Source organism: Thiorhodococcus minor, assembly GCF_010820565.1.
Classification (GTDB): domain Bacteria; phylum Pseudomonadota; class Gammaproteobacteria; order Chromatiales; family Chromatiaceae; genus Thiorhodococcus; species Thiorhodococcus minor.
In genome coordinates this window covers 1-44,016 of sequence record NZ_JAAIJQ010000046.1, presented here as the reverse complement: position 1 = coordinate 44,016, position 44,016 = coordinate 1, and the positions used below count along the sequence as shown (strand labels likewise).

The window sequence follows — 44,016 nt, the reverse complement described above, 5'->3', positions numbered from 1 at the left end:
TTGGGGCGGGGGGGGTAGTAGTATGGGCCAACCTCCGTCCCCGCCCGATACTCGTAAAACTTTTTGGGGGCGCGCCAACCCCGGCCCAAAAATTGGTTTCCGCGGGGGCCGGGGCGGGCCCCGTTGGGGCCCGGCCCGCCCCTCATGGGACGCTTGACGCCCGAGTCGAGCCGGCGTGCGTCGACGGCGGTCGGCGTTTGGGCCTATACGGCGGAGCGCTATGCGATGACGCGCGGTTGCACCCTGACAGAGCGGCCGACGGAGCTCGAAGGCTCGGGACAGGGCTGGGAGCAGCACCTTGTCTTCTGCCAGGACGGCTCCCATATGCGCGTGCAATGCCGCTACGGGGACTGTACGGCCCATCATTGATGCGGCGGTGACATTGAACGGGTCCTGCCCCCTTGCGCATTCTCATTGGCCTGCAGGCGCACGCACAGCAGAATGCGTGAGCATGAAAATCACACAACATCTCATTCTCACCTTGGTCGCCGCCGTACTGCTCGGCGGATGTGGTCGCTCGGACGATAGCACCACCGCCATGGGCGGCGGAGAGGCGCTCCTCGAGGTCGCCGAGCAGGGCGATCTACAAACAGTGAATCAGCTCCTGGACCGGCACGGTCAGCCGGACGTGCGCGACAGCTGCGACTGGACGCCGCTGATGAAGGCCGCACTCCATGGTCATCGCGACGTGGTGGAGCGACTGATCCAGGCCGGTGCCGAGATCGACGCGGCCGACAAGGGCGGCTATACGGCGATGATGCTGGCTGCCTCCAACAATCACGCCGATGTCGTACAGCTTCTCTTGGAGCGCGGCGCCATGGTCGACCATCAAGAGTCCACCAAGGGCTGGACGGCCCTAATCTGGGCGGCGAAACAAGGGCACGCGAAGAGCGTCGCAGCACTGCTAGCGGGTGGAGCCGACGAGACGCTCAAGGATTACGAGGGCAATACGGCGGCCGACTGGGCGCGCCAAGAGCATCCCGAGGTCCTCGAGCTCCTGCAGGGCTGATCCTGCGGCCAAGAGAGGCCCTGCGCCCATCCGCTCGCTCCGACCTCAGACGCAATCGCCGAGACCGACTCGGTCGAAATCCCCCCTCCGCGATGGAGAGCCGGAGTGACGGGTAATGGCGTTGGGCCAATGCGCGCCGCCCGTCCGATCGCGTATCTCACCGATCGAGATTTCACACTTGGGCTAGCCTGCCGACCCGGCTATGCTTCAGGCATGCCAAGCCTGCGAGAAAAAATGGCGGAGAACGGGTTCGAGTCGAACGACGACTACGAATTCCAGCTCCGCTGCCTGCTTGAAAGCCCTGCAAAGGGCATCCGCACCCTCAACGTCACCGGCGAGGGCGAGCGCCGCAAGACGGCCTTCGCCAATGCCTTGGCGCGATCGCTCGACTTTCCGCACGTCCTCTATCACGACTTCACAGATCAGAGCCCCCCACTGCCGGATGTGATCCTGCCGCCCAGCCGCGACGAGCTTGGCCGCGAGGAGCCTCCGATCGAGCCGCTGGATCAGATCGTGAGCGAGGCCTGCGCACAAAGCGAGGGCGACCCGACAGTGCTCATCCTGGATCAGCTGCACGCGGCGGACTTTCGCGAGCACATCCGCATCCATCGCTTGGTCTCGAGCTGCTATTGGGACATCAGGGACGGCCGCTATTTCGCCAACCCCCGTCATCTGCTCCTCTTTCTGATCTCCGAGGAGCCGCTCTACCACGCATTGCAGAAAGAGAGCTTCCGAGTATGGATCAACCGCGTCTCCGAGCGGCACCTTCATTACCGACCGGACGAATTCGGCCTCAGCCCAGTGGCACAGCCGCTCTTCGATGCCATTGCGCAGCTGTTTCTGGCGCTGGACGCGGCCCCCACGCGCAGCGAGCTAGCGCGCATCCTCTCCGATCTGCAGCTGCATGTCCGCACCACCGAGCACTTGCAGCTCAGTCTCTTCGGACGCACCGAGGGACTGGAGCGCGCCGCCATTGCATCGCCCGAGCATCAGCCACTGCTTGCCAGCGTCGTCGAGGCGGCGCAGAAGCTGCTGGTGACGGAGCACATCGAGCTGTCCGGCTCGCCTGGCCGAAAGCGCGATCCGGATTGAGAAGAAGCCTTTGGGAGAGCCGGATCAGGAAGCCAGCCCGGCTCGCGGCATCGCCCCCCAGCGGGCACCACGCGGAGGTCCGACCATGAGTCGAAAACAGCGTATCGAAAGCAAGATCCAGGAATCGCTCCAGCCAATGTACCTGGACATCGTCGACGAGAGCTACATGCATTCCGTCCCGCCGGGCTCGGAGTCGCACTTCAAGATCCTGGTGGTCAGCGACACCTTCGCCGACATGCCCTTGGTCGAGCGCCACCGGCGCATCAACGCGCTGCTTGGCGAGGAGCTGGGATCCGGTCTGCACGCCTTGACGATGCACACCTGGACCCCCGAGGAATGGCACAAGAAGGGCGGCGTTCCAGATTCGCCGCCCTGTCAGGGCGGCTCAAAGGCAACCGCCTAGGAGAGGACCCTGAGACCGCCGGCGATCGGCGGTCTCCCGGCCCGCAACTAAGCCGTCTTGCTCGCGAAATGATCCCGGGTCAGTTTGAAGACCACCGGACTCAAGAGCAGCAGCGCGATTAGATTCGGCAAGGCCATCATGGCGTTCAAGGTGTCCGCCACCAGCCAGACGAAGTCGAGCTGAGCGATTGCACCGACGGGCAGCGCCAGCACCCAAAGGACACGAAACGGCAGAATGGCGCGCTCGCCGAGCAGATACTCGGCACAGCGCTCACCATAGACGCTCCAGCCAAGTGTCGTGGTATAGGCGAAGAGCACCAGCCCGATGGCGACGATGTAAGAGCCGACGCCAGGCAGCCCCGTCTCGAACGCCAGGGTCGACAGGCCAGCCCCGGTCTCACCCGAATCCCAAGCCCCGGAGACCAAGATGACCAGGCCGGTGATGGTGCACACGATGATGGTATCGATGAAGGTACCGAGCATCGCGATGGTGCCCTGAGAGACCGGATTGCTCGACTGCGCGGCTGCATGCGCAATGGGCGCGCTGCCGAGGCCGGCCTCGTTCGAGAAGACGCCACGGGCAACACCGAACTGAATGGCCGCCGCCAAGGTCGCGCCGGCGAATCCACCGGTCGCGGCAATGGGGTTGAACGCATGCGTGAAGATCAGCTCGAAGGCCACGCCGATCTGGTCGGCATTGAGCGCCAGGATCACAAGGCCGCCGGTGATGTAGATGACGGCCATGAAAGGCACGAGCGCGGCCGACACCTCACCGATGCGGCGAATTCCGCCGATCAAGACGATCCCCGCGAAGACCGCCATCACCACGCCGGTGATCCAAGCGGGAACCCCGAAGGTCGTCTCGGTCGCATGCGCGACTGAATTGGCCTGAACCGTGTTGCCGATTCCGAACCCGGCGAGCAGACCGAAGATAGCAAAGGCGGTGGCCATCCAGAGCCACTTCTTGCCGAGGCCGAGCTTGATGTAATACATGGGTCCGCCGAGGTGGCTACCCTTGCTGTCGACCTCGCGATAATGGACGGCCAGCACGGCCTCGGCGTACTTGGTAGCCATGCCGACGAGCGCGGTGCACCACATCCAGAACAGCGCCCCTGGACCGCCGAGGAAAATGGCGGTCGCCACGCCTGCGATGTTGCCCGTTCCGACGGTCGCGGACAGCGCCGTGGTCAGCGCCTGATAAGGGGGGATATCGCCCTCCCCTTGCTTGACGCGCCCGCGCCAGAGCATGCGGAAGCCGTAGCCGAGCTTGAGGATCGGCATCAGCCTTAGCCCGATCATCAAGAAGAAGCCCACCCCCAGAATCAAGATGAGCATCGGCGGCCCCCAGACGAGGCCGTTCAGTGCAGTCACCCAAGCTGATATCTGCTCCACGAAGATCCTCCGAGATTCACTGCGATTAAGTTTCCGCGGGCAACTATACAAGGGGACAGGTAACCTTCACAGCCTCCGCCCAGCCCGCGCCACGGACTTTACCCGAGCCCCCGCAGCGGCTTATCCTGCCCGGCCACGTGCCGAAGCACCGGCTCTATCCATCCGGATCGACCCATTACGCGCTGCAAGGCGCCCGCTGCAAGGCAGCAGCGCAATTGGCCGCAGGGCAATCCAGGACGCACCGAGCCCCCGGCAGGATCCTCGGCATCACGGATAGGGATTTGGATCCGCGACACCTGCCTCGGATCACCGCGCAGAGAGACGACTGGCCTCGACGCGCATCGGCATCGACCGAAAATCCGGTGCTCGACGCGTGCACCATCGGGCAGGCGGCCGGTCGCCGGGCTTCGGCGACACAAAGCCGCCCTCAGCTCGGCTCCGCGTCAACGCGCTCGCCATTGCTCCTGCGTCACCCGAGACCCAGAGATGACTATTCAGAGATCACTATGAAGCTACTGATCGATTTCTTCCCGGTTCTGCTCTTCTTCGTCGCCTACAAGCTCGCAGGGATCTACTGGGCGACTGGAGTGGCAATCGCGGCAGCGGCAGCTCAGGTCGGCTGGTCATGGCTGCGGCGGCGCCGCGTGGAAAAGATGCACCTGGTCACGCTCGGTCTCCTGGTCGTCTTCGGCGGACTCACCATCGCCCTGCAAGATCCGATTTTCGTCATGTGGAAGCCGACGCTGGTGAACTGGCTGTTCGCCGCGGCCTTTCTCGGGAGCCAGCTGGTGGGCGAGCGCACTCTCATCGAGCGCATGATGGGCCATGCCATCCAGATGCCGAAGCCGATCTGGACGCGTCTCAATCTTCTATGGACGGGCTTCTTCGTCTTTCTCGGGCTCGCCAATCTCTTCGTGGTCTATGTCGGGAGCGGTTTCTATGACGCGCAACAGGCCCTGCTGGCGGTCTCGGGCCTAGAAGGTGTCGACCTCTCCGCGTGCGCGGCGACCTTCAAGGGCGAGCTGCTGACGCGCTGTCTGGACGCCCAAGGGCGCGAGGAGGTTTGGGTGAACTTCAAGCTGTTCGGTATGATGGGCCTGACCATCGCCTTCGTCATCGCGCAGGCCTTCTATCTCTCCCGCCACGTACACGACGACCCTCAAGCTCTGGAGGCTGACTGACGTGCTCTATGCCATCATCGCGATCGATAGGCCAGACTCGCTCCAGGCGCGCTTGGGCGCCAGACCGGCACACCTAACGAGACTCCAAGCACTGCAAGACGAGGGCAGACTCGTCCTGGCGGGCCCGCACCCGGCGATCGACAGTCCCGACCCAGGCGAGGCGGGCTTCACCGGCTCGCTCGTCGTTGCGGAATTTATCGACCTCGAAGCTGCCGAAGCCTGGGCCGCCGCCGATCCCTATCAGGCGGCGGGGGTCTATCGCGAGGTCACCGTGAAGCCCTTCAAGCAAGTCTTTCCTTGATGCCCGGATCTTCTCCCGGCATTCCATTCTTCAAAATCCATGGAAATGTTGATCATGAAGACAGCTCGTTTTCCTTTGTTGCTCTGCGCCCTGCTCGCAGCCGCGCCCTCCTTCGCGGAAAACGCCAAGGACACCAATTCCCCGGATACGCTGATCGCGACCGTCAATGATGAGGCCTACCGGCTGGACGTCTTCCGACTCTTCTACATGGAGCGTCTCCAGGGCAACCAGGCGCAACAGAACAATCCGGCGTTTCAGCAGCAAGTCTTCGATGAGTTCATGGGCCTGATCGTTGCCTCTCAGGAAGGCGAGCGCCGCAAGCTGGAAGACGACCGCAACGTGGTCGCGGCCTTAGAGCTCGAGCGCATGAAGGTCATGTCCAACGCCGCGCTCTCAGCCATGGCGGACGAGATCGAGCCCGCGGAAGACGAGCTGAAGGCTGCCTATGAGAAGATCAAGGAAAAGACCACGCGCATGGAGTACAAGGCCAGGCATATCCTGGTGAAGGAGGAAGACGAGGCCAAGAAGCTGATCAAGCAGCTCGACAAGGGCGCGGACTTCACCAAGCTGGCCAAGGAGCACTCACAGGGCCCGACCGGCAAGGACGGCGGAGACCTCGGTTGGTTCGACGCCAAACAGATGGTTGCCCCCTTTGCCGAGGCCGTCGCCGTCCTTGAGCCGGGCAGCTATACCGAGGAGCCGGTGCACACCCAGTTCGGCTGGCATGTGATCGAGCTGGAGGACACCCGCAAGGCTGAGCCGCCTGCCTTCGAGGACGCCAAGCCTCAGCTCATCGCCTTGGTCAAACGCCAGAAGATCGCCGAAAAGGTGAATGAGATGCGCGAGAACGCCATGGTCGAGCTCAACGAGGACGTCGTGAAGATGAAGGACGAGGACGACAAGTCCGAGTAAGCCGAATCCGTCTCGACCTAGCTGAAGAAGCCGACCTTAGGGTCGGCTTTTTTGATGCGCCAGCCGCCAGCATTCGAAGCAGCTCACTCACGGCAAGGGACGGTCAAGAAGCGCTCTTGCGGCGCACCGCGCAGAGAGCGCGCAGAATTTCAGGGCGTTGTGGGGAGGGTCTCGCTCACCCGGACCGGTAGGGTGGGCGAGCGCGAGCGACTGTGAAAGTATTCCGGGCGCACTGCGAACATCGCATCTTGCCGTCGATTGGGCCGACGCAGGAGGCCCAACAATCAGCGCCTTAGGCCGACAGCCATGTCGGGCTTCGTACCTCAGCCCAACCTACGCAGAATTTCTTCACAGTCTCGAGAGGGAAATCCACCGAATTCCACTGCCGAGGCCAGCGATCGACGAAAGCGCGGTTTTCCTGGACTCAGGTCACGTTTCAGAAAGGCTGCTCTTGAGCTTTGCGAACAATATATTAGGATATAGTTATATAGTGATCATCAGAGTCGAATCATGAATTCCTGCAATCTCATGCGCCATGCCGTTATTACTTCTGCGCTCATGCTCCTGTCTGGCGTCTTACTCCTGCTGGGTGCCGAGATGACAGCGCTCTTCGTCCCTACCGCTCAACTCGCCCTGCTACTGGTCCTCGGCGGTGCTTGCCTGCTGGCCGTCACCTTTGTCGCTGCGGCGCTGCCAGCCGGGTCACGCTGGCTGAGCAACTGCCAGCACTGAGGGCACGGCCCTAGGCCACACCTCGCTTTCAAGGGCTCGGCTCGGGCGTGAGGATGCCTTCTCGCCCGCGAAAGAGCCAAGGCGTCGGCAGGAAAGACGCCGGCGCGAGCAGCCGACGACCTCACCGCAGACCGATCGCCAAGGCCCCACCCCCGACTCGCCTCGACAAGCTAGCCAGGCCGCTGCGGCAACTGCGACAGCGTCTCATCCGCCGGCACCGTCCGATCGCAATCGCTCGGCCGTGCCTGGCTCCAGACCGAATTCCTCTTCGATCATGCGATTCCAGGCATCGCGCTTGAAGGTTCGAGCATCCGGCACCTTGCGATGCACGAGGTTGTAGTGGCAATCGATACACGTCTTGCCGACCGCTTCTTCACGGTGAATGGCAGCGGTATTGGCGCGCTCTCCTTGAATGGCCGATTGAAGGTGGCAGCGTCGGCAAGTGGCCGAATCCCGCTTGCGAAACCACTCGCGCGCGGAGAAGGCGGCTTCCGGCAAATGCAGCAGATTCACCACGGGGTCGTCATAGTCCGGTCCGAATAGCTGCTTGAGCAGATCCTTGGTGCCGACGAAATGGTCCCAGGTGGCAGCAATGAGGCCGGGCGAGACATGACAGTCACCGCAGGAGGCCCTTACGCCAGAGGGTGAATCATAGTGGGGCGATTCGCGATAGCTCTCCGCGGCGTAGGTCATCGAGTGACAACTGGTGCAAAAGGCGTTGGCGCTAGTCACTTCATCCAGCTCGATGAGAAAGGCCACGAACAGAGCCCCGGCCAGGCCGCCAAGACCGAGCGCAATGAGGACGTGCCGCGTAATCAGCACCTGGGAGATCCACCGTCGCATCAAGGCCGCTCCCCGGCTTCGAATCCGAGAATCGCACTCGATTGCTCGGAATCCCCTAGCCACGCATGAGCGCCCCCGTCCGCGAGCACGGCATCGACCAGGTCGGCCGACCTCTGCTGAGCGATGGCGCGCGCTTCCGGCACAAACCGCGCGTAGAAGTTCCGCCCGACGAGATACATCCCCTCCCACCAGGCGTGATTGGGACTCATCATGGCGGCACCATGACGCGCCCGCGCCCCCTCGTCATGCCACAGCTCCCAGTAGGTGAATTCGATGGGCTCATCGAAGGGCGTGGGCGTCAGTAGCTCCTCGCGGTAGAGCCCTTCCATGATGCGCCGCGCAGGTATCGCGAACTTGCTGTTGAAGAGCGCCACAACGCCGTCGAACTGCTCCATGAAGCCTTGCGTGAAGCCCTTGCTGTGACATTCGAAACAGACTGTCGCCATTGCCTGACGCCGCCGCTTCGGTGTCGCAACGACCTTGACGGTCCCGCGACTGCCGTCGGCCCGGATCAGCTCGCTGCCGCGCTTGGGGACCGCCGCACTCTCGGGAAGCTCCATCTTGGCGCCATCCTCGAAGACGACCAGGTACTGCCGCTCCGAGATCGGTGCATTCAGATTCCAGGCATTGCGCATGCCGACGTCATGACTCGGCGGAAGTTTGCCGGCACCGCCCATGTGGCAGGTAACGCATGTCGGGGCGGCAGTGTAGTGGCGCCCCGCAACCCACTCGTCCGACTCCAGACTCATGTCTTCCCGCTCAGCGGCGTAGATCATCCCGTGCTTGGACGCCTCGTAGATCTCCTTGTCTGGCGAGTCGGGGCCAGAGTGGCAGCGCACACAGGCAGCTGGCTCGCGGGCTTGCGCCTTGGAGAACCGATGACGCCCATGGCAGGCCGAGCATGAGCCCTTGCTTCCGTCCGGATTGATGCGCCCAATGCCGGAGTTCGGCCAGGTTGCGGCATCCAAGCTCCCATCGCCCTTCACCTTGACGCGGGAGCCATGGCACTGATCGCAGGAGGCCGCACGCATGGCGGGGCCGCCAACATTGTCCGCCAAGGCCGGCAGCCGATCCTCGATGATCGCGAAGGCCTCCGCATGCACCGAGCCTTGCTGCTCCGCCAGCTCCTTCTCGTGACAGCGCCCGCAATCCTTGGGAGAGACGATGGTGGCGATGATCTGCCCCTCGTGCTCGATGGCATCGACGTCCGTGCGATCGGCCTGATGGCAATCCATGCAGTTGACGCCGGCTGCAGCGTGCGCGCTTTCACGCCACTGACTGGCGAGGCCGGCGGACGACTTGGAGTGACAGCTGACGCAATCCTCCCCGGCTTGGTGTCCCCACTGACCGGAGTCCAACTTGACCTTCTCGGCCCACAAGGGTCCTGAGAGGAAGCTGCCAAGCAGGAGGACCGCGGGCAGCCAGAGTGGACCCACCCGATAAAGTCGCTCACGAATACCAACCACTTCGACCTCCTTATGACAGCCTACGCTTGACGCAGTCCGCTCTTGTTGTCCTTCCAAGTCGAGTCCGAGCCGCGCGTTAGGCATGCGCCCATTGGTTGCACTCCCGCCCGGCGGGCCCTTCAGCCCGGAGCCGCAAAGATCAGGGCACTCCCCAATACGAGCCCCCTCTTGATCTCCGCCGCCCTGATCGCCTCGGTCATCGGTTCCGCCGGTCGGGTGGACGAGCGAGAGCGAAGTCCACCGAATCCTGCGCGAGCCTTGGTGGACTGCGCTGCGAGACTGTGAAGAAACTCCCCGTAGGTTGGGCTGAGGTACGAAGCCCAACGCAACGGCCGACCTAAGGCGCTGATTGTTGGGCCTCCTACGTCGGCCCAACCTACGGCAGGCCAGCACCTTCATAGGGTGCTCGGAATACTTTCACAGTCTCTGCGCGTCTCCACCCTAAGGGAGACAACAGGCCTACACAATGATCGACGCCCAGTGATCGACGCCCAGTGATCGACTCGATCCGACCAGCGAGTCCCGACCCGAGCCATCAACCCAAGATTATTCGCGATCCGGCGTGGCGCCGCAATTACACTTCTATCGCGAGTAAATTCAGCATATTCAAAACGACTAATCCAATTAAATGCAACTGACGGGATCAGCCGCGGCGTCGATCATCGATTGGCCCGACCTCCCGCTGTAGGCTGGGCAAGCGCAGCGCAGTCCACCAGCGCCGGCGCGGGATTCGGTGGACTTCGCTCTCGCTCGTCCACCGGCCGGCCCAACTGACGATCAAGGCTCAGCCGACACAGCACAGCATAAGCAAAGCCGCACTAGGCCATTTCATGAAAAACGAATATAGACCATCAGCTTTTAATAATATTATTTCCCGAAGAATTAACCGCTCAACACCGTCGCGCGAGCTGAGCCTAGCTTGTTCAAGAGGAATAGCGACCGACGTAACCGACTAATTCGCTCATGCCCTCTTCTGTTCCAGATCGGAATAGAAAATAATGGCACCGCGGGCCTCGGTCGCCAGACCCGCCAGCAGGGTGGACGAGCGAGCGTGAAATCCGCCGAATCCCCCGCCGACGCTGGTGAGCGCTGCTGCGCTTGCTCGCCCCACGACGAAAGAGTGACCGCAGCCATGACCGAGGCCGCGCCACATAACGACAATGCTAAAGCGAGAAGGAGTGACCCTGTATGAATGTGAATCGAGGGCTCAGTCTAATGGGCCGATGCCTCATTGCGATGCTTGCGCTAGCGGCCACGGGGTCGAGGGCGCTCGCCGAGGATGCCGCACCCATCCATCACATCTCCTCGGATGTCTGCGAGACCTGCCACCAAGAAATTTACAAGCAGTGGAAGGGCTCCATGCATGCTCAGAGCACCGCATTGACCGACCCCATACACGCCACCTTCTACAAGAAGGTCGTCGGCGATCCGACCCAAGAAGGGGTCCTGCACAAGGCCTCAGGTAAGTTTCCGGTCTGCCTCCAATGCCATGCCCCGAATGCCGCGCGGGACAAGACCACCAAGCTCGACGCCATGCCGGCCTATGCCGAAGGGGTCAACTGCATCGCCTGCCACACACTGAAGCACTACAAGGGCATCGAGGACGAGAACGGCAAGATCCGTTATGGCCTGAGTGCCTATGAGCTCGCGGAGACCCTTCAGGCACCCATGGGATTCCCGCGCGGTCTGGAGAAGCTCCAGGCGTCGGACGACCTCTTCGGCGGCGCCGTCGCAGAGGGCGACGACCAGAAGCCCAACCCGCACTTGGGCGAGCCAGTCGAGATGGACGGCAAGTCGATTCCCGCCCTGACCATGGAGGCGAATCCGATCCAGCTCAGGACGTCCGACGCCTGTATGGGCTGCCATGACCAGCGCAGCAATCCGCAAGGCGTCCCGCTGTGCCAGACTGGTGACGAATTTCTGAAGGGGGGCAGCAAGGTCGCCTGTCAGACTTGCCACATGCCGGTCGCGCAGGGCTATGCCGATCACAGCATGGGCGGCGGCCATCACCATGGCATGCTCGAGCGATCCATCGTGTTCGACCTTCAGAGCGAGCCGGCGGACGATCTCATCAAGGCCCAGGTTCACATCCGCAATCTTCAGCCGCACTCCATGCCAACGGGCGCCCCCTTCCGAAATCTGTACCTGAAGCTCACGGCCTACGACGGCACAGGTGAAGTGGTGTGGCAAAATGCAGATGGTCATCCGGCGAAAGCGGACCCTCAGGCCTATTTCGCCTACGGATTGGTCGACGACAAGGGAATGCCGGCGCCACCGCCGACGGCGACCAAGCCTGGTGAGGACACACGCCTAGAGCCGCATGAGATTCGCGAGCTGAGCTATGAGATTCCGGGCAAGGACGTCGCCCTGATCCGCGCCGAGCTCTACTACAACCTCCTCTGGCCATCGCTGGTGAAGAAGTTCGACCACCTGCCGCAAGACCTCACGGAGCCCGTGCTCATCGCAGTCGCGGAGCGCGAAGTCGACTGAGCGGTCGCATCGCGCTGGGAGCTGGCCGTGCCCCACCGAATCGAGAAGGTGCGGCACGGCCAGTTTTCTTGGAGACAGGATCCAGGGACCCATCCTGGGGTGAACGCCCGAGCGCGAGGAGCGACGCCCGGAGCTGGGCTAGCGTCGCATCAGGTTGACGACCCGACCGTTGAGCGGCTGCGCTGGCCGGGCGTTGAAGCCGATCGCCTCCCGGATCCGCTCGAGCTGGGCTGGGCTGATGATCAGGGGCTCACTCAGCACGTACCAGAGAGCCGACTCCGTGCATGGTGGTGTGGTCAGAGAGCCTTCATAGCGGTAATAGCTGCGACCGCTAGGCAGCAAGAACAACGGATTGATCCCTACCTGACGGTGCCGGACACGCTCTCCGGCCCGCATCGGGAAGTGCTCCAGGATCCGCGACAGGATGCGATTCTCCCGGCGCCCGGCCTTCAGAGGCACGGCCACGATCACGGATCCGCCCCGTGAATCGCGATGCACCAACTGGAGCTCCGCATCCGCCCTGGCACCTTGGAAACGGTGCTCTCCGGGGATGTGGAATTCGAGTCGCTCCAGATCGAAGGCGCTCCCGCGGACCAGGAGGGCGCTGCCTGGAGGCGTGATCACGCGAACGCCATTGCCGGTATTCAGGATCTCCAGCAGATGCGAGCGGTACTGAAACACCAGGGGCGTATAGCCAAGCGGCGCGGCCGCGGCCATGTCGACGGGCGACTGGGACCGCCCCTGCGCACAGGCCACATAGGCGGCGGAAAGCTCCCCCCAGTGCTCTGGCCCTGTGGACCCCGAGTAGCTCCAGACCGGCCGCGCCTCCTCGGCGACCGCAGCGGGCACGGAAACCTGGACGAGCAGGCCGGCGACGACAGGCAGGACACAGATCCGGTGGAGCCAGTCATACCTGCGGCGACGGGAGAGGCAGTCCCATGTACTCACGTCGGTTACTCCGTGCGTCGCTTGAGCCCTTCGATGGAAACGACTTGTGCGCTCTGCGGACTGTCCGCGTAGTGAGGCCGCTCTCCCCCCCTGCCCTGGGCGTCGGCCAGCTCCTTTTCGCGCGCCGCGATCAGACCCAGACATTGGCGGACATCCTCGATCGTCGCAGGCGAGAGCGGATGGCGCATCCCCGGCGGCGGCGTCACATCCTTCACGACCGCGGTCAGCGTCTTGCGCATGGCGATGAGAATCTTCTGCTCTTTGGACAGCTCGGTCATCATGAACCCCTTACAGGCAATGGCGGGAAGGCCCCGGCGAATCAAGGACGCAGCGATCTGCTCATTCAGCCTCGGCTGCATTGCGACCTAGACGGACGCACTCGGCTCCTCCCTGGCGAGCCCAGGCGCAGCGACGGACCTGCTCACCTCTGATCGAGCAGTTTCCCCAGCCCGGACTCGTCGATGACCTCGACGCCGAGGCTCTGCGCCTTGACCAGCTTGGAGCCGGCATCCGCACCCGCTAGTAGATAATCCGTATTCTTCGAGACGCTGCCAGTCACCTTCGCACCCTGGCGCTGAAGGAGTGCCTTGATCTCATCGCGCGGCCGGGTCAGGGTCCCGGTGATCACGAAGGTCTTTCCAGCAAGGCGCTGCCCGGTGGCAGCCTCGGGCGCGCCGCTCGGCGCTGGCCAATGGACGCCAGCCGCCAGCAAACGCTCGATCGCCTCTCGATTGTGGGACTGAGCGAAGAAGCCAACAATATGCGCGGAAACGATCGGCCCAACGCCCTCGACCAATCGGACGCTGTTGGAGCAAATCTGTTCGGCCTTGGCGGAGCGCAAGACCTCGAGACTCGGAAACAGCTCCGCCACGGCCTCGGCGCGCGGACGCGTCAGCCCAGGCACCTTCAAGCCCGCCAGCCACGCGCTCAGGCTTCCTGGCGGCACCTCCTCCGGGTGCGTGTCGAGATGGCCCAACAGCTCCTCCGCGGTCTTCTGGCCGATCCCCTTCACCCCTCGCGTTTGCAGGAAGTCGCTCGTGCGCGCGGCCATCAGGGCCTGGATACTGTCGAAACGCTCGGCAAGGGCCTGGGCCGTCGCCTCGCCCACCTCGCGAATCCCGAGACTGAAGATGAAGCGCGCGAAGGTGGTTTCCTTGCTGCGCTCCAGCGCTGCGACTAGATTCGCGGCCGATTTCTCGCCCATGCGCTCGAGCTTGATCAGGCGCTCGACCGTCAGCTGATAGAGTTCCGCGGGCTCATGGATCCAGTCGAGATCGACGAGCTGCTCGGCGAGCTTGTCACCCAGGCCCTCGATATCCATGGCCCGGCGCGAGGCGAAGTGCTTGATAGCCTCCTTGCGCTGCGCCGGGCAATAGAGCCCTCCGGTGCAGCGCGCGACGGCCTCGCCCTCCGGGCGAATGACGTCCGACCCGCAGACCGGGCAATGGGTGGGGAGCACCACCGGACGCGTCTGCGCCGGACGACGCTCGACGAGCACCCGGACCACCTCGGGGATGACGTCTCCGGCACGCCGGACGAAGACCTGATCGCCGATCCGCACGTCCTTGCGCTGGATCTCGTCCATGTTGTGAAGCGTGGCGTTGGAGACAGTCACACCGCTCACCTGCACGGGCCTGAGGCGCGCGACCGGGGTGACCGCCCCGGTGCGGCCGACCTGGAACTCCACGTCCACAACCTCGGTCAGCTCTTCCTGCGCCGGGAACTTGCGGGCCACCGCCCAGCGCGGGTGATGAACGGTTGCCCCGAGGCGCGCTTGCGCCTCGAGCCGATCGACCTTGAAGACGACCCCGTCGATGTCATAGTCGAGCCCGTCGCGGCGCTCGGCGAGGGCATCGAAGTAGCCGCGGCAGCCCCCCAGCCCCTCGACCCGCTCCAGCTCCTTGGAGAGCGGAATACCCCAGCCTTCGAGCCGCTTCAGCCAGGCGTACTGACTCTCGCCAGGTGATTCCGAGACCTCTCCCCAGCCGTAGCAGCAGAAGTTGAGTGGGCGCTTGGCGGTCACGCGAGGATCGAGCTGCCGCAGGCTACCAGCCGCGGCGTTGCGGGGATTGGCGAAGGGGCGGTCGCCACGGGCCTCGATCTCCGCATTGAGGCGCGCGAAGCCGCTGCGCGTCATATAGACCTCGCCGCGCACCTCTAGGATCTCGGGCCAATCCTCGCCCATGAGGCGCAGCGGAACCGTGCGGATAGTGCGGACATTGAGCGAGACGTCCTCGCCACGCGTGCCGTCGCCGCGCGTCGCGGCCTGCACCAGCACACCCGCCGCGTAGCGGATGTTGACCGCAAGCCCGTCGAGCTTGGGCTCGGCCGTATAGAGGATCGGCTCCTCGCCGGGCAGTGCCGTCTGCAGTCTGCGATGAAAGTCCACCAGCTTGTCGTCGCTCATCGCATTGTCGAGCGAGATCATGGGAACCCGGTGACGGACCTCGACGAGGTCGGCGCGCGGCTCGGCACCGACGCGCTGCGTTGGCGAGTCTGGCGTGACCAGCCCCGGATGGGCCGCCTCGATGTCACGCAGCTGGGCCATGAGGCGATCGTACTCGGCGTCCGGCACCTCCGGGTCGTCGAGCACATAGTAGCGATAGTTGTGGTGGCGGACCTGCGCACGCAGCGACTCCGCGCGCGCCCGCGCCGCTTCGGGGACGCTCACCGCATCAGGGCCTTGGCCCAGCGCATCTCGTTGTCCAGCACCGCCTGACGCATCTCCTCTTCCTTCTTCACGGTCAGCGGCCGGCGCGTCTCGTCCAGCACGTCGCCATTGAGCGCCAGGGCCAGCTTACGTGCGGTCGCGACCATTTCGTCGAGAATGGTCATGTCCTCGGGATCCCCCTCGAGCTGCGCGAACAGCATCAGGCCAGGGGTCGTGAAGCTCTCCATGGCATCGAAGGGGAAGGTGCCCGGCTTGATCATGTTCGCCATGCTGAAGTAGACACGCGTGTGATCGTCGAACTCGTCGAGGCAATGGAAGATGTCCATGTCCCCCGGGTAGAGTCCGCAACGCTCCGCCACCTCCACGAGATCCGTCCCCTTGAAGGGATAGCGACGCGCGCTGACGCTGACTTGGAGCAAAAGGGGCTCTGGGGTGGGCGTATCCTTCACTGGTGTGGAATCCTCCGAGAATGCTGGCTCGTCAGCCGAGGCGTCGATCCCGGAATCCTCGTCCATGCGAGCCTCCGTGGGACGAGGCGTCTCCGACCACGATGAATGCTGTGACGTTTCGTAGGAAGGCTCATCATCGTCGTCGACGATCTCCGAGTCGTGCCTGGTCGAATACACGCCGTACGGGGCGTCCAAGTCCTCATCGTCCTCGATGAAATCGCCCTCGTCGTACGCCTCTTCCTGCCGCTCCCGGTAACGCTCCCACAGATAGAGCAACAGGATCAGCAGGGCCCCAACGACGATGAGGATCAAGCGGATAGTACTAGCGTCCATTCGAATTCTAGCTGCTGTTGACTGGTGTGATTCGATTGAGCGGCGAGTATATCAACGCAAGCCCTGGCTGTATCAAATGATGCTGGACAGGTCGGCACCGCAACCTTTCAGATCAGCCGGTTAGCGCTTGTCGAATCATGACACGGCGGCCAGCTTGACGGCCTCGTCCACATCGACGGCGACCAAGCGCGACACGCCCGGCTCGTGCATGGTCACGCCGAGCAGATGGCTGGCGATCTCCATGGTGACCTTGTTGTGGCTGATGAAGATAAACTGAACGCGGTCCGACATCGACCGAACCAGGTCGCAGAATCGGCCCACATTGGCATCGTCCAGGGGCGCGTCGACCTCGTCGAGCATGCAGAAGGGCGCGGGATTGAGCTGGAAGATGGCAAACACCAGGGCCACAGCCGTCAGCGCCTTCTCGCCACCCGAGAGCAGATGGATGCTGGAATTGCGCTTTCCGGGCGGGCGCGCCATCACGCTGACGCCGGTCTCCAGCAAGTCTTCGTCGGTCAGGTCCAGATAGGCATGGCCGCCGCCGAACAGCCTGGGGAAGAGCTGCTGAAAGCCGTGGTTGACCTGATCGTAGGTCTCCCTGAAGCGGGTGCGCGTCTCACGGTCGATCTTACGAATCGCCTGCTCGAGGGTGTCGAGCGAGCGCGAGATGTCTTCGTGCTGCGCATCGAGATAGGTCTTGCGCTGCGACTGCTCCTTGAACTCCTCGATCGCGGCCAGGTTGATCGCGCCGAGGCGCTGAATACGTGCGCCGATCTTGGCCAGCTCCTGCTGCCAGGCGTCCTCGGTCGCCGCGGAATCGACGGACTCGAGCACCGAAGCGGGATTGGCTGAGGACTCGGCCAACTGCTCCTCCAGGGTCCGCCGACGCACCAGCCGCTCCTGACGATCCAGGCGCAGCTGATCGACGCCGCGCCGATTGCCATGCACGTCCTGCTCGATACGCTGACGCTCTTGCTCGAGACGCCGCACCTCGGCGTCGATCGACTCGCGCAGGCGACGCGCCTCCTGCAAACGCTCTTCGACCTCGACCCGCGCCTTGAGCTGCTCGTCCAAGCGATCACGCTGCTCCACGAGGGGCTCGACCCCCTCCTCGAGCTCGAGCTGCACTTCATCACGGCGCTCGCGCAGCTGCTTCTGCTGCTCCTCGGCACGGACCAGACTTTGGCGTGTTGCCTCCAGTGTGGCGCGGCCCGACTCGACATTGACGCGCAGCGCCTGGACACGCTCGCGACAGGCGCGCTCGCGCTCGCGGCCCTGGCTCACCACATCCCGGAGACGCGTCCGCTCCTGCTCCATGGCATCGCGCCGCTCGGCGAGCTGATCCATCTCGCTCAAGAGATCATGCAAGCGCTCGCGCGCCTCTTCCATCTCCTCCAGTGCCTGGGCCGACTGCTCGGCGAGCTCGCGACGCTCTTCGCCCAAAGCGCGCAGCCGCTCGGCTTGGTGCTCGCGGCGCGTCCTCAGACTGCTCAGCTCCGAGCGCAGCGCCGACAGCTCCCGCGCCATGCCGGACAAGGCATCGGCCGCCTCGGCGCGCCTGCGCTCGGCCTCGGCCCGCGCCTCGCGCACTTCGGCCTCACGCGCCAAGAGATCGCCCTCACGGGCGATGAGCGCATCGATCTCGCCCTGGAGCGCCTTGATGGCGTCGGCGCGCGCCAGGACGCCGCCGCCGTCATCGGCCGCGGGCGCTCGAAGCCAGTTCCGCCCGACCCGGACCCCTCCGGGCGTCACGAAGGACTCATGCCAATCCAGATCCTTGCGGGCATCCAGGGCCTCCGCCAGAGAGCCGGCGACACGCGCAGGTCCGAGCAGGCCGTCGATCGGCCAGGCCGACTTCACATAGCCGCCGAGTCGGCCATCGACCGGCTCGGCACCTTCGCCCGGACTCCCACAGGTTTCCAAGGTATCCAGCAGAACCAAACCAGGAAGGAGATCGCTCTGGGCGTCGCGATAAGGATCCAGACCGGGGCAGCCGACGGCACGCAACGCATCGCCGAGCAGTGACTCCAGGGCTTGCTCCCAGCCTGACTCGACCTCCAGCTGGTCGACGAGCTTGGGCGCATCGCTCAAGCCGTGCTTCGTCAGCCAATCGGCGCGCTCGGCGTCGGAATCCGCGAGCGCGGCGTCTTGCAGGGCCACCAATGAGGCCAAACGCCCCTTGGATTCTTGGAGCTGGGTCCGCTGCGCAGCTAGAGTATCCGCGAGCTGGCGCAAGGTGGCGTCGTGCTCCGCAAGCGCGTCGACGGAGACCTGATGCTGGTCCTCGAGCTCAGCGACCTGCTCCGCATGCTCGGTCTCCCGCTCCACCAGCTCCTCGAGCCGCGCACTCACATCGTCGGCCTGGAGCCGCCCGATCTCCTCGTCGATGCGCCGCTGCCGCTCGCGATCACGCCCCATGGATTGCTCGAGCGCATTGATCCGCGCCCGCTCGCGCTGCGACTGCTCGGATGGCTTGGCAGCGGCCTGGTTGAAGGCGTCCCACTCGGACTCCCATGATTGGAGCTGATCCTCCGCGGTCATGAGGTCCCCGGAGACTTCGCGCAGCGCCTCCTCGGCCACTTCCAGATCGGGCGCGTCGCGCGCGAGCAGAGCCTCGATCTCGCCGAGGCGCTGCTGATCGCGCTCCAGGTGGTGCTCGGCCTCGTAGAGCTCTTGATCCAGGCGGACCAGCTCGGCCTCACGGCGGCCACGCTCCTCATTCGCGAACTGGATGGCCTGCTCGGCGCGTGCGATCTCCGCACCGACCGCATAGTAGCGGCCCTGCACCTCGTTGAAGGCATCCGACGCCGCGTTATAGGCAGTGCGCCGTTCTTCGATGTCGGCCTCGAGCTTGCGCTGACGCGCCAGACCTTCCTCGGTCTGGTTCTCGGCCTCCGCGAGACGCCGATCCAGCACCTGGATCTCGTTGTCCAAGGCGCGCCAGCGCAAGGCCTTGAGCTCGAGATCCAGCTGACGCTCCTGAGCCCTGAGCTGGGTATAGCGCTCCGCTGTCGCGGCCTGGCGCTCGAGGTGCTGGAGCTGCTTGCCCACCTCCTCGCGCAGATCGTCGAGGCGCTCGAGATTCTCGCGCGTATGACGCATGCGATTCTCGGTCTCGCGACGGCGCTCCTTGTACTTGGAGATCCCGGCCGCCTCTTCCAGGAACAGCCGCAGATCCTCGGGACGCGCCTCGATGATGCGCGAGATCATGCCTTGCTCGATGATCGCGTAGGAGCGCGGCCCCAGGCCGGTGCCCAGGAAGAGGTCCTGGATATCGCGTCGTCGGCAGCGCGAGCCGTTCAGGAAATAGCTGGACTGCCCGTCGCGCGAGACCTGGCGCTTGACCGAGATCTGATTGAAGTTGGCAAACTCGCCGCCCGCGCCGCCGTCGCTGTTGTCGAACACCAGCTCAATGCTGGCGACACCAACCGGCTTGCGCCCCGTGCTGCCGTTGAAGATGACGTCGGCCATGGACTCGCCGCGCAGCATCTTCGCCGAGCTCTCGCCCATGACCCAGCGCACGGCGTCAATGACGTTGGACTTGCCGCAGCCATTCGGACCCACGACGCCAACGAGGTTGCTCGGGAAGGAGACGCTCGTCGGATCGACGAAAGACTTGAACCCGGCGAGCCGAATCTTCTCGAGTCTCATCGAGTGACTCGAGCCCCCATGTGCGCCGCCAAGCAGCCGATCCCCAGCGCAGCGAGGCTCGCGGGGCGGGAGCACATCCGATTCGGAGTCCATGATATCGACATACGAAGCTTCGATCGCTATCTGCGGGACGGTGGATTCAAGCTGGAGCGCGCTGTCAGCTGCCAGCGGCCAGTCGACGAAGAGGTGCTGCCGATGCCGACGCCTTGGCCGCACCGGCAGCGACAAGGTCGCGCATTATCCGCCACCCGAGGAGCCCAGGCCAGCGGGGCCAGAGTCGCCCAGAAAACAGCGCAGGAGCCAAAGATCCACGAGCCAGGAAGGGGCGATTGAGCCCCAAAGAGCAAAAGGACCGCCAGGGACTTCGATAGGTTGCGGAGTCGATCTCACCCACCCTTCCGACCAAAGACGTACTTCGCCACCCCTTTGTTTTTATTGGCATCCTTGGCGCCTTTACGGTAAGCACGGCCAATCGGAACGATCGGCTTCAACGCCCAAGGAACCGCTCCGAGCAGGCAATAAAAAGCCCGCGAAGCAAAGCTGCGCGGGCTTTTCGAAGGTGGCGGAGAGAGAGGGATTCGAACCCTCGATAGGGGATTAGCCTATACTCCCTTAGCAGGGGAGCGCCTTCAGCCACTCGGCCATCTCTCCTTAAAATCACTGCTGAATGCCATCAGTCTCATCCTAGAGCACCGACACCACTCTTTTCGGCGGCATCCGGTCTTCCGCCGAAGCCCTAGGGGGCATCCATCCCTCCGAGGCCGGGCATCATAACATACCCGGCACCTGCGCTTCTACTCAGTCTAGCTGACCGGCGTGCCCCACGGTGTCGGCGCCCTGACCAGACTCTGCCTGCTCGCGCTTGATCCGCTCGTAGATCTCCTCGCGATGGACGGCAACGTCGCGTGGCGCGTTCACACCAATCCGCACCTGATTTCCCTTGACGCCAAGGACGGTTACCGTCACTTCGTCGCCGATCATCAGAGTTTCGCCAACTCGACGCGTCAAAATCAACATTGTTTCGCTCTCCCTCTTGATCCTTATCCGAACAGATGATTCACCCGATGCCGGCAGCGCATGTAGTCAGTTGGCCGTACTCGGGGGATCGAACCACCCCCACCCCAAGGGCGAAGACCGACGCCTCGCTCTTGGAATTATACCAGTCTAAACAGTTGGCTCGATAGTCGAGCCCCGGACTGCAATGATATCTGGCTATCCCCTGCAATTTTGGCCGATCCTGTCGAAAACAAGTCAAAAAGACAGTGCGTTTCCGACCGACGGTAAAGCTCACATACTTTCGCCGGATTAAGCACTGCTATCGAAACGCCGAAACCCTTTTTCATGACCGCATAAGAACTTAAAAAACAGCCATATAAAAGAGCATTACAGAGAAACCCCAACAGCGGCAGCACACACGCTCCGCTCACACTGCGTCGCGCATACCGCCACGCGCACAAAGACCCCAATGAAGCACATTGAAAAATCAAATGAGGTGACAGGCTGCCCGGTTTCCAGCTCACGAGCTTGCGCCATTCGACCGTCTGAAGTCGGCGGTCTGCTCGCCGGCAAAGATCCAGGCAATGCGCCACCAGCCGCTCCACTGAGCGCTTGGGCGATTGCCGGAAATTCTTATACCAGGTGGCGCCGGATTGAGGTCCGCCTTCAAGGAGCGCCGACAGGAGCATCGCTGGGCGACGTGACTGGCGGGGCGACACAGAAGGCGGGCGTCAAGACAAGCCAGATGATACGGGAATTGACAGAAATCGCCTTAAGGCCCATCAGTGCTGATCTCTAGACCGCGCCAATAGGGCCACAACTTAGCGTGAGACGCGATACTCGCGGGCTAGGCCACTTCGGCACGCTCCAGGCCGAAGGCATCGTGCAGGGTCCGCACGCCGAGCTCCAGGTACTTCTCGTCGACGACGACCGAAATCTTGATCTCGGAGGTCGAGATCATGCGAATGTTGATCCCTTCTTTCGCGAGGCTAGCGAACATGCGGCTGGCGATACCCGCGTGACTCCGCATGCCCACCCCCACCAGCGAGATCTTCACGATCCGGGTATCGCCGAGCACCTCGCGCGCGCCCAGCTCGGTGGCGGTCCGGCGCAGGATATCCAGCGCGCGCTCGTATTCGTTACGGTGAACGGTGAAGGTGAAATCTGTGGTCGCCTCATGCGCCGCGATGTTCTGCACGATCATGTCGACTTCGATGTTCGCGTCGGCGATCGGCCCGAGGATCCGAGAGGCCACGCCGGGCTGATCCGGAACACCGAGCACGGTCAGCTTGGCCTCATCGCGGCTGAAAGCGATCCCTGAGATCTGGGCATCTTCCACGGCATTTTCCTCGAATGTAATGAGTGTGCCCTCGCCTTCCTCGAAGCTCGATAGCACACGCAGCGGGACTCGGTACTTTCCGGCGAACTCGACCGAGCGGATCTGGAGCACCTTGGAGCCCAGGCTGGCCATCTCGAGCATCTCCTCGAAGGTGATGCGATCGAGCTTGCGCGCCTTGGGCTCGACGCGTGGATCCGTCGTGTAGACCCCGTCGACGTCGGTGTAGATCTGGCACTCGTCGGCCTTGAGCGCGGCCGTGATCGCAACCGCCGAGGTATCCGAGCCGCCGCGCCCGAGGGTCGTGATATCGCCCTGCTCGTCGATCCCCTGAAAGCCGGCCACCACGACCACACGCCCCGCGTCGAGGTCCGCGCGCACGCGCGCACCGTCGATGTCGCGGATGCGCGCCTTGTTGTGCGCGCTATCGGTCAGGATGTGAACCTGGGCACCCGTGTAGGAGCGCGCGGGGCAGTCCTGCGCCTGCAGCGCCATGCTGAGCAGCGCGATGGTGACCTGCTCGCCGGTGGACAGCAGCACGTCGAGCTCGCGCGGCTCGGGAAGCGGCTGAATCTCCCTCGCAAGCCCGACCAGCCGATCCGTCTCGCCGGACATCGCCGAGACCACCACGACGACCTGATGCCCCTGCTCTCGCCAGCGCTTCACACGCCCGGCCACCGCCATGATGCGCTCGACGGTCCCCACGGAGGTCCCGCCGTACTTCTGCACGATCAGCGCCATGGATGCTTCCTATATCGCTCTAATTCGACCATTCTCGATTTCCGCGCCCTGCAATTTCGCGTTTGCGTCGCTGCACGCCAGATCAGGCGCTCAAACGCCCCGCGACCCAGCCGGAGACGAGCTCCAATGCGGCTGGAATACCCGCCGGATCGCTGCCGCCGGCCTGCGCCATGTCGGGTCGGCCACCACCCTTGCCGCCAACCTTCTGCGCGACCTCGCGAATGAGATCGCCCGCCTTGACGCGATCGGTGAGGTCCTTGGTGACGCCGGCGACCAGGCTGACCTTGCCGTCCGACTCGGTCGCCAGAACGACGACCGCGCTACCGAGCTTGTCTTTGAGCTGATCCATGGTTGTACGCAGGCTCTTGGGATCCGCACCGTCTAGACGGGCCGAGAGCACCCTGATCCCCTCGACCTCGACGGCCTGCGCGGCCAAATCCTGACCGGCCGAGCTTGCCAGCTTGGCCTTGAGCTGCTCCAGGTCCTTCTCGAGCCGGCGCGCCTTGTCCATCAGCTGCGCGACACGCTCCTCGACGTCCTCGCGGCTGCCCTTGAGCATGCCGGCAAGACCCAAGAGGCGGTCTTCGTCCGCTTCGACCCAATCCAGCGCCGTTGCGCCCGTCACGCCCTCGATACGCCGCACGCCGGCGGCAATGCCCGTCTCGGAGAGGATCTTGAACAGGCCGATGTCGCCGACCGCCTTGACGTGGGTGCCGCCGCAGAGCTCGGTGGAGAAGTCGCCCATCCGCAGCACACGCACTTGGTCGGCGTACTTCTCGCCGAACAGCGCCATGGCCCCGGACGCCTTGGCATCGCTCAGGCTCATGATGCGCGTCTCGACCATGTGATTGGCCCGGATCTCCTGGTTGACGAGCCGCTCGATCACCAGAAGCTGCTCGCGCGAGACCGGCTCGAAGTGCGAGAAGTCGAAGCGCAGGCGGTCCGCCTCCACCAAGGATCCCTTTTGCTGAACGTGATCTCCCAGCACTTCGCGCAAGGCCGCGTGGAGCAGGTGGGTGGCCGAGTGATTCAGGGCGGTCGCACTGCGTCGGTCGGCATCCACACACGCGTCGACGCGATCACCGACCGCGAGCTGACCCTCGCTGACCTGCCCGACATGGACCAGCACGCCGTCGCCTTTTTTCTGCGTATCCACCACTTCGAATCGCGCCGTCTCGGTCGTCAGCCAGCCGCAATCGCCGACCTGACCGCCCGACTCGCCATAGAAGGGACTGACGTCGAGAATGACGAGCCCTTCCTCGCCCGCCTCGAGCAGGTCGCAGGATTCCCCGTCCTTGTAGATCGCGACGACGGTCGCCTCCTCTTGGAGCCGATCATAGCCACAGAAATCGGTCTCGCCCTGGATCTGGATCTCCAACGACTGCGTCGCCCCGAACTGGCTGGCCGCACGTGCGCGCTCCTTTTGCTCGGCCATGGCGGAATCGAAGCCCTTGATATCCAGCGCCAGGCCGCGCTCGCGCGCGATATCCGCGGTCAGGTCCGTCGGGAAGCCGTAGGTATCATAGAGCTTGAAGACGGTCTCGCCGGGAATGACGCCGTCGGACAGCCCGGCGATCGCCTCGTCGAGAATACGCATGCCATGATCGAGGGTCTCCGCAAAACGCTCTTCCTCGAGCCTGATGACCCGTTCGACATGCGCTCGACTTACCGGCAGCTCCGGGTAGGCTGCACCCATTTCGGCGACCAGTGACGCGACCAGCCGATGGAAGAAAGGCTCGGAGCAGCCCAGGCGATAGCCATGACGAATGGCGCGGCGCATGATGCGACGCAGGACGTAGCCACGTCCCTCGTTGCCGGGCGTCACCCCGTCGACGATGAGGAAGGCCGTCGCGCGGATATGGTCCGCGATAACCCTCAGGGACTTGTCGCTCAAGTCGCTGCAGCCGGTCACCTCGGCTGCGGCCGCAATCAAGTTGCGGAAGAGGTCGATGTCGTAGTTGCTGTGCACCCCTTGCATCACGGCCGCGAGGCGCTCCAGCCCCATGCCGGTATCCACCGAGGGATGCGGCAGCGGGGTCAATTTGCCCTCGGCATTCCGGTTGTACTGCATGAACACCAGGTTCCAGATCTCGACATAGCGATCCCCGTCCTCATCCGGCGAGCCGGGCGGACCGCCCGGAATCTCGGGGCCGTGATCGTAGAAGATCTCGGAGCAAGGGCCGCAAGGGCCGGTATCGCCCATCGACCAGAAGTTGTCCTTGGCCCCACAGCGCGAGAAGCGCTGGGGATCGACCTTCAGCTCATTCAACCAGATATCGGCCGCCTCCTGATCGTCCGTAAAGACGGTCACCCACAGCCGCTCCGGCGGCAGCTTGAGCACGCCGGTCAGGTAGTCCCAGGCGAACTGAATCGCCTCGCGCTTGAAATAGTCGCCGAAGCTGAAATTGCCCAGCATCTCGAAGAAGGTGTGATGCCGCGCGGTGTAGCCGACGTTCTCCAGGTCGTTGTGCTTGCCGCCGGCCCGGACGCAGCGCTGCGAGCTGACCGCGCGGTTGTAGCCGCGCCGCTCACGCCCCAAGAACACCTCCTTGAACTGGACCATGCCCGCGTTGGTGAACAAGAGGGTGGGATCGTTCGCAGGAATCAGGGGGCTGGAGGCAACTCGCTCATGCCCGCGTTGCTCGAAATACTCGAGGAAGCTCTCTCGAAGCTCTGCACTGGTGGTCATTGGAATTTCTCGAATGGACCGCTAGCGGCCGGGGTCCGGTCGGTCATTGAATTAGCTCAGTCATCGAAGCGCAGGAAACGCAGGATGGACTCGGTCGGGAAGCCGCGCTGCTCGAGGAAGCGCGCCTGCTTGGCGAGCGCCGACCGGTCCGCTGGCACAGAGCCGCGAAAGCGACGCTCATGGGCCTTTGCGAGCGCGTCGGACCAGACATCCTGCATGTCGCTTAACTGGCGGTCGATCAGATCCTCGGCAAGCCCCTTCTCGCGCAGCTCGGCTCGAAGCCGCAAGGGCCCGAAGCCCTTTGCGGCGCGCTCGGCGGCGTAATGCTCGACGAAGCGACTGGCGTCGAGCGCGCCCTCGCGCTCTAGACGATCGAGCACGGAATCGACATCGCCGCGCTGGTAACCGCGCGCCCGCAGCTTGCGCACCAGTTCCAGACGGGAGTGCTCACGCCTAGCCAAGAGCTTGAGCGCAAGCCGCTCGATATCGGCGGCGGCATCATCGGGCCGCGCACTCTCAGGGCAACCGGGGGTCAGTGTCAATCCCCGGCCGGCGCCTCGACGGCCTCGGCAGGCGTGTCGGCCGCTGCCTTCGGCAGCAGCTTGTCGCGGATCTTGGCCTCAATGTCCTGCGCGATCTCCGGGTGCTCGCAGAGGAAGTTGCGCACGTTGTCCTTGCCTTGACCGATGCGGTTGCCGTCATAGCTGTACCAGGCACCGGATTTCTCGACGAAGCCGTTGGCCACGCCCAGGTCGATGATCTCGCCCTCGCGCGAAATGCCCTGGCCGTAGAGGATGTCGAACTCGGTCTGCCGGAACGGCGGGGCCACCTTGTTCTTGACCACCTTGACCTTGGTCTCGTTGCCGATGACCTCATCGCCCTTCTTGATGCTCCCGGTGCGACGGATGTCCAAACGCACGGAGGCGTAGAACTTCAGTGCGTTGCCCCCGGTCGTGGTCTCGGGCGAGCCGAACATGACGCCGATCTTCATGCGAATCTGGTTGATGAAGATGACGCAGCAGTTGGATCGCTTGATATTCCCCGTCAGTTTACGCAGCGCCTGCGACATGAGACGCGCCTGCAGCCCGACGTGGGAGTCGCCCATCTCGCCTTCGATCTCCGCCTTGGGCGTGAGTGCAGCAACCGAGTCGACCACGACGACATCCACGGCACCTGAGCGCACCAGCATGTCGGTGATCTCCAACGCCTGCTCGCCGGTATCCGGCTGCGAGACCAGGAGGTCGTTCATGTTGACGCCGAGCTTCTCGGCATAGACCGGGTCCAGGGCGTGCTCCGCGTCGATGAAGGCCGTGGTGCCGCCGAGCTTCTGCGCCTCGGCGACGATGTGCAGCGTCAGGGTGGTCTTGCCCGACGACTCGGGGCCGTAGATCTCGATCACGCGGCCACGCGGCACGCCGCCGATACCGAGCGCGAGATCGAGACCGAGGGAGCCGGTCGAGATAGCTTCGATATTGCGCACGGCGCCGACATCGCCCATCCGCATGACGGATCCCTTGCCGAATTGCTTCTCGATCTGACCGAGCGCGGCGGCTAAGGCCTTCTTACGATTCTCGTCCATCCGGTCTCCACGTATGCGTCATTGCCCCGGCATCGGCCCGCCCTCTCGAACGAGGCAGGATCTGCCGGGAAACGGATGAGGTCCTGGACAGCCCTCTTGATAAGCGGGCGATTATGGCATAGCTCTTTCCGCTACGTCATTGCCGGCACCCGGCGAAACGGGAGCATGCAAGGGCTTCGCCATTGCGCGGCAGATCCTGCGGCACGGCGCACGACGGCGAGCGCGCGCTCGGTCGATGGCGACAGCTCAGCTCGCCACAGATAACCGCCAGCGCCGATGGGCGCGATATCTGGGCCTGCTCCCACTCACGCCAAAGGCGAGGACAAGCTCGCGCACCGGCCAGATGACGACCTCCGGCAAGGCGTGCCCCTGGTAGCGCGAGACCTTCCGCGCCAACGTCAGATGCGGTCGAAAGGAGCGCCGCTCGGGCGCGATGCCGCAGCCCTCCAGGCCCGATTGGAGCGAGCCGATCAGTGTCTGGGCGACCTCCGGGGTACACGAAGGCCCGCACCAGAGCACGCGCGATCGCGTGAAGTGACCGAGGCGATCGATCTCCAGCTCGAACGCGGGCGCGGAAACGGCTTCAGCGACCGCCTCGACGCAAGCGACGCGACCGGCATCCAGCTCGCCAAGAAAGACCAGCGTCAGATGGAGATCGGCCGGATGCGTCGGCCTCGCCGCCTCTGGCAGCGCCCCCGCGGTCTGGCACACGAGTGCGTCGCGCGTCCGCGCATCGGGCCAGAGCGCCAGAAACCACCGCTCAGCCATGCTCCGCCAGCAGCCTCAAGACGCCTTCGAGCGCCGCGCGCACGGATTGGGCGCGCACCTGCTCCCGATCTCCCGCGAAGTGCTCGCGACGTGCGATCGACTCCGCGCCCTCGCGCCCCCATGCCAGCCAAACGGTGCCGACCGGTTTTTCCGCGCCCCCTCCACCGGGACCAGCGATCCCAGTGATGGAGAGGGCCACCTGGGCGCGACTGTGCCGCAGCGCGCCGCGCACCATTTCCAGGGCCACCGCCTCGCTAACCGCACCATGCGTATCCAGGCTCGCGGCGGAAACCCCCAGCATCTCGACCTTGGCGGCGTTGCTGTAGGTCACGAAGCCACGCTCCAGCCAGGCGCTGCTGCCGGCGATATCGGTCAGGGACTTGGCGGCCCACCCGCCCGTGCAGGACTCGGCCGTGGCCAGCATCATCCCGAGGGAAAGGAGTCGCTCACCGACCGCTGCCGCCAACGCGGGTAGCTCTGTGATGGTGCCGTCATCGATCATGGCCCGAGTGTCGCCCAAGCGATACCCACAGACAATCCCATGCGAGGAAAAGGCATGCGTGGAAAAGGCCGGCCCGCACCCGCAGAATAGCGAGCTGAGCGTTTTCTAATGAGGAGTATTACCGCCAATGAGCGATCTGGAGATCCGTTGCGAGCATAAGCCGTCCCCCGCCAAGCTGGACGTCATGGGCGTCGAGCATTGGCCGATCTGGAAGAAGGAGCCATCGACCTTCCCCTGGAAGTACGATCAGACCGAGACCTGCTACGTTCTTCGCGGCAAGTTCAAGGTCACGCCCGAGGGTGGCGAGCCCCAAAGCTTCGCCCGGGGAGACCTCATCACCTTTCCGGCGGGCCTATCCTGCACCTGGGAGGTCATCGAGCCCGTGGAGAAGCATTACACCTTCGACTGACAGCCCCTTCGATTCACGACCAATGACCGAGAGCGAGGAGAAAGGATGAGATCACCGAAAAAGACATTTTGGCTTCCCGTCCTGGCACTGCTGCCCATGCTGATCGTGACGAGCCTCGTCCGCGCCGAGGGCATGAGCATCGCCTATACCGTAGTCAAGATGCCCCTGGCGGAAGACATCTCCATGGACGACGCCGTGGATTCCATGCTGCTGCGCGCCAATGTGCTCAACTTCAAGATGGTCGCGCGCCTGCCGCTCTACAAAGAGCTGGAGTCCATGGGCGTCGAGACCAAGCGCATCGAGATCTTCCAGTTCTGCGACGCACGCATCGCGGCGCAGATGATCTCCGAGAACATCGACTTCTCGGCCTATCTGCCCTGCCGGATCACCCTGATCGAGGACGAGGAAGGCAAGCCCTGGCTGGTCACGCTGGATCTCGACAAGGTCATCCAGATGGCCGACCTCGATCCCGAGCTGAAAACGCTCGCGATCAAGGTGCGCGACACCATGATGGAGATCATGACCGCGGGCGCCAACGGAGAGCTCTAGCCATGCGCTACCTGAGCCTTTCGCGTGCCGCGCGCCTCGCCGGCATCACCCGCGCCGAGCTGCAGGCCCGGATTCGTCGTGGCGAGGTGGCAACATTCGAGGGCTCGGTCGCCGTCAACGACCTGCTGCGACTCTACCCGAGCGTCAGCCTGCAGGATGACGACGCCCTCCAGCGCGTCGAGCGCATCAAGGCGGACGCACAGCCCAAACTGAGCACCACCGCGGGCGAAACCGCCCTGCCGGACCCGCAAGTGCTGATGTCGCGCCTGCATGGCTTGAGTCAGACGCTTGCCAGCCAAATGTCGCACCTCGAGGATCACAAAGGCCTACTGGACCAGGTCGGCGAGCGCCTCGACGCCCTCGCCCACGCCAGTGACGACAGCCTCTCACCGCTCGTCGCCGGCATCCGGGACTGGCTGCATGAGGCGCGCGCAGGGCTCGAAGCGGACACCTCCGTGAGCGCGCAGTCGCAGCTCTACGCAAGAGACACCTTCCTTCGCATCATGGCCGCCAACGTCAAGCTCATCCCAAGCGGACACGACTTCTTCGTCGAGGGCAACGAAACCATCCTCGACGCCTCGGTGCGCGCGGGGCTCAAGCTCAGCTACGGCTGCTCGAGCGGCAACTGTGGCAATTGCAAGGCCAGGGTCGTCAATGGCGAGACCTGGAAGATCCGCGACCACGACTATGTGATCAGCGAGCGCGAAAAGGCCATGGGCTACATCCTGACCTGCTCGCACACGGCGGTGACCGATCTCGTGATCGAGGCCGCCGAGGCCCTCTCGGTCGAGGATCTGCCGCAACAACGGATTCGCGCCAGCCTGCGCAAGCTCGAGCGCGTCTCACCGGAAGTGATGATGCTCAACGTCCAGACGCCTCGGACCGAGACATTGCGCTTCATGGCGGGGCAGCGGGCGCTGCTCACGCTGGAGGACGGCGTATCGCAAGAGCTGCCGATCGCCAGCTGTCCCTGTAACGGACGCCACCTCTGGTTCCTCGTCCGACGCAGCAACGAGGCATTTGCCCAAGCGGTCTTTCAGCACCTACGGCAGGGCCAGCTCGTCTGCGTCGAGGGGCCGCGAGGGGATTTCGTGCTCCGCGAGGACGCGCCCGAGCCCGCCGTCTTCGTCGCCTATGGCGACGGAATTGCACCCATCAAGAGCCTGATCGAGCACGCCGTCTCGATCGACCTCATCGAGTCCTTCCACCTCTACTGGGACACACAGCACCCGGAAGGACATCATCAGGCACACTGGGGGCGGGCCCTGAAGGACGCGCTGGACAACTTCAGTTTCACGCCGCTCGCGAGCGGAAGACCGGAAGATGCAATCGCGCTCATCCAAGCCGACCTCGACGAGGTGGCGTCGATGCGCTTCTATCTGGCGGGACCTTCGGCGGAGGTTGAGACGCTTGCCGAGCTGCTCGTGGACTTGGGTGCTCCTCGGCAGCGTATCGCAACGGAGAGAACGGCAGGCTGATCCTACGTCAGCGGCTGCCGGGCTTCCCCGGCGAGCTTGCGCTAGGCTGCGCGGGGTCGCGTGTGCTCTGCCGGCAAGAAGACTGTGCCTTTGCCGAACCGGTTGACTGCAACATTGCGCACCCAGCTTGGCGCATCAGCGTACAGCCGGATATAGGTATAGCCCAAATCACCACGTACCATGGAAGCGACCCAGCGCTCCAGATCTTGTTGTTTTTTGTCCATCTCATTTGGCTCCGAGAAAAGAACGCCCGCTCTTCCTATATCGCCCTAACGGGCGATGCCTTGAGCTGAGCGATAGTGACGACAGTCACAACCAGGGCGAGCACATGAGCGCGACGCGCTGTGAAGAACAGGACGCCAAGTGCGCGGCAATGTTACGGCCTCGCCATCCCATAAGATTATGACCGCGCACGCATTGAATCAACTAGGTAGAATTACGCTATCGCCCCCGGACGGCATCTTGCCAAGGGCCTTCTAACCAGCCTCACGCTGCATCAGCAGCATGTAATTCACACCCTGCCAGCGAGTGAGACTGAATTTGCGATTCAACGGATTGACACGCACGCCGGTCTCGTCGACAAGCCTGAGGTCGCCGCCAAGCAGCCTTTTCACCTCATCCGGCGGAGCCAGCTTGCGGTAGTGATGGGTGCCGCGCGGGAGCCAGCGCAGCACATACTCTGCCCCGACGATGGCAACCAGCCAGGCCGCCAGGGTGCGGTTGATGCTCGCGATGAACATGACGCCACCAGGCCGCACCAATTGCCGGCAATCAGCCAGAAAATCAGGAAGGTGCTCCACATGCTCGATCACTTCCATGTTGAGCACGACGTCGAAAGTCGCGCCTTCGCCGACGAGCTGATCCACGGAGGCAAGTCGATAGGCAATCTCTAGCTCGCTCCACTGCGCGTGTATCTGCGCGACCTTGACGTTCTTGTCGGTGATCTCGATGCCAGTGACCTCGGCACCCAGACGCGCCATGGATTCGCTCAGAATGCCGCCTCCGCACCCGATGTCGAGCACCCTGACGCCCTCGAAGGGACGATCGGTGTCGGCATCGCGCCCCAATACGGCCGCGAGGTGCTCGCGGATATAGTCAACGCGAAAGGCGTTCAGTTTGTGCAGCGGCCAAAAAGGGCCTTCGGTATCCCACCAACGATGGGCGAGGCGCTCGAAGTAGGCGACCTCTTCCGGATCGATGCTCGATGCAGTCAAATGCACGGCGGACACAAGCTCCTCCTTCTGAATCCATTAGCGATGGAAAACGCGGCGATGACGCGGCAGCACAGCGACGAAGGACTGATCAGCCCAGCCAAGCTGCGCCTGGGCCTTGCCCGGCGAGCCTGAGATGACCGAGTCACTAAGCGCAAATGGCTTCTATATGGGCGCGACCCGAGCACTGGCAAAGGCTTGCCAGCCATCATGTGGGAGCCGCGGCCGCCAAAGCTAAGGCGACGTCCGGATTCTACTTCCCGCCTTGTGGGCAGACGGCACCGACCAAATCGGGGAGTAGTTCCTGGACAGTCACTAAGGGTGGAATTCAACCTTCAGGGACGGCCGCGGCCAAATACTCCGTGGATTGCATCTCTACGAGCCGGCTCAGCAGGCGCTCGTGCGCGAACTCCTGGAGCCCCCCGAGATAGAGCCCGTCGATCGGCGCTTCCGCCGAGAGCACCAGCTTGACGCGCTGATCATAGAGCTCGTCCACCAGGTGCAGGAAGCGGCGTGCCGCGGCTTCGTGGCGAGGCCCGAGCGCCGGCACCCCGGAGACCAGGATGCTGTGGTACTCCTTCGCGAGCTCGATGTAATCCGCCGCCGAGCGCGGTGTTCCGCAGAGGGTCGCGAAGTCCAGCCAGATGATATCCATGCCGAGTCCGCGAACCGGAAGGGAACGGCCGTTCACCTGGATCTCCCGTTCCGGCAGCTGGTGCCCCCCGGTCAGGCGCTGGAAATAGTCCGCCAGATGGCGCTCACCGTCCGCCGTCGCATCGAAGAGCACGCCTTCTCGGCTCAAGGCGCGCAACCTGTAGTCGGTACCGCCGTCGAGCTCCATAATGCGCGTGTGCTGCTTGAGCAGATCGATGGCAGGCAAAAAAGATTGGCGCTGCAGGCCATTGCGGTAGAGCTCATCCGGCGGCGTGTTCGCCGTCGTGACCAGGGTCGTTCCGCGCAAGAAGAGGGCTCGCAGCAGCCCATGCAGCAGCATGGCATCAGTGATATCCGTTACCAGAAACTCGTCCAAGCACAGCACCCGGACTTCCGCGCGCAGCCTGTCGGCGACGACCTCCAATGGATCCGGCTGCTTGGGAAGCCCGGACATCACCCCGTGGATCTCCCGCATGAAGTGATGGAAATGCACGCGCCGCTTGCCGGGGAGCTTCAGGTCGTTGACGAACCAATCCATGAGATAGGTCTTGCCGCGCCCGACCCCTCCCCAAAGATAAACGCCAGGAATGGGGCGAGATGGACCCGTAATCTTGCTCCTCATCTGGCTCCAGAGTCCGCGAGCGGGCGGATCGGCCTTGGTGGCGAGCAGCTCCTGATGCAGCGCGAGCAGGGCTTCGCTCGCTTCACGCTGCGCGGGATCTAGGGGTTTGAATGCTTGCAAGGGCGTCTTCTTCGATCGAAATTGGCAGACAGGACGCAGCTCACCGACGTGCAGCGCCCTCATGGATAAGCGCCCATTGATAGCATTAACTCAACAGCGGAGACAAACGCCAGATTATTGACGAAAGCAATCTTCCAGCGAAATATCCGGCACCCGAGTCCCAAGGACCAGCCCCGCCAATCACCGAAGACGCGCGAGATCGTCGGCGATCCGTCGCACCGCCTCATCCAGCTCCTGGACATCGCGCGTGTACGCAAAGCGCACATGCTCCGTTGCGCCATAGTCACCAAAGTCCTGACCAGGTGTCACCGCGACACCCGCCTCCTCCAAGAGCCGCGTCGCCAGCGCCATGGCATCCATGCCCAGCCCTGCGGGCAGTCCAGCATAGAGATAGAAGGCGCCGCTCGGCGGCTGCGACAGCTGGAAGCCAAGCGCCGCGAGCGCAGGAAAGAGACGGTCGCGCCGTTCTCGAAAGCGCTGGCGGCGCGCCTCCAGGATGGCCATGGTATCCGCGCCGAAAGCCGCCAAGGCCGCATGCTGCGCGGGCGTATTGGCGGCAATGAAGAGGTTCTGGGCGAGACGCTCCATCACCTCGATGGCATCCTCCGGCCCCGCGACCCAGCCCAGACGCCAGCCCGTCATGCCGAAGTATTTCGAGAAGCTGTTGATGACGTAGAGATCCCGATCGCCCAGAGCCAGGGCGGTCTCATCAGGGACGTCATAGGTGAGTCCCTGGTAGATCTCGTCGACGATCAGCGCAGCCCCCTTGGAGCGGCAAAGGTCATGCAGCGCCACGAGCTCGTCCAGGCCCATCACCGCGCCCGTCGGATTCGCCGGCGACGCGACGACGACCGCCTTGATCCCAGGCACCCAGGCGGCACGGACCTGCTCCGACGTCAGGCGATAGCCGGTCTCGGGAGTCAGGGGAACGGCGACGCACTCGCAGCCCATGAGGCTCAGGACCTGGCGATAACAGGGGTAGGAGGGGTCCCCCAAGACGACCCGATCGCCGGCCTCCAGTAACGTGGAGAAGACGAGCTGCAAGGCCCCGGACGCGCCAGGCGTCACCAGAACGCGCCCTGGCGCCAGATCCAGCCGGTAGCGCTGGCCATAGTAGCCCGCGATCGCTTGCCGCAAGGACGGCAGTCCGGCCGCCCCCGTGTAGTGAGTCTGCCCTGCCGCCAGTGCCGCGCGGCCAGCCTCGACGATCGGCTCGGGCGTCGGGAAATCCGGCTCGCCGATCTCCAAGTGCACGATCGAGCGCCCCTGCGCCTCCAGCTCACGCGCCCGGCCCAGAAGGCGCATCACATGAAAGGGCTGGACGCGTCGCGCGCGCTCCGTCATCGCGGAAGCCCGGGGGGCTGTCACGCCGATGCCCCGCTGGCCGCCCTCACCCTAAGATGCAGTCGCTCGAGGACCTGCAAATCGACACAGTCGCTTCCCCCGAGCTCGCCGACCTTCACCTTGGGTGGACTCCCGGGCTCCCCGAGCTGATCGAGGATCAGGGGTGCAGCGCCGAAATCCTGTCCGGCCGTGTAGGCGTTCGTGGTGATCACCAGCGACTTCAGCCCGGCGTCCAAGGCGGCGCGCGCGCCGTTATCTGAGTCCTCGAAGGCGATGCAGTCGGCCGCGTCCAGCCCAAGCTGCTCCAGCGCCAAGTGATAGATGTCCGGCGCAGGCTTCTTCGCCGGCACGACATCGCCGGCCGCAATGACCTCGAACCAATCGGCCAGATTCGGCTCGCCGGCGTGCGCCAACAGCTCGGCGACGTTCTCCGGCGTCGTCGTCGTCGCGATCGCGAGGCGAGTCCCGGCCGCGCGCGCCTCCTTCCAGAGTCGCATCACGCCTGCTCTGAGGGGAATGGCGCCTCGACCCAGCATCGCGAGGTAGTGCGCGGTCTTGCGGCGATGCAGGTCCGCGACAAAGGCATCCGCGTCCCTGTCTGGATCGAGCTGGATCCCCGCGCGCGTCATGAAGTAGCGAATCCGCTCCTTCCCTCCGGTCACAGCCAGCAGCTCTCCGTAGAGGCTGGCGTCCCAGTGCCAATCTAGGCCCACCTCGGCGAAGGCCGCGTTGAAGGCCGGACGGTGGCCATCGCGCTCCGTATCGGCAACGGTGCCATCCACGTCGAAGATCAAAGCCTTGAATCCGTACATCAGAGGACTCCACGTTATTCGTGCAGGTTTAGCGATTACCGGGGCGCAAAGAGTAGCCAAGTCGAAACACGGCCGCATGCCGGCAACACCGCGGACAGTTGCCCCTCGGTCTGTGATCTGGTACTTAAGCACGTTTTCGCGGTACGGATCACCCACGGGATACGGATTCGAGCTGCGGACATCCACCGTTTTTTGAGTCTTCCGGGAGATAACAATGGCCGAAGCCAGAGCACGCGACACCGAGTCGGTCACGTTCGAGCCTTATGACATTGGGAGCGACGAGGAGTACATGAGCCCCGAGCAGGAGGAGCACTTCCGCGAGATCCTGCTTGCATGGAAGAAGTCGCTGATGGAAGAGGTCGATCGGACCGTGCACCACATGCAGGACGAGGCGACCAACTTCCCCGACCCCAACGATCGTGCCACCCAGGAGTCCGAGTTCAGCCTGGAGCTTCGCACCCGGGATCGCGAGCGCAAGCTCATCAAGAAGATCGACGAGGCGCTGACGCGCATCGACGAGCACGAATACGGCTTCTGCGAGGCCTGCGGCGTCGAAATCGGCATTCGCAGGCTCGAGGCGCGCCCCACGGCGACGCTCTGCATCGACTGCAAGACGCTGGACGAAATCCGCGAGAAGCAGCGCGGCTAGCACCCTCCCCGTCTAGGTAACCGATGGAAGGGCGCTCGACGGCCCGCACCCAAGTCTATCAGGGGCGCTTCGCCCCCTCTCCCACAGGTCCACTGCACTTCGGCTCAATGCTCGCCGCCGTGGCGAGCTATGCCGACGCACGCGCCTGCGGCGGCCGCTGGCTCGTGCGCATGGAGGACATCGACCGCCCCCGCGAGGTCCCCGGCGCCGCGACTGACATCCTGGAAACCCTCGCGGCTTTCGGATTGGAGTGGGACGAGCCGATCATCTACCAGCGCGAGCGGACCCAGGCCTACGCGGACGCGCTCGCTTCACTGACGCGGCAGGGACGCACCTACCCCTGCGGCTGCAGCCGCGCCGAGATCGCGCGGCATGGGCGGCCGGGTCCCGAGGGGCCAGTGTATCCGGGAACTTGCCGCGCGGGTCTGCCGCCCGACCGTCAGCCGCGCAGCCTGCGCCTGAAGGCAGACGCGCGCCCGTTGCACTTCACCGACCGCATTCAGGGCGACCAGACGCAATCGGTCCGTGACAGTGTCGGCGACTTCGTGCTCCGCCGCGCGGACGGAATCCACGCCTACCAGCTCGCCGTGGTCGTCGACGACGCCTCGCAAGGCATCACGCATGTGGTCCGTGGAGCAGACCTCCTGCTCTCCACCCCACGTCAGATCCTCCTGCAGCAAGCCCTCGGCGTTGCACAGCCGAGCTACGCGCACATTCCACTCATGCTGGACGCGCAGGGACGCAAGCTCAGCAAATCGCTCGCATCCGCGCCCGTCGATGCCGCCGACCCGCTGCCGGCGCTACGCAAGGCGTGGACCTGCCTTGGCCAGACACCCTTGGGACGTGTCGGCTCGCCAGCCGAATTCTGGAGGCGGGCCATCGCCACCTGGCGGATCGAGCGCGTCCCGCCTCATCGGCATCTCGACCCCGAAGCGAAGCGACAACCGCGCAGGTCGAGACAACCGTCGGCGAGTGACGGCCCTTGCATCAATGAGCGGTCATGAAGGAATGGACAGCCGCGAAGGAACGGGCAGCCAGGAAAGAATGCCTTCGCCGGCTCAGCCCGCAAAGAGCCAGCGCAGTACCGCAGGCAGAACGAAGGCGGAGGCCAGGGCCATCAGCCCCATCGCCAGTGCCGAGAAGGCGCCCGCGAGGCCGCTGATCTGAAAGGCCCTGGCCGTGCCGATGCCATGCGCGCTCACACCCAGCGCCAAGCCGCGCGCGCGATCGTCTCGGACACGCACCAGCGCGAGCACGGCAGGCCCGATCACGGCACCGAGCACCCCGGTCAAGACCACCAGCGCGGCCGTCAGTGACGGCAGCCCGCCGACCTTCTCGGTGATCCCCATGGCCACGGGCGCCGTCACCGACTTGGGCGCCAGCGCGATCAGCGTCTGCCGCGAGGCCCCCAGCCAGCTGGCAACAACGACCGCGCTGCTCACCGAAACGACCGCACCCGTAACCATCGACACCAGAATGGGAAGCCACAGGCGGCGAATCAGATCGAGATGCCGATAGAGCGGGATCGCCAGTGCCACGGTCGCCGGTCCGAGCATGAAGTGGATGAACTGCGCGCCTTCGAAATAGGTCTCGTAACTGGTCCCGGTCAGACTCAGAAAGCCGACCAGCAGAAGGATGGCCAAGAGAACGGGATTGAGCAGCGCCTTGCGCCCGCTGCGCAGGAATAGCCAATCGCCGACGAGGTATGCGACCACCGTCAGCGTCAAGTGCAAGAGTGGACTGGTCGATAGATAGACCCAGATATCGCCCAGCGGGAGATCCAGCTCCATGCTTCACGACTCCTTATGCTGATGCCTTTCGACCAATCGGATCAGCGCGGTCATGGCCAAGCCCGTCACAACGATCGTCAGCAGGGTGCTGAGCAACAAGGCCACGCTGACCGCGAGCCACTCCTCCCGCAACATGGCGATGTGCAGTATCACCCCAACGCCGGCGGGCACGAAGAGCAGCGACAGGTGCGAGAGCAGGCCATCGACGACGCGCCCAAGGCCCTCGGGTACCCTGCCGTAAAGCGCGAGCCCGACGAAGAGCAGCGCCATGCCGACGACCGGCCCCGGGACGGGCAGCCCCGTCCAAACGACGACCGACTCGCCGACGAGCTGACAAACCAAGAGTAAGGCAACGAACTTCAGGGCCATTGATCGACACTCGATGAAACAGGTTCCGGCCAGGGCATTTGCGAGGCCATGCCGAGTAGCCCTTGAGACCAAGAAAGCGCCTGGATCCGCTGCATCGCAAGCGCACGCGGCCGCATTGACTCACGCCCAGTCTACCGGCAGCGAGCGGCCACTGTCTTCGGGAGTCACATGCTGGCGGCCTCGCAGTGCCTGCATGGCATGAGACTTGAGTACATGGCCGCTTGCCCCAACCACGTCCACCCAGGGAGAATATCGAGAAACTGGAGCTGTAGCAGCCGCCTCGACCGTGCCGATCGCAGCCCCCCCCGAAGCCCCGAATGCAAAGACGCCCAGCCTCGAGCCCGACGCGTCGCTCCCCGGAGCCGCCGGCTGGGGCTCGCGGGACAGCGCCGCGCTGGCAGCCAAGCCGTCAACGCCACAGTCCCTTCACCGCGCCAAGAGCCTCGAGACAGGATGATCAAGCTAAGAACCTACGTCTACATCGACGCGCTGCAGCCCCAGCTCGCCGCCTACATGGCGACCGTGTCGCAGGGATTCCTGCCAGTGCCTGGCGATGCCTGCCTCTGGGCCGAGGTCTCGCCCGGCATGGCGGTGCATCGCCTCACCGACGCCGCGCTCAAGGCGACGCGCGTCCATCTCTCCCAGCAGGTGGTCGAGCGCAGCTATGGCTCGCTGGTGATCCACCAGCGCGACCAGAGCGACGTGCGCGAGGCCGGCCGCGTCCTCCTGTCGCGCATGGGCGCCACCTTCTCGGACCGCGAGACCTGCCGCATCGCCTGGCGGGAGACCATCCGCGGCATGACGCCCGACCATTGCGTCCTCATCAACCGCCAGGACCGGCGCGGCTCCATGATCCTGCCCGGGCAGACCATGTTCATCCTCGAGACCGAGCCAGCCGGATACATCGTCTACGCGGCCAACCAGGCCGAGAAGGCCGCGAACATCACCTTGATCGACGCACGTGCCGTCGGCGCCTTCGGGCGCTTGATCATCGCCGGGCGCGAGGGAGACGTGGACGAGGCCGCGGCGGCGGCGATCGATGCCGTCCAGAACCCATCCGGAACCTGATCCGAGCAAGCCATCATGCACCGCCAAGAGCTCCTTTCCCTGCTCGACGCACACACGACCCGCTTCATGGAAGAAGCCGCCTACATTGCCCGGGCCCGGGAATTCGTGATCGCGTACGAAGACTGTTTCAACTGCGACCTCTGGCCCGCCCATGTGACGGGCTCCGCCTGGGTGGTGAGCCCGGGCCGCGACCGCGTCCTGCTGCTTCACCACCGCAAGCACGACCAGTGGTTCCAGCCCGGCGGACACGCGGACGGCGACTCCGACATCCTGCGTGTCGCCCTCCGAGAGACGTCCGAGGAGACCGGACTCGACTCGTCGCACATCCGCCTCGTCGACGGCGCCATCTTCGACGTCGACATCCATACCATCCCCGCCAGCGCGCGCGGCCCCGAGCACGAGCACATCGACATCCGTTTCCTGGTCGAAATGGACGACGACCTGGTGATCCCTGGCAACGACGAATCGCATCAGGTGCTTTGGGTCCCGCTGCGGCAGGTCGCGCGCTTCAACAACAACCGCTCGACCCATCGCATGGTCGAGAAGACCCGCCGACTGCGCGCATGGCCGACACCCATGGCAGCCTCCGACAAAGCCGTCCGCGCCGCCGAGATGCGCGGGCATTGAGCCTGACGCAAGGGCTCACGCCGAGCCGGCATGGCCTTCGGCAATAGACGGCGCACTTAGAGCAACGGCGCAGCAGCCGCACCTGTCTGCTGACCGGACGCCTTCGTCAGACACCCTCCGGCCGCCCGAAACGCCGAATCCAATGCTCGGCGATCTCGCGGCGCCGACAGATCCAGACGTCCTCATGTCCGCCGGCGTAGTCCAAGAAGCGCGCGACCGCCGCCGCCCGGGCCGGCTGTCCACTGATGCGCGCGTGCAGCCCGACGCTCATGACGGACGGCCGCTCCTCACCTTCCGCAAGCAGCATATCGAAGGCATCGCGCAACAGGCTGAAGAAGTCCGCCCCCGTCGCACATCCGGGCGCAAGCAGGTAGCGAATGTCATTGGTGACGAGACTGTAGGGAATGATGAGGTGGGCGTCGCCGTCCTCGCGCAGCCAATGGGGCTGATCGTCATCGTAGGCATCCGAGTCGTAGAGGAAACCCCCTGTCTCGATCAGCAGCCGCCGGGTATTGGGACTGACGCGACCGCTGTACCAGCCGACCGGGCGCTGACCGGTCGTGGCCTGGATGACGCGGCACCTTCGTTCGATGTGTGTCCGCTCCGTCGCCGCATCGACGGCCCGGTAGTCGATCCAGCGATAGCCGTGCCCGGCGACCTCGTGCCCCTGCTCGGCGAGCGCCGCGCCCGCCTCGGGATTGAGCTCCAGGGTATGCCCCACGGCGAAAGCCGTGAGCGGGAGACGGCGCTCCTCGAACAGGCGCAGCAGGCGCCAGAAGCCGACCCGAGCGCCATAGTCATGGAAGCTCTCGGCGCTGTAATGGCGTTGGCCCAAACGGCGCTGGATACCTGGAAGCTAGGGGAGATAATCCTCCGAGCCGTCGTCGCCATTCAGCAGCGTGCGCTCGGCGCCCTCCTCCAGGTTGAGGACGACTTGGAGCGCGAGCCTGGCGCCGCCGGGCCACTGCGGATCGGGCGGGCTGCGCCCGTAGCCGCGGAGATCGCGCCGATGCCAGGAATCCAAGCTCAGCCCAGCTCGAAAGTCGTGACGCCGAAGATTTCGCGATCGGGAAGCCGCGGCGCCGGGCCATAGTACATCCGGGCACAGCCGAAGACCTCGCGCAGCCCCTGACGCTCGGCGAGCGCCATAGCGTCCGGATTGTTCTCGGGAGCGTCGAGGAAGATCGGCACACCAGGCGCGTGGTCCGCCAGGCTCACGAACAGGGCCTCGGCGATCTCCGCGTCGGCGGCGAACAAGGGGCCGATCTTGAAGCCTTGTCGACAGGAGCGAATCACGCCGTAGCCCCGCAGCCGGCCGTCCTGCAGGGCACCCAGGGCGCGGCAGCCGGGCTGGGTGATCCACGCCCTGATGAAGGTCTCCCTTGGGGCCGGGAAGTGGGCTGCGTCGTAGCGCGCGAGATCCGCGAACGGCACCTCGGACAGATCGATCACACGCTCGTCCCGCGCCCCCTGAGATCCCACGCCTTCGAAGCGCAGGTCGCGATGACTGAGCACGAAGCCACCGCGCGCATAGAAGTCCTGCATGGCGAAGACGCCGTCCATGCCGATGACTGCGGGCGCATCCAGACGCGCGATGAGCCGATCGCGACGCGCATGCCATAGCTGGCGCCCCAGCCCACGGCTCCGACAATCAGGGCGGACGATGAAGAAGCCCATGAAGCCGCAACGCCCGCCATAGGCGACGATGGAGCCACCGCCAATCAGCTCGCCGTCGCGCTCGGCGGCGATGAATCCGTCCGGATCCGTATCCCAGAAGATCTCGGCGTCGTTCACGCCCGGGTTCCAGCCCTCCGCGGCCGCCCAATCCACCAGTGTATCCAGCTCAGAGCGCGTCATGCCACGAATGGTCAGCTCAGGGTCCATGGCCGTCATCCTCGTCGTTGGCGGGCGGGAGTCGCCGCGCGACCTTGGAGCCAAGGATAGCCCGCCGGCAGCGCAATGCCGACAACTTCGCCCAGCACCAGGCGGATATCGTCCACCGCGCCCCGCCAGTCGCCACGGCTCGGCAATGGGCAGCGACTCAACTGCGAACGGCCAACATGGCGTCTATGCTTCAAGGCATCGCGGGAGTATCGCCGGTTTCTATCCAAGAGGATTGGAGGCATGAAGACCTACTTCGTGACGCCTGGCCAGCACGGCTTTTTCGATCTCTTCATCCGCGAGGCACCGGGAGAGCCCCCCAACTGGGACAGTCGGCACGAGGGATACATGGAAGCCGTCGAGGAGGCGAGAGCAATCGGCGTCGTCAAGCTCGATGCTGCGTTACTTGAGCAGGAGAAGCGCGCAAAGAGATGGCCGGCGCCGCCCCCAGCCTGAATCGAAAGAAGCCGGTTCCTGCAGCGACGTGCGCGGACCACTGTACCGATTGCCGGCAATACCCCTGCCGAAACGGACTAGCTCCGATGCCATCGGTCCGGGGCCTCAAGGGTTGCCGTCAGCCTCAGCGAGCACCTGGCGGGCAGACCATCAGCATGCGGGGCAAACGGCGAGGGTTGACGCGATCGGCCTTTCAGCCAAAACCGAAGAAGGGGCTCTTGTCGCCGAGCTCAGCGGCGATCTGGCGTGGCGACTCACGATCATGGTCCGCCCAGGGCTCGATCCAGCGGCCCACGCCCTGCGACTGGACGGCGTCGGCTTCAGCTTTGATGCCGTCGATCCCGACAAGGAGTTGATCGCGAACCTCTTCGATGAGCGCATTCGCGCAGGCATCGAAACCCCGGCAAACAGCCGGCTAGCAGAAGGCACCGCAGGGTTGCACAAAGCCGTCGAGGCAGCGTTGACGAAAGCACTTCCGCCGAGCCTTGCGGCAGGTCTCGATGACGCTCTCATGCATGCAGGTGGTGGGATTGTCGGTGCCCGCAGCTACCGCGGCCTTCAGCGCCCTTTCCGCGTTCTGAATCGCCCGTTGCAGTCGGGGCTTGCTCCGCTCGTAGACCCCACGCATCGCCTTCTCATAATCCCGTATCGACGCTTGCTTCAACGCGGCGATGACCGGCGCGCAAGGCGAGCGCGACTGCGTCGGGTAGAAGGGCGCAGTGTTGTAGCCGGAGTGCAGCAGCAGCCAGTACTCGAAACAGGGAACGGATGTGATGGCCCTGAACAGCGCCGGATCGCCATTACGCCTGCGTAGTGTCTTCGTACCAATACGGTCCGACGCTTTCTTGTAGTCTTCGTGCTGGTCGCGGTCGAAGACGCAATAGACCCGTTCGAAATCGGGCTCTTGCTCGAATCGACGAATCGCGTGCAGTGCGACGGAATCTAGACTGGAGCCGCAGTCTCCGGTGATGACGACGTTGGCCGGGTTGAGGCCGAGATCGTCTCGGAGATCAATTAGTGCCTGAACGAAAACCCCATTCAATTCTGTTTCCTCGCCATGCTCATTGCCGTGCCATGGTCGGCTCTATTCGATGTCAGGCGATAAGGTGAGGGAAAATCCCGTTAATGCGTGCGATTCGCGTTAGCGCTCGCCTGCTGAGCAGACCATCCCCTGGGTGTCCGCGTACGGCGTCAAGCGTCGTGCTCAGGCGGCGCGCTTGCGCCGGCGCTGCGCGTCGGCCTCCTGCGCGAGCAGGATGGCGCCGAGGCGATGGATGTTGCACCCGACGAGCGCCAGCGCGACGTAGCGGCGGAAGCCCTCGATCCCATGATCGGGGCAGCGGTCGAGCCCATGGGCCTCGAGGGCATTGATGGCGGACTCGACGGCCGAGTTTTGGTGGCGCCGCTCGATGAAGCGCCGGAGTGTCGCCGTGCTCGTGATACATTTTGGGACATCCCTGTCCCAAAATGACTGCGCTCGGCGACAGCCTTCTT

Annotated in this window: 43 protein-coding genes, 1 tRNA gene and 1 pseudogene; 17 read left to right on the top strand and 28 right to left on the bottom strand. The window is 64.3% G+C overall.

What is annotated here, in order from left to right; all coding sequences use genetic code 11:
* Positions 1 to 144: 144 nt before the first annotated feature.
* From G3446_RS15630 to G3446_RS15615, 4 genes are all read left to right on the top strand, one after another.
* Positions 145 to 369: a hypothetical protein gene (locus G3446_RS15630; protein ID WP_164453761.1), complete on the top strand. Its 225-nt coding sequence runs from the start codon at positions 145 to 147 to the stop codon at positions 367 to 369.
* 82 nt (positions 370 to 451) lie between these two features.
* The gene (locus G3446_RS15625; protein ID WP_164453760.1) at positions 452 to 1,009 is read left to right on the top strand and encodes an ankyrin repeat domain-containing protein; all 558 of its coding nucleotides are present in this window, start codon (positions 452 to 454) and stop codon (positions 1,007 to 1,009) included.
* A 213-nt stretch (positions 1,010 to 1,222) separates the two neighbouring features.
* Entirely contained in the window at positions 1,223 to 2,101 is an 879-nt protein-coding gene (locus G3446_RS15620; RefSeq protein WP_164453759.1) for a hypothetical protein, read from the top strand.
* A gap of 85 nt (positions 2,102 to 2,186) precedes the next feature.
* Positions 2,187 to 2,504, top strand: coding sequence for a BolA family protein (locus tag G3446_RS15615; RefSeq protein ID WP_164453758.1), 318 nt, complete (start codon positions 2,187 to 2,189; stop codon positions 2,502 to 2,504).
* 47 nt (positions 2,505 to 2,551) lie between these two features.
* On the opposite strand, the gene G3446_RS15610 is transcribed toward G3446_RS15615, so the two are convergent.
* On the bottom strand, positions 2,552 to 3,895 hold the full coding sequence (locus tag G3446_RS15610) for an amino acid carrier protein (protein ID WP_164453757.1): 1,344 nt from the start codon (positions 3,893 to 3,895) through the stop codon (positions 2,552 to 2,554).
* A 506-nt stretch (positions 3,896 to 4,401) separates the two neighbouring features.
* On the opposite strand from G3446_RS15610, the gene G3446_RS15605 reads away from it, so the two are divergent.
* From G3446_RS15605 to G3446_RS15590, 4 genes are all read left to right on the top strand, one after another.
* A complete protein-coding gene (locus G3446_RS15605) occupies positions 4,402 to 5,076 on the top strand; it encodes a septation protein A (protein WP_164453756.1) in 675 nt (224 codons plus the stop codon).
* Between the two features lies 1 nt (position 5,077).
* The gene (locus G3446_RS15600) at positions 5,078 to 5,377 is read left to right on the top strand and encodes a YciI family protein (protein ID WP_164453755.1); all 300 of its coding nucleotides are present in this window, start codon (positions 5,078 to 5,080) and stop codon (positions 5,375 to 5,377) included.
* A 54-nt stretch (positions 5,378 to 5,431) separates the two neighbouring features.
* A complete protein-coding gene (locus G3446_RS15595; protein WP_164453754.1) occupies positions 5,432 to 6,289 on the top strand; it encodes a peptidylprolyl isomerase in 858 nt (285 codons plus the stop codon).
* Between the two features lie 510 nt (positions 6,290 to 6,799).
* Positions 6,800 to 7,021 carry a hypothetical protein gene (locus G3446_RS15590; protein ID WP_164453753.1) on the top strand — a complete coding sequence of 74 codons (222 nt, stop codon included), beginning with the start codon at positions 6,800 to 6,802 and terminating at the stop codon, positions 7,019 to 7,021.
* Positions 7,022 to 7,225: 204 nt separating this feature from the next.
* On the opposite strand, the gene G3446_RS15585 is transcribed toward G3446_RS15590, so the two are convergent.
* Complete coding sequence (locus tag G3446_RS15585; RefSeq protein WP_164453752.1) at positions 7,226 to 7,864, bottom strand: cytochrome c3 family protein; 639 nt, start codon at positions 7,862 to 7,864, stop codon at positions 7,226 to 7,228.
* A complete protein-coding gene (locus tag G3446_RS15580; RefSeq protein ID WP_342450132.1) occupies positions 7,864 to 9,330 on the bottom strand; it encodes a multiheme c-type cytochrome in 1,467 nt (488 codons plus the stop codon). Before G3446_RS15580 ends, G3446_RS15585 begins: the two co-directional genes overlap by 1 nt.
* Positions 9,331 to 10,518: 1,188 nt before the next feature.
* On the opposite strand from G3446_RS15580, the gene G3446_RS15575 reads away from it, so the two are divergent.
* The gene (locus tag G3446_RS15575) at positions 10,519 to 11,820 is read left to right on the top strand and encodes a cytochrome c family protein (protein WP_164453750.1); all 1,302 of its coding nucleotides are present in this window, start codon (positions 10,519 to 10,521) and stop codon (positions 11,818 to 11,820) included.
* Positions 11,821 to 11,958: 138 nt separating this feature from the next.
* Here G3446_RS15575 and G3446_RS15570 read toward each other — a convergent pair whose 3' ends face one another.
* The 13 genes from G3446_RS15570 to pncC all read right to left on the bottom strand — a co-directional run bounded on the left by G3446_RS15570 (position 11,959) and on the right by pncC (position 28,483).
* Positions 11,959 to 12,768 (bottom strand): carbonic anhydrase, encoded by an 810-nt coding sequence (locus tag G3446_RS15570; RefSeq protein WP_342450131.1) that lies wholly within the window; start codon positions 12,766 to 12,768, stop codon positions 11,959 to 11,961.
* 5 nt (positions 12,769 to 12,773) lie between these two features.
* Positions 12,774 to 13,046, bottom strand: a complete 273-nt coding sequence (locus tag G3446_RS15565) for a segregation and condensation protein A (protein ID WP_164453763.1) — start codon at positions 13,044 to 13,046, stop codon at positions 12,774 to 12,776.
* Between the two features lie 143 nt (positions 13,047 to 13,189).
* The gene (ligA, locus tag G3446_RS15560; protein WP_164453749.1) at positions 13,190 to 15,439 is read right to left on the bottom strand and encodes an NAD-dependent DNA ligase LigA; all 2,250 of its coding nucleotides are present in this window, start codon (positions 15,437 to 15,439) and stop codon (positions 13,190 to 13,192) included.
* Positions 15,436 to 16,221 carry a cell division protein ZipA gene (locus tag G3446_RS15555; protein WP_164453748.1) on the bottom strand — a complete coding sequence of 262 codons (786 nt, stop codon included), beginning with the start codon at positions 16,219 to 16,221 and terminating at the stop codon, positions 15,436 to 15,438. The genes ligA and G3446_RS15555 overlap by 4 nt, the downstream gene beginning before the upstream one ends.
* 135 nt (positions 16,222 to 16,356) lie before the next feature.
* On the bottom strand, positions 16,357 to 19,872 hold the full coding sequence (smc, locus tag G3446_RS15550; protein ID WP_164453747.1) for a chromosome segregation protein SMC: 3,516 nt from the start codon (positions 19,870 to 19,872) through the stop codon (positions 16,357 to 16,359).
* Positions 19,873 to 20,432: 560 nt separating this feature from the next.
* Positions 20,433 to 20,523 (bottom strand) — tRNA-Ser (locus G3446_RS15545).
* A gap of 147 nt (positions 20,524 to 20,670) precedes the next feature.
* Complete coding sequence (csrA, locus tag G3446_RS15540; protein ID WP_164453746.1) at positions 20,671 to 20,889, bottom strand: carbon storage regulator CsrA; 219 nt, start codon at positions 20,887 to 20,889, stop codon at positions 20,671 to 20,673.
* A gap of 826 nt (positions 20,890 to 21,715) precedes the next feature.
* Positions 21,716 to 22,945, bottom strand: a complete 1,230-nt coding sequence (locus tag G3446_RS15535; RefSeq protein ID WP_164453745.1) for an aspartate kinase — start codon at positions 22,943 to 22,945, stop codon at positions 21,716 to 21,718.
* Positions 22,946 to 23,027: 82 nt separating this feature from the next.
* On the bottom strand, positions 23,028 to 25,634 hold the full coding sequence (alaS, locus tag G3446_RS15530) for an alanine--tRNA ligase (RefSeq protein ID WP_164453744.1): 2,607 nt from the start codon (positions 25,632 to 25,634) through the stop codon (positions 23,028 to 23,030).
* Between the two features lie 56 nt (positions 25,635 to 25,690).
* A complete protein-coding gene (locus G3446_RS15525) occupies positions 25,691 to 26,176 on the bottom strand; it encodes a regulatory protein RecX (protein ID WP_342450130.1) in 486 nt (161 codons plus the stop codon).
* Positions 26,173 to 27,213 (bottom strand): recombinase RecA, encoded by a 1,041-nt coding sequence (recA, locus tag G3446_RS15520; protein WP_164453743.1) that lies wholly within the window; start codon positions 27,211 to 27,213, stop codon positions 26,173 to 26,175. The genes G3446_RS15525 and recA overlap by 4 nt, the downstream gene beginning before the upstream one ends.
* A 246-nt stretch (positions 27,214 to 27,459) precedes the next feature.
* Positions 27,460 to 27,981 (bottom strand): RNA 2',3'-cyclic phosphodiesterase, encoded by a 522-nt coding sequence (gene thpR, locus G3446_RS15515; RefSeq protein WP_164453742.1) that lies wholly within the window; start codon positions 27,979 to 27,981, stop codon positions 27,460 to 27,462.
* Positions 27,974 to 28,483 carry a nicotinamide-nucleotide amidase gene (gene pncC, locus G3446_RS15510; protein WP_164453741.1) on the bottom strand — a complete coding sequence of 170 codons (510 nt, stop codon included), beginning with the start codon at positions 28,481 to 28,483 and terminating at the stop codon, positions 27,974 to 27,976. Before pncC ends, thpR begins: the two co-directional genes overlap by 8 nt.
* A gap of 127 nt (positions 28,484 to 28,610) precedes the next feature.
* Between pncC and G3446_RS15505 the strand changes: the two genes are divergently transcribed.
* Genes G3446_RS15505 through G3446_RS15495 form a run of 3 tightly spaced genes read left to right on the top strand, consistent with a single transcriptional unit; the run spans position 28,611 to position 30,919 of the window.
* Positions 28,611 to 28,892, top strand: coding sequence for a cupin domain-containing protein (locus G3446_RS15505; RefSeq protein WP_164453740.1), 282 nt, complete (start codon positions 28,611 to 28,613; stop codon positions 28,890 to 28,892).
* A 45-nt stretch (positions 28,893 to 28,937) separates the two neighbouring features.
* On the top strand, positions 28,938 to 29,441 hold the full coding sequence (locus tag G3446_RS15500) for a DUF302 domain-containing protein (RefSeq protein WP_164453739.1): 504 nt from the start codon (positions 28,938 to 28,940) through the stop codon (positions 29,439 to 29,441).
* Between the two features lie 2 nt (positions 29,442 to 29,443).
* A complete protein-coding gene (locus G3446_RS15495; RefSeq protein WP_164453738.1) occupies positions 29,444 to 30,919 on the top strand; it encodes a 2Fe-2S iron-sulfur cluster-binding protein in 1,476 nt (491 codons plus the stop codon).
* A 41-nt stretch (positions 30,920 to 30,960) separates the two neighbouring features.
* Here the strand turns inward: G3446_RS15495 and G3446_RS15490 are convergent, their stop codons facing one another.
* The 5 genes from G3446_RS15490 to G3446_RS15470 form a co-directional block, all read right to left on the bottom strand.
* Positions 30,961 to 31,143, bottom strand: a complete 183-nt coding sequence (locus tag G3446_RS15490) for a hypothetical protein (RefSeq protein ID WP_164453737.1) — start codon at positions 31,141 to 31,143, stop codon at positions 30,961 to 30,963.
* A 252-nt stretch (positions 31,144 to 31,395) separates the two neighbouring features.
* Positions 31,396 to 32,148, bottom strand: a complete 753-nt coding sequence (gene ubiG / locus G3446_RS15485; protein WP_164453736.1) for a bifunctional 2-polyprenyl-6-hydroxyphenol methylase/3-demethylubiquinol 3-O-methyltransferase UbiG — start codon at positions 32,146 to 32,148, stop codon at positions 31,396 to 31,398.
* A 310-nt stretch (positions 32,149 to 32,458) separates the two neighbouring features.
* Positions 32,459 to 33,526, bottom strand: coding sequence for a cell division protein ZapE (gene zapE, locus G3446_RS15480; RefSeq protein WP_245232534.1), 1,068 nt, complete (start codon positions 33,524 to 33,526; stop codon positions 32,459 to 32,461).
* Between the two features lie 180 nt (positions 33,527 to 33,706).
* The gene (locus G3446_RS15475) at positions 33,707 to 34,870 is read right to left on the bottom strand and encodes an aminotransferase class I/II-fold pyridoxal phosphate-dependent enzyme (protein ID WP_164453734.1); all 1,164 of its coding nucleotides are present in this window, start codon (positions 34,868 to 34,870) and stop codon (positions 33,707 to 33,709) included.
* A gap of 20 nt (positions 34,871 to 34,890) precedes the next feature.
* On the bottom strand, positions 34,891 to 35,682 hold the full coding sequence (locus G3446_RS15470; protein ID WP_164453733.1) for an HAD-IA family hydrolase: 792 nt from the start codon (positions 35,680 to 35,682) through the stop codon (positions 34,891 to 34,893).
* Between the two features lie 214 nt (positions 35,683 to 35,896).
* Between G3446_RS15470 and dksA the strand changes: the two genes are divergently transcribed.
* Complete coding sequence (gene dksA / locus G3446_RS15465; protein WP_164453732.1) at positions 35,897 to 36,331, top strand: RNA polymerase-binding protein DksA; 435 nt, start codon at positions 35,897 to 35,899, stop codon at positions 36,329 to 36,331.
* Between the two features lie 23 nt (positions 36,332 to 36,354).
* Positions 36,355 to 37,335, top strand: coding sequence for a tRNA glutamyl-Q(34) synthetase GluQRS (gene gluQRS, locus G3446_RS15460; RefSeq protein ID WP_164453731.1), 981 nt, complete (start codon positions 36,355 to 36,357; stop codon positions 37,333 to 37,335).
* 54 nt (positions 37,336 to 37,389) lie between these two features.
* Here the strand turns inward: gluQRS and G3446_RS15455 are convergent, their stop codons facing one another.
* Both G3446_RS15455 and G3446_RS15450 read right to left on the bottom strand, forming a co-directional pair.
* The gene (locus G3446_RS15455) at positions 37,390 to 38,121 is read right to left on the bottom strand and encodes an LrgB family protein (protein WP_164453730.1); all 732 of its coding nucleotides are present in this window, start codon (positions 38,119 to 38,121) and stop codon (positions 37,390 to 37,392) included.
* Positions 38,122 to 38,124: 3 nt separating this feature from the next.
* Positions 38,125 to 38,490 (bottom strand): CidA/LrgA family protein, encoded by a 366-nt coding sequence (locus G3446_RS15450; protein WP_164453729.1) that lies wholly within the window; start codon positions 38,488 to 38,490, stop codon positions 38,125 to 38,127.
* Positions 38,491 to 38,943: 453 nt separating this feature from the next.
* On the opposite strand from G3446_RS15450, the gene G3446_RS15445 reads away from it, so the two are divergent.
* Positions 38,944 to 39,558 carry a BMC domain-containing protein gene (locus G3446_RS15445; RefSeq protein WP_164453728.1) on the top strand — a complete coding sequence of 205 codons (615 nt, stop codon included), beginning with the start codon at positions 38,944 to 38,946 and terminating at the stop codon, positions 39,556 to 39,558.
* 15 nt (positions 39,559 to 39,573) lie between these two features.
* Positions 39,574 to 40,185: an NUDIX hydrolase gene (locus G3446_RS15440; RefSeq protein WP_164453727.1), complete on the top strand. Its 612-nt coding sequence runs from the start codon at positions 39,574 to 39,576 to the stop codon at positions 40,183 to 40,185.
* 106 nt (positions 40,186 to 40,291) lie between these two features.
* Here the strand turns inward: G3446_RS15440 and G3446_RS15435 are convergent, their stop codons facing one another.
* From G3446_RS15435 to G3446_RS15430, 3 genes are read right to left on the bottom strand one after another with little or no spacing between them, the layout of a single operon-like run.
* Positions 40,292 to 41,020 carry a polysaccharide deacetylase family protein gene (locus G3446_RS15435; protein ID WP_245232533.1) on the bottom strand — a complete coding sequence of 243 codons (729 nt, stop codon included), beginning with the start codon at positions 41,018 to 41,020 and terminating at the stop codon, positions 40,292 to 40,294.
* 21 nt (positions 41,021 to 41,041) lie between these two features.
* Positions 41,042 to 41,209 (bottom strand): hypothetical protein, encoded by a 168-nt coding sequence (locus tag G3446_RS28105; RefSeq protein ID WP_245232532.1) that lies wholly within the window; start codon positions 41,207 to 41,209, stop codon positions 41,042 to 41,044.
* A 2-nt stretch (positions 41,210 to 41,211) separates the two neighbouring features.
* The gene (locus G3446_RS15430) at positions 41,212 to 42,069 is read right to left on the bottom strand and encodes a GNAT family N-acetyltransferase (RefSeq protein ID WP_164453726.1); all 858 of its coding nucleotides are present in this window, start codon (positions 42,067 to 42,069) and stop codon (positions 41,212 to 41,214) included.
* A 240-nt stretch (positions 42,070 to 42,309) separates the two neighbouring features.
* Here G3446_RS15430 and G3446_RS15425 point away from each other — a divergent pair, with 240 nt between their 5' ends.
* A complete protein-coding gene (locus tag G3446_RS15425; RefSeq protein WP_164453725.1) occupies positions 42,310 to 42,522 on the top strand; it encodes a hypothetical protein in 213 nt (70 codons plus the stop codon).
* A 415-nt stretch (positions 42,523 to 42,937) separates the two neighbouring features.
* On the opposite strand, the gene G3446_RS15420 is transcribed toward G3446_RS15425, so the two are convergent.
* Together G3446_RS15420 and G3446_RS15415 are read right to left on the bottom strand one after the other, a co-directional pair.
* Positions 42,938 to 43,564: an RloB family protein gene (locus tag G3446_RS15420; RefSeq protein WP_164453724.1), complete on the bottom strand. Its 627-nt coding sequence runs from the start codon at positions 43,562 to 43,564 to the stop codon at positions 42,938 to 42,940.
* 162 nt (positions 43,565 to 43,726) lie between these two features.
* A pseudogene (locus tag G3446_RS15415) lies at positions 43,727 to 44,016 on the bottom strand (hypothetical protein); the annotation flags it as partial.

Bases quoted from the DNA above. Each gene is read 5' to 3' on its own strand.
- G3446_RS15585 (WP_164453752.1), bottom strand. From the start codon at position 7,864: ATGCGACGGTGGATCTCCCAGGTGCTGATTACGCGGCACGTCCTCATT.
- G3446_RS15430 (WP_164453726.1), bottom strand. From the start codon at position 42,069: ATGGACCCTGAGCTGACCATTCGTGGCATGACGCGCTCTGAGCTGGAT.
- G3446_RS15505 (WP_164453740.1), top strand. From the start codon at position 28,611: ATGAGCGATCTGGAGATCCGTTGCGAGCATAAGCCGTCCCCCGCCAAG.
- thpR (WP_164453742.1), bottom strand. From the start codon at position 27,981: ATGGCTGAGCGGTGGTTTCTGGCGCTCTGGCCCGATGCGCGGACGCGC.
- G3446_RS15590 (WP_164453753.1), top strand. From the start codon at position 6,800: ATGAATTCCTGCAATCTCATGCGCCATGCCGTTATTACTTCTGCGCTC.
- G3446_RS15450 (WP_164453729.1), bottom strand. From the start codon at position 38,490: ATGGCCCTGAAGTTCGTTGCCTTACTCTTGGTTTGTCAGCTCGTCGGC.
- G3446_RS15565 (WP_164453763.1), bottom strand. From the start codon at position 13,046: ATGACCGAGCTGTCCAAAGAGCAGAAGATTCTCATCGCCATGCGCAAG.
- G3446_RS15440 (WP_164453727.1), top strand. From the start codon at position 39,574: ATGCACCGCCAAGAGCTCCTTTCCCTGCTCGACGCACACACGACCCGC.
- gluQRS (WP_164453731.1), top strand. From the start codon at position 36,355: ATGGAAGGGCGCTCGACGGCCCGCACCCAAGTCTATCAGGGGCGCTTC.
- G3446_RS15615 (WP_164453758.1), top strand. From the start codon at position 2,187: ATGAGTCGAAAACAGCGTATCGAAAGCAAGATCCAGGAATCGCTCCAG.
- G3446_RS15620 (WP_164453759.1), top strand. From the start codon at position 1,223: ATGCCAAGCCTGCGAGAAAAAATGGCGGAGAACGGGTTCGAGTCGAAC.
- G3446_RS15595 (WP_164453754.1), top strand. From the start codon at position 5,432: ATGAAGACAGCTCGTTTTCCTTTGTTGCTCTGCGCCCTGCTCGCAGCC.
- G3446_RS15535 (WP_164453745.1), bottom strand. From the start codon at position 22,945: ATGGCGCTGATCGTGCAGAAGTACGGCGGGACCTCCGTGGGGACCGTC.
- G3446_RS15470 (WP_164453733.1), bottom strand. From the start codon at position 35,682: ATGTACGGATTCAAGGCTTTGATCTTCGACGTGGATGGCACCGTTGCC.
- alaS (WP_164453744.1), bottom strand. From the start codon at position 25,634: ATGACCACCAGTGCAGAGCTTCGAGAGAGCTTCCTCGAGTATTTCGAG.
- G3446_RS15625 (WP_164453760.1), top strand. From the start codon at position 452: ATGAAAATCACACAACATCTCATTCTCACCTTGGTCGCCGCCGTACTG.
- G3446_RS15500 (WP_164453739.1), top strand. From the start codon at position 28,938: ATGAGATCACCGAAAAAGACATTTTGGCTTCCCGTCCTGGCACTGCTG.
- G3446_RS15425 (WP_164453725.1), top strand. From the start codon at position 42,310: ATGAAGACCTACTTCGTGACGCCTGGCCAGCACGGCTTTTTCGATCTC.
- G3446_RS15445 (WP_164453728.1), top strand. From the start codon at position 38,944: ATGATCAAGCTAAGAACCTACGTCTACATCGACGCGCTGCAGCCCCAG.
- G3446_RS15630 (WP_164453761.1), top strand. From the start codon at position 145: ATGGGACGCTTGACGCCCGAGTCGAGCCGGCGTGCGTCGACGGCGGTC.
- csrA (WP_164453746.1), bottom strand. From the start codon at position 20,889: ATGTTGATTTTGACGCGTCGAGTTGGCGAAACTCTGATGATCGGCGAC.
- G3446_RS15455 (WP_164453730.1), bottom strand. From the start codon at position 38,121: ATGGAGCTGGATCTCCCGCTGGGCGATATCTGGGTCTATCTATCGACC.
- recA (WP_164453743.1), bottom strand. From the start codon at position 27,213: ATGGACGAGAATCGTAAGAAGGCCTTAGCCGCCGCGCTCGGTCAGATC.
- G3446_RS15555 (WP_164453748.1), bottom strand. From the start codon at position 16,221: ATGGACGCTAGTACTATCCGCTTGATCCTCATCGTCGTTGGGGCCCTG.
- G3446_RS15495 (WP_164453738.1), top strand. From the start codon at position 29,444: ATGCGCTACCTGAGCCTTTCGCGTGCCGCGCGCCTCGCCGGCATCACC.
- pncC (WP_164453741.1), bottom strand. From the start codon at position 28,483: ATGATCGATGACGGCACCATCACAGAGCTACCCGCGTTGGCGGCAGCG.
- G3446_RS15475 (WP_164453734.1), bottom strand. From the start codon at position 34,870: ATGACGGAGCGCGCGCGACGCGTCCAGCCCTTTCATGTGATGCGCCTT.
- dksA (WP_164453732.1), top strand. From the start codon at position 35,897: ATGGCCGAAGCCAGAGCACGCGACACCGAGTCGGTCACGTTCGAGCCT.
- G3446_RS15575 (WP_164453750.1), top strand. From the start codon at position 10,519: ATGAATGTGAATCGAGGGCTCAGTCTAATGGGCCGATGCCTCATTGCG.
- smc (WP_164453747.1), bottom strand. From the start codon at position 19,872: ATGAGACTCGAGAAGATTCGGCTCGCCGGGTTCAAGTCTTTCGTCGAT.
- G3446_RS15605 (WP_164453756.1), top strand. From the start codon at position 4,402: ATGAAGCTACTGATCGATTTCTTCCCGGTTCTGCTCTTCTTCGTCGCC.
- G3446_RS15490 (WP_164453737.1), bottom strand. From the start codon at position 31,143: ATGGACAAAAAACAACAAGATCTGGAGCGCTGGGTCGCTTCCATGGTA.